This window comes from Novosphingobium malaysiense (assembly GCF_000802225.1).
Taxonomy (GTDB): Bacteria; Pseudomonadota; Alphaproteobacteria; order Sphingomonadales; family Sphingomonadaceae; genus Novosphingobium; species Novosphingobium malaysiense.
Genome location: NZ_JTDI01000002.1, coordinates 363,697 through 419,764 on the forward strand (window position 1 = coordinate 363,697; position 56,068 = coordinate 419,764).

The following is a 56,068-nucleotide window of genomic DNA, read 5'->3' on the forward strand; positions in this document are numbered from 1 at the left end:
AAAAATGATGCGAATCGGCAGATGGGCGGCGGCACTGGTGCTGGTCACAAGCGCTTGTCAGGGCGGCGGCGATGCGTCCGATCCGAGAGCCGGCGCCGAACAGGCCACTACGATGCCCGAGGCCGCCATCACCTTGCCCGAGGCAACCGGGACGGACGCCGCCGCATTGCCGAGCGAGTCGGTCTCCGGGGCCGCGTTGCCATCCGGTCGCTCGGTCGAGGTTTCGAACGACTTGTATGAATTCACTTTCAGTTATCCCGATGCGGCAGGTGCCATTCCGCAACTCAAGGACCTGCTCGACTCGCGTCTGTACGCGGCGCGCGACCAACTCGCATCTTCCGCGCGCGACGAGCGCAAGGCGGCGCGGCAGGAAGGGTTTCCCTACAACCCGCACAGTTACGTCGCGAAATGGGCCGAGGTCACCAATCTGCCCAATTGGCTTTCGCTCTCGGCCGAGATCTACACCTATACCGGCGGCGCGCACGGGATGAGCGCGTTCGACTCGCTGTTATGGGATCGCCGGGCGGAAACCGCCCGCAAACCGCGGGACCTGTTCGCCAGCACCGATGCCCTGCGCCAGGCGATCCGCGAGCCGTTCTGCGATGCCCTCGACAAGGAGCGCGAAAAGCGGCGCGGCGAGCCAGTGATGCGCGGCAGCGGGCAGACCTTTACCGAGTGCATCGATCCGATCGCACAGACCCTGATCCTGGGATCGTCCAACGGCGAGACGTTCGACCGTCTCGGCATCCTCGTCGGGCCCTACGAGGCTGGTCCCTATGCCGAAGGCACCTACGACATCACGCTGCCGGTGACGGGGAAGGTGATGGCCGTGCTCAAGCCGCAATACCGCACCGGCTTTTCCGTGGGTCAATGATCTCGCAATTCACTTGCAGCATCGCTATATCGCCGGGATGAGCGAATACCAGATTATCGAACCCGGCGACGAAACCGTCCTGCGCGACGGCACGATCAAGCTGCATGGCCCCGAAGCCTTCGAAGGCATGCGCAAGGCGGGACGGCTGGCCGCGGAGATCCTCGACGAGGTCGTGCCGATGGTGCAACCGGGCGTCACCACCGGCGAGATCGACGACAAGGTGCGCGAACTGACGCTCGATGCCGGCGCGGTGCCCGCAACGCTGGGCTATCGCGGCTATGCGCATTCGTGCTGCATCTCGATCAACCACGTCGTGTGCCATGGCATCCCTTCGGACAAGACGCTGAAGGAAGGGGACATCCTCAATATCGACGTGACCCCGCTGCTCGAAGGCTGGCATGGTGATTCCAGCCGTATGTATTTCGCCGGCGAACCTTCGCTGAAGGCGCGCCGCCTCGTCGACGTTACTTACGAATGCCTGATGATCGGCATCGAGCAGGCCAAGCCCGGCAACCGCGTGGGCGACATCGGCGCGGCCATCCAGCGCTATGCCGAATCGAACCGCTTCGGCGTGGTGCGCGAATTCTGCGGCCATGGCCTCGGCCGCCTGTTCCACGATGCACCCGAAGTGGTCCACGCCGGCCGCCCGGGAACCGGTCCACTGCTCAAGCCGGGCATGTTCTTCACCATCGAGCCGATGATCAACCTCGGCAAGCCGGCAGTGAAGCTGCTCAACGACGGCTGGACGGCGGTAACGCGCGACAAGTCGCTGTCCGCGCAGTTCGAGCACTCCATCGGCATTACCGAGGACGGCTGCGAGATCTTCACGCTCAGCCCCAAGGGCCTGCACAAGCCGCCTTACGCCTGAGCGCCTGCTTCCCAAGACAAACCCGATATCGCCTCTGCGCTTGCGCCGGGGGGTGACCTCGTGGGCCAGCCATGACAGCTTGCTTCCCGGACAACAAAGGGAAGGGAGAGCGATGGTTGCGGATACAGTGGCAGACCTGTCCGGCGGCATCCCGGTAGACCGCGAATACGTGCTCGATGCGCGGCCCGAAGACGGCGTGCGCGATGCCGTGAACGTCTGGATCGAGGAAGAGAACGGCCTGTTCGCCATGCGCGTGGGCGTCGAAGCCGTGGCCGAGCAGTGGGACCGGCACGAGATGTGGCTCGACATCGCCTTTGCCGACGGGCGTCTCTACTCGCGCCGAGGCGATGGCGAAACGCAGAGTGCCATCGGTCCGGGCGGCAAGCCGACCATCCGCGCCACCGGCCCGATGCGCTTCGAATGCGTGGAGCCGTTCCAGCGCTGGACCGTGCGGTTCGAAGGTCCGGTTGCCGAAACCAGCGCGCAGGAAATCCTCGAGGACCCCGACTTCGAAGAGAAGAAGTGGGTCGACGTGGCCTTCGACATCGACATGCAGATGGCCGCCGTACCCTGGCAGCCCGGCACGATGACGCCGGAAGCGGCGGAAGCGATGGGCGGCAAGCAGGGCGACTTCATGAGCCCGCGCTACGAACAGCTGTTCCATTGCACCGGCAAGCTGACCGTCGACGGCAAGACGCACGCGTTCAAGGCCAACGGTCTGCGCATTCGTCGCACCGGCTTTCGGGCATTCGCGGGTTTTACCGGTCACTGCTGGATGTCGGCGATCTTCCCCGACGGGCGCGGCTTCGGGGTCAACGCCTATCCGCCGCGCGACGATGGCGAACCGACCTACGAGGAAGCCTGGGTGATCGACAGCGACGGCCGCCGCGTCGGCGCGCGGCCGGTCGAACTGCCGTGGCTGCGCACGCTGGTCACCGGCGGTGAGGCGGTGCCTCTGGTGCTCGAAACGCTCGATGGCAAACGCATCGCAATCGACGGCGTGACCTTCACCAACACCCGCTCGCGCGGCGGTCACGTGCTACCTCCGGATTGGCCCAAGGACTGGCCGATCGTGCAGCAAAGCCATGCGTTCTACACGTGGGATGGCGTGCGCACGACAGGCATGATCGAACGGTCGAGCAAGCCGAGCGTGATGGATTTGTAGGATCGGGACGTCACGCCAATGACACGTCGTCATCCCAGCGCAGGCTGGGATCGGTTTCGATGTTGCGCTTGGCTGCCAGCGATCCCAGCCTGCGCTGGGATGACGGGAGAGGTAGGGCGGCTTGGCCTCTTACCCGCACTGCCCCCGGTGCAGCAGCTTGTGATCGGCCAGCACCAGCGCCATCATCGCTTCGACCACCGGCACGCCGCGGATGCCGACGCAGGGGTCGTGGCGGCCCTTGGTGAACAGCTCGGTGGCCTGGCCTTCGCGCGTCACCGTCGGTTGCGGGGTCAGGATCGAGCTGGTCGGCTTGAAGGCCACGCGGCAGGTGACCGGCTGTCCGGTCGAGATGCCGCCGGCAATGCCGCCAGCATGGTTGGCCGTGAATTCCGGCGCGCCGTCCGGCCCGGTTTCCTTTGCCGGCCGCATCGGGTCGGCATTGGTCTCGCCGGTCAGGCGTGCGGCGGCGAAGCCGTCGCCGATCTCCACGCCCTTTACCGCATTGATACCCATCATCGCGGCGGCCAGGTCGGCATCGAGCTTGCCGTATAGCGGGGCGCCCCAGCCGGCGGGCACGCCGCTGGCGGAGCATTCCACCACCGCACCGACCGAGGAGCCGGCCTTGCGCGCATCGTCGATGATCTTCTCCCAACGGGCGACGGCGGCCACATCCGGACAGAAGAACGGATTGTTGGCGATTTCCGCTTCATCGAAGTTGCCGGGATCGATCATGTCGCCGCCGATTTCGGAAACGTAGGCGCAGATCTTCACTTCGGGGATCACGAGCCGGGCCACAGCGCCCGCCGCCACGCGGCTCGCCGTTTCGCGCGCGGACGAACGCCCGCCGCCGCGATAGTCGCGAAAACCGTACTTCGCGTCGTAGGCATAGTCGGCATGGCCGGGGCGATAGGCGCGCGCGACGTCGGAATAGTCCTTGGAGCGCTGGTCGACATTCTCGATCATCAGGCTGATCGGGGTGCCGGTGGTCTTGCCGTCGAATACGCCGGAAAGGATACGGACCTGGTCCGGCTCCTGCCGCTGGGTCGTGAACTTGGACTGACCGGGACGGCGAGCATCGAGAAAGGGCTGAATAGCGCTTTCGTCGATGGCGAGGCCGGGCGGGCACCCGTCCACCACGGCACCGATTGCCGGGCCGTGGCTTTCGCCCCAGGTGGTGAAACGGAAAAGGCGGCCGAAGCTGTTGACGCTCATGGACCGCGCTTTGTCGCGCGACGCGCCGTTTGTCCAGCGTCGTGCGGGCAATGCGGTACAATGAGCGCGCTCGAAGGTTCCGTTCCGCAACTAAAGCGATGCCTGTCGTGGCTGCGCTTGCCGAATTGAATGCCACGCGGCAAGACGCGGCGATGTACCTGACCGTCTTTCGAAACCGCAAACGTGCAGACCTCGATGGAGCCGCCTACGAGGCGGATGCCGTGCGCATGGCCGATCTTGCTCGCAAACAGCCGGGCTTCCTGTCGTTCAAGACCTTCGTCGCGGAGGATGGCGAGACGGTCAGCATTTCGGAATGGGATACGGAAGCAAGCGCCCATGAATGGGCCCGCAATTTTGCACATGTGACAGTTCAAAAGCGTGGTAAGAACGAATATTACGAGAGTTATACCGTCTATTCGTGCGATGAGCCCGATGTTCGGCGATTTTCGAGGGGGCATGAGTGACAATCGCATTCTACGGAATTCCCAACTGCGACACCGTGAAGAAAGCGAGAAAATGGCTTGAGGGGCAGGGCATCGATTACACCTTCCACGACTACAAGAAGGAAGGTGCGGACCCGGCCAAGCTGCAGAGCTGGATCGCGCAGGCGGGGTGGGAAAAGGTTCTCAACCGGGCCGGGACCACGTTTCGCAAGCTTCCCGACGAGGAGAAGTCCGATCTCGACGGCGACAAGGCCGTGCGGATCATGCAGGCCAATCCCAGCACCATAAAGCGTCCGGTTGTCGAATATGACGGTGGGTTGCTGGTAGGCTTCAAGCAGGCCGAGTGGGAGGCCGTTCTGTCATGACACCGGAAACCCTGGCGGCGGTCGAATGGGCCGCGGCAGCATTCGGCGTGGTCAATATCGCGCTGCTGATCTGGCGCACCGTGTGGAACTATCCGTTCGGGATGATCATGGTCGCGCTCTACATCTTCGTGTTCTGGGAAAAGCGTCTTTACGCCGAAGCCGGGCTGCAGGTGTTCTTCTTCCTGGCGCAGGGATGGGGCTGGTGGCTTTGGCTCAAGGTCGGTGGTGACGATAGCCGGGTGCCGGTGCGCTGGCTCGACAACATGAGCCGGGCCGTATGGACGCTGGCCACGCTGGCGGTGAGTCTGAACCTGGGCTGGGTCATGCACCGCTTCACCGACGCGGCCATGCCCTTTGCCGATTCGGCGATTGCCGGGGCCAGTGTATCGGCCCAGATCCTGCTCGCCTTTCGTCGAATCGAGAACTGGATCCTGTGGATCCTCATCGATATCGCCGCGATCATGCTTTACATCAATCGCGGCCTCCACCCGACGGCGGGCCTCTACGGCGGCATGCTGGTCATGTCGCTGCTCGGTCTCAAGGAATGGATGCAGGCCGCCAAGGATCAGCCGAAAGGTATGCTCCAGGCGGCATGAAGACCGTTTGCCTGCATGGCGCCGAAAGTACCGGCAAGACTGTGCTCGCCGGCAGGCTGGGATATCCCTGGGTCCCCGAATACGGCCGTGCCTATTGCGAGGAACACGGCACCGATCTCGCCATGGCCGACCTGCTGGCCATCGCCGATGGCCAGGCGGAGGCCAACCGCAAGGCCTGCGCCCTCGCGCCGCCAATCCTGTTGCTCGATACCGATCAACTGATGACGGCAGCATGGGCCCAGATGCTGTTCTCCGACGTGCCGGAAATCCTCATGGCCTATCCCAAGGCAGACCTCTATCTGCTGTTCGCGCCGGACGTACCATGGCACGATGACGGCACCCGCTTCTTCGGCGACGAGAAAGGGCGCGACCGTTTCGCCCGGATCGCGGAAGACATGCTGGTGCGGGCCGGCGTGCCTTTCGTGCACATCGCGGGAAGCTGGGATCAGCGCGAAGCCCGCGCCAGGCAGGCTATCGCGGACCTGCTGGCGTGACGATAATCCGCTTGGGGGCGTCGGTCACCCGCGATCCTTCATCCACTCCCCCATCGGCGCCACTGGCAGACCGACATCGACTAGACCCAGCACGCCGGCGCGCGCGGCCTTGATCTGCGGCACGGCGGAGACGGCGGGCAGGGCGGTCATGATGTCCCAGTCGTGGTTCTTCCAGTGCTCGGCCGGGATCAGGCGCATGCGTATGTCCATGCTCGGCTCGCCCTGAACGACAAGGTGGTACTGATCGTCGTCGATTTCCCAGCCTTCGGCCAGCTTCTTGGTGAGGTACCAGACGACGGTGATGTTCACCGCGGTCCTGCCGTTCACCTTGCCGTTCCAGCCGCCGCGTAGCGCCGCGTTCGTACCCTTTTCCATGCAGAACCAGCCGAGATCGACCTTCTCCGCAGCGGTGGCGTATTCGCAGAAAAACTCGATGTCGTCGAAGGTGAGGCCAAGCGCGTCGCCGATACGCTCGACGGCGTCCTTGAACAGGATCAGCCAGGCCTGCGCGCGGCCCATGAGTTCGTCGGTCGCGCCGCCCGGCTCGCCCATGCCGAGAAAGCCCCAGGTCTCGACCGATTCGTAGACCGAGCAATCGGCCGATTCGGTAATCGACACGCTTTCCACATCGCGGCAGATCGCCGTCATGCTGGCGATCACCGAGTTGATCCAGCCGGGATTGATGCCGGTAATGTAGAGCGAGGAATTGCCCTTGACGCAGGCCGCTTCCAGCCGGTCCTTCACCTCGCCGCGAATGCCGCCGACATTGAGGAAGAGGTTGGTGGAAACCAGATCGAGCCCGCTTTCAAGCAGCTTGATCGCCTGGTCGAGATCGGCTTCGAACGGGGTGTAGAGCACGGTATCGGCGCCCAGCGCGATCAGTTCGTCGATGTCGTTGGTGGCCGTGATGCCGGTGGCGGGCCGTCCGCAAAGCTCGCCGGAATCGACGCCCTTCTTGGCATCGGACCACGCATAGCAACCAACCAGTTCCAGCCGCGGATCGTCGAGAATGGCGCGCAACGAATGCTTGCCGACCTTGCCGGTGGTCCACTGGATCACGCGCAGCTTTTCCATATTGCTCTCCCGATGGGCCGGCTGTTGCAGCGCCGACTTGCTCAATCGGCGCGAGTTCACCGTGCCCGCCGTCGATGCGCAAGTTCCACGATGGGGACATTGCGCGCGGTCAGCCGCCTTCCACCGAGCGTCCGAATACCGCTGCCGCCAGACCCAGCAGGGCCAGCGCCGCAAATCCGGCGAGCCGCAGCGTATTTTGCCCGCTCCCGTCGTGCGTGTGCCGCGCCCGCAGGAAAGCGAGGCCGGATTGCAGCGCGTAGTAGAGGGCGAAAGCACGGCTGGCGTAGGAAACGATCTGGAACACGCTCGACGACCATGTGAGCCCCAGCCCGATCACGGCAAGACCCACATAGGCGCCCTTGGGGCTCACACGGCCCTCGGTCAGTTCCTCGACAAGCCCGCCCGATCCGCCGGTGTCGGCCACCGCAGCGCTGAACTGCGCCGCGAGGGCCGCCAGGATCAGCAGCGGGCCGAGGACAGCGGAGATCTTCGCCATCATGTCGATGATCGCGGTTTCCTTGAGCGTGAAGGAGCCGGACTCGAAACTGATCGCCAGCAGCCCGGCATAGACGAGGTAGATCGCCGTCGAGATCCACTGCGCCATCTTCATCGAGTGCTGCCGGTCCGCCGCGGAATATTCGCGGCGCAGATAGCGCGAGGTCTCGAAGCCCTGCACGGTGATGATGAAGCCGAACATCAGCTGCAATGCAGGCAGACCGCCGATGACTGCCGAACTGTAATGCAGCGTGCCATCGCTGTATTCCTGCACGCCGTAAACGCACAGCGCGGCGAGCAGGGCGGTGATCGTGGCGAGTTGGAGAGAGACGCTGATCTGCTCCACGCGTTCGAGCAGCGAAAATCCGCGGGTAAGGCCGGCTGCCAGAATGATGCCGTAGATGACCGTGGTGATGATCCGGCTGAGGCTGTCCGATGGGTGCGGGAATATCCGTGCGAAGAACGAGCCGAACAGGTTGAGGTAGTAGGTGACCGAGATCACGTAGGCGAAGGCGAGCGCCCAGCTCGATATGCGTTCGACCCGCCTGAGCGCGGCCGTGTCGTCGGGTGCGCCTTCGCCGGCCTTGGTGCCGTCATCGTCGCCGATGCGGGCGATGTTGTAGCGTATGGCCCAGCCGAAGGCGTAGCCGACCGCGCAGAGCACCACCATGGCCACGATTCCGTAGCTGCCGAAGCGGTCGGTCAGGATCGGGCCCAGGATCAGGAAGCCGCTGCCGATGATCGAGGCGAGCGGCGTGATCGTCGCATGCCACAAGCGGGCGCGGCGCAGGCGTGGCCAGACCAGCAATCCCACCATGCCAAGGCCGGCCACGGCAATGGCCATCGTCATGGGATCGGTCGGCATGAGACGGCTCAGGCGGCGGTGGCGGTCACGATGTAGTTCAGCGAAGTGTCGCCGGAGAGATGCAGGCCGTTCACCGGCGACCAGCCGATGCCCTTCACGTCCCCGAGTATGAGCCCGGCGTCTTCGGCAAGCGCGCGCAGTTCCTCTGGCGTGACGAACTGCTTCCAGTCGTGCGTGCCGCGCGGCACTTGGCCGAGCCGCTCGGCGGCTTCCACCAGCAGCATCCGCGATTGCGGTGTGCGGTTGGGGCAGGAAAGCACCATCAGGCCGCCGGGCGCCAATGCATCGGCGAGGCTGGCGAGGAACGCGGCCTTATCGGTCACGTGCTCGATGACTTCCAGCGAACAGACCAGATCGAACCCGGAAAGCCCCAGTGCGGCGAGTTCGCCCTGCCGGTAGTCGATGGCGAGCCCCATGGCGTCGGCATGGTTACGTGCGGCAGCAACGTTCTCGGACGCGGCATCGACGCCGGTCACGTCCGCGCCGAGGCGGGCGAGTGGCTCGCACAGCAGGCCCGCGCCGCAGCCCGCGTCGAGCGCACGCTTGCCCGAGAGCGGTCGAATATTGCGCGAATCTTTGCCGAAATGCGAATCGATGGCGTTCCGAATGAAGGCCAGACGCACCGGATTGAGCTTGTGCAGCATCGCGGAGGATCCCTTCGGGTCCCACCAGTCCGCTGCGAGAGCGCCGAAATGCGCGGCTTCCCGGGGATCGATCGTCGCAGTCGCCCTGCCAGTTGCATTGTCCATGAACCCCCCCTAACAGCGCGCCGGACTCTTATCCACACGCGCGATGTCGGCGCATGACAGACGACAGGGGAGCAACGGCACCTTGGCACGTATCGTGATGAAATTCGGCGGCACTTCGATGGCCGGAACCGAGCGCATCCGGCGCGTGGCGGGGATCGTCAAACGCCAGCAGGAAGCCGGGCACGAAGTCGCCGTCGTTGTTTCTGCCATGGCCGGCGAGACCGACCGACTGGTGAACTTCTGCCGGGAAGCCAATGCGCTCTATGATCCGGCCGAATACGACGTCGTCGTCGCCTCGGGCGAGCAGGTGACGTCGGGGCTGCTCGCGCTCACGTTGCAGGCGATGGGCTGCAAGGCGCGCTCCTGGCTCGGCTGGCAGCTTCCAGTCAAGACCGACGACGCCCATGCCAAGGCACGCATCGAGGACATCGATTCCGATGGGCTTCTGGCCTCGATGGGCGCGGGGGAAATCGCGGTTATCCCGGGCTTCCAGGGCCTTTCGCCGCACGGCCGCGTAACGACGCTTGGCCGCGGTGGTTCCGATACCTCGGCGGTGGCCGTGGCCGCTGCCGTGAAGGCCGACCGCTGCGACATCTACACCGACGTCGATGGCGTCTACACCACCGACCCGCGCATCGTCGCCAAGGCGCGCAAGCTGCCGCTCGTCACGTATGAGGAAATGCTGGAACTGGCCTCGGTCGGTTCCAAGGTGCTGCAGACCCGCTCGGTCTCGCTCGCCATGAAGGAAGGCGTGCGCGTGCAGGTGCTGTCCTCGTTCATCGACGAGAGCGCGCCGCCGGCGGACGACCTGCCCGGGACGATGATCGTCAGCGACGAGGAATTGGAAGGAAGCGACATGGAACGCCAGCTGATCACCGGTATCGCCGCCGACAAGAACGAGGCGAAGGTTACCCTTACCCGCGTGCCCGACCGTCCGGGCGCGGTGGCCTCGATCTTCGCGCCGCTGGCCGAAGCGAACATCAACGTCGACATGATCATCCAGAACGTCGCCAAGGACAAGGGCGAGACCGACGTTACCTTCACGGTCCCGCAGGCCGACCTCGCCCGTGCGCTGGCGATGCTGGAAGAGCGCAAGGAAGCGATCGGCTTCTTCCGCCTGATCAGCGACGATCACGTCACCAAGATCAGCGTCGTCGGCGTCGGCATGCGCAGCCATGCAGGCGTTGCCAGCACCATGTTCAAGACGCTGGCCGACCGCGGCATCAATATCCAGGCGATCTCCACCAGCGAGATCAAGGTCTCGGTGCTGATCAATGCCGACGAAACCGAACTGGCCGTGCGCGTGCTGCACACCGCCTACGGTCTCGACGCCGCCGCGTAATTTTCGAGGAGCCTTCCCGGTCGGGAGGGTTTCCTGTCAGGCCGCGCGGTAGAACTCGGCGTCGGCGCAGACGCGGTTATGGCCCTTTTCCTTGGCCATGTAGAGCATCTGGTCGGCTGCATTGAGATTGTTGCTGAGCGTCTCGTCCGGCTGGACCACGGCCACACCGATCGAGGCGGTGATGTGCAGCTTGTTCTGGTCGTGCAGGATCACGGCCTGTTCGAGCGCCTTGCACAAGTCCTCGCTGACGGCCACGGCTTCGTCGTTCGACATCTCGCTGAGCAGGACGACGAATTCTTCGCCGCTGAAGTGGGCCGAGAGACAGTTGCGCCGGGCCAGGACATTGTGAATGACCTTGGCCACGGTCTGGATCACCTGATCGCCCACGTCATGGCCGTAGGTGTCGGTGACCTTCTTGAAATCGTCGATGTCGAGGATGGCGATCGAGGCGGCGCCGCCTTTCTTGCGGACACGGGCGAGGCGGCTCTCCGCCTGCTCGAAAAAGGCGCGGCGGTTGTACATGCCGCTGACGAAGTCGCGTTCTGCCAGGAATTGGAGGCGCCGCATCTGGTTCAGCGTCTCGATGTTGCTGGCGATACGGCACTTCACTTCTTCGGCGATGTAGGGGCGGTACACGAAGTCCGACGCCCCGGCCTTGAGCAGCGCGGCCGACAGGTAGGGGTCCGAACTTGCCGAAACGCCGATGATGCGCATCCGTTCGGGCGGATAGGCGGTGCGGATGCGGCGGGTGAGCTCCTGTCCGTCCATGTCGGGCATGTGGAAGTCGGTGATGACGAGCTGGATGTCGTCGTTCTGTTCGAGCACGGCCAGTGCTTCGGACCCGCAGGCCGCGTGATGGATGCGGTAGTTCTGCAGGCTGAGGATCTCGGCCAGGGTCAGGCGCGCGCTTTCGCTGTCGTCGACGATCAGGATCGAGGCGACGGCGGCATTGGTGACGCGCTGGATGGTCCGGGCGATGTGATCGACCGTGTCGGGCGCATCCTTGATGAAATAGTCGACGATGTGCGGCGCGCTGGCCCGTTCACGCACCTTGCGGTTGAGCGTGGCGGTGAACAGGATGGTGGGAACGCCTTCTTCCTCGAGCAGGTCGATGATTTCCCCGTCCGGCGCATCGGGCAGGTTCATGCCGGTCACCGCCAGGCTGGGCGTATGGTCCATCAAGGCCTGCGAGGCTTCCGCATAAGTCTTGTACCACTCCACCTCGCCGGTGGTTTCGGCCTCGATGCGCGACTTGAGCATCAGGGCCATGGCCGCGGAATCCTCCACGAGCATGATCGAGCAGGTCGGCTGCTCGGCGGTATCGATGGATTTGGCCTGGCTGATCGTGCGGAAGCGGGTCACCGGTGCTCCTTCAGGTTGCGAGGGCTGCCGGATGGCATCGCCGTTGCGTTCCTGTCGCACTTACCGGTTAGCTTCTGGTGAAGACCGGCCTGAGGGGCTTCCGTTTGTGTTCATGCGTGGGACGTTTACCCGCGATCTCAGCATCATGCTTGCTGCATTGCGGCATTTTTCTGCAATTGCTGGAACACGCTCAGGCGGTCGGACACCTGCCAGTGCCCGGTCAGACGATCGCTTTCATCAAACGAATAGACGCTCGCGCCGGACATCGTGATCGGGCGGTCGCTGGCCTCGAAACCGGCAATCGGCAGGCGGTGCGTCGCCGCCCAGGTCCAGGCGATGATCACCGAGGTATCGTCCTCGCTGATGTGGACGATGGTGAAGCGCTGGTCGGGGAAGGGCGCGCGGGAGGTTTCCAGGCGCTCGACGAAACCGGCCTGATCGAGGGTCTTTCCCTGCCAGGGATCGCCTGGATCGTGACGGATCGTATAGGTCTCGGCGAGGTATTCCGGCACGGCGGTGCTTTCGCCGCGGTTCCAGACGCGTTCGATGAATTGGCCGAGCAGGCGCTGGCGAGGGGTCATGGCTCGTCTCCTTCGGGGGGCTGCAGAAGTGTCTTGGCGTATTGCTGCACGTCGACCGGCCAGCCGGCGATGGTACTGGCGAAGCCGTCGGGATCGTCGGCGAAGAGGCGCCGCGTGGCCTCTTCGAAATGCGGGAAATCTCCGGCGATGGCAGACAGGAAACGATAGGTGCGTTCCTGTGCCGCGCGGCGGGCACTGCGTCCGCCATCGGCCTTGCGCGCATCGTCGACGAGCCGGCGTAGGGCGCGCGATGCGCCACCCGGCTGCCTGTTCAGCCATTCCCAGTGTCGCGGCAGAAGCGTTACCTCGCGCGGCACGACGCCGAGCTTGGGGCGGCCACGCTTGCGCGGGGGAGGAGCGGGCGCGGTCGCTTCAGGTTCGCCGCGCCAGTCCAGATCGACGATCTTCCCGGTCGCATCCTCGAACACCAACAGGCCGTCCTCGCGTCCGCGCAGGGCGGCCACGAGTTCGCTGCGCGTGCCCTGCGCAATGCGCGTGTTGTCGTGAAAGGCGGTGCAATGGCCGGTCATGAATCCTGTCCTGCAATTAATTTCATCCGGGTAAATTGATTTTCGGTGCGAGTCAATTTATCCGGGTAAAAATAACGACAAGGATTCGAGCAATGACAGACAAGCAGAAACGCAAGGCCGCGCTGGCCGATTACCGTGAACGCAAGGTGGAGCAGGGCATCTTCGCCCTGCGCTGCCGGACGGATGACGGCGTGTGGGTGGGCCGCGCGCAGGACCTTTCGAAGGTCAGCAACCGCCTGTTCTTCACCCTACGGCAGGACGCGCATCCGCACCCGCGCCTGCAGGCGGCGTGGAATACCCACGGAGCCGGCAGCATCACCTTCGAGGTGCTCGAAGTGCTCGATCCGGAAGAGCTGGGGCTGGGTCTGGAGCGCGAAATGAAGGGCCGCCACGCCGACTGGGTGGAGCGGCTGGGCGCTATCCGGATCTAGTCACCCGGGAAACGGGCCCTGCTCTCGCTCTTCCCGAGCCGGTCGAAGGACGCTGGCACGGCGCTGCGATCGGCCCCCTTCGACAGGCTCAGGGTGAGCGGCTCCTGACCGAGATTTTCGGCCTGTATCTAGATGGAGCGGGCCAGTTCGTCGCGGAACTTGGGGTGGGCCAGCGCGATCATCGCATCGGCCCGCTCGCGCAGCGACTTGCCGCGCAGGTTGGCAGCGCCGTGTTCGGTGACGATCCAGTGCACGTCGTTGCGCGGCGTCGTTACCGGCCCTTCCAGCTTGGGCACGATGCGGCTCACCGCACCGTCCTTGGCCGTCGAACGACAGGCGATGATGGAAATGCCGTCCTTCGAGGCATTGGCGCCGCGCACGAAGTCGAGCTGCCCCCCCGATCCGGAGTACTGGTGGCCCATCATGTGTTCGGAATTGCAGGCGCCCGACAGGTCGACCTGAAGGGTCGCATTGACCGAGACGACGTTGTCGTTCTTGGCGATGTGGCGCGGATCGTTCACGACGTCGACAGGCAGCGAATAGACCGCCTGGTTGTCGTCCAGCCACTGGTAGAACAGCTCGTCCCCCATGGCGAACGTGAAGACGCTGCGGCCCGGGAAGGTCGCCTTGCGGCGGTTGTTGACCGCGCCACACTGGATCAGACTGGCGAAGGCGGGCGTGAGCAGTTCGGTATGGATGCCGAGATCCTTGCGCCCGGTGAGGCGCTTGCACACTTCGGCAGGCAGGTTGCCGATGCCCATCTGCAAACAGGCCCCGTCCTCGATCATGCCGGCAACGATGTCGGCAATCAGCTCGTCTTCCGCTGCCGGCGGGTGTTCGCCCACTTCGAGCAAGGGGGTGCGGTTCTCGACAATGCCGTCCACTTCGGAGACGTGCAGCGGCGACTCGCCGAACACGCGCGGCATAAGCGGATTGACCTCGACGATCAGCCGCTTGGCGGCCCGCGCCGCGACCGAGGTATAGTCGTTTGCCGTGCCGAAGGTGAAATAGCCGTGCTTGCCCATCGGCGAGACCATCGTCACGCAGGTATCCAGCGCAACCTCTTCACGCAGCAGTTGCGGCGATGCGCTGAAGGCCGTGGGGACGAAGTCGATCAGGTCCTCGCAAACCGAAGGGTCCGCCTTGATCAGCGAACGCTCCACGCTGCTCAGGAACATGCAGTGTGGCCGTACCCGTCCGATGTTCTCCCGCTTCAACACGGTTTTCGCAGCGTGGGCCATCGAGTGGAAATACCATAGCCGCATACCCGTGAGGCTTCCGGTCTCGATCCGGTTGGCCAGCGCGGCGAGCAGGGCCGGGGGCTCCGCCACGGCCATGCCCATGGCCACGTGGCTGTCGGAAGGAACAAGTTGTGCCGCCGCTTCGGCGGACATCAGCTTTGCTGCGTAGAGCTCTTGCACGTCCATTGCCGCCGATGGTCGCACTGCAATGTTGCATTATCAAGAGAGCAGCGGCGGCCAAGAGCCTAAAAAGCAGGCCCCGCTTCCGCGTCGGAGGCGGAAGCGGGGCAGGATGTCCTGGCCGATGCGAGGGAAAGCCATCGGCAGGGTTCAAACGTGTCAGGCGATGTCGAAGCGGTCCGCGTTCATCACCTTGGTCCAGGCCGCCACGAAGTCGGCGACGAACTTTTCGCCTGCGTCTGCCGTGGCATAGGTTTCGGACAGCGCCCGCAACTGCGAGTTCGAGCCGAAGACAAGGTCGGTGCGCGTTGCCGTCCACTTTTCCTCATCGGTCTTGCGACAGGTGCCGACGAAGACCTCGTCTCCGCGGTCCTCGACTTCCTTCCACGCCGTGCCCATGTCGAGCAGGTTGACGAAGAAGTCGTTGGTGAGCTGGCCGGGACGTTCGGTGAGCACGCCTTCCTTGCGGTCGCCGTGGTTGGCACCTAGTACCCGCAGGCCGCCGACCAGGACGGTCATTTCCGGTGCCGAGAGGCCGAGCAACTGCGCGCGGTCGATCAGCAGCTCTTCCGTCGGCACGCTGAAGCGCACCTGGAGGTAGTTGCGGAAACCATCGGCCCTGGGCTCGAGCGGTTCGAAGCTCTCGGCATCGGTCAACTCGTCGGTGGTATCTACACGGCCCGGGGTGAAGGGCACGGTGATGGCCTGCCCGGCATCCTTGACCGCCTTTTCGATGCCGACGGTACCGCCCAGCACGATCAGATCGGCGATGCTGACTTTTTTGCCGCCACCGGCCGAAGCGTCGAAGTCGGCCTTGATGCCTTCATAGACCTCCAGCACCTTCGCCAGCTTGTCGGGCTCGTTGACGTCCCAGTCCTTCTGCGGAGCAAGGCGGATGCGCGCGCCATTGGCGCCGCCGCGCTTGTCCGAGCCGCGGAAGGTCGAGGCGGAAGCCCATGCGGTCTTCACCATCTGCGACACGGTGAGCCCGGAGTCGAGGATCTTGCCCTTGAGCGTCGCGACATCGCCATCGTCGATCGGCGCATAGTCGGCTTCGGGGATCGGATCCTGCCAGATCAGGTCCTCGTCCGGCACGTCCGGGCCGAGATACCGCGCCTTGGGGCCCATGTCGCGGTGGGTCAGCTTGAACCACGCGCGGGCGAAGGCATCGGCGAACTGGTCAGGGTTCTTGTAGAAGCGCTCCGAGATCTCGCGGTACTTCGGATCGACCTTCATCGCCATGTCGGCGGTGGTCATCATCGTCGGCACCTTGCGGTCCGCGCTGTGCGCGCCGGGCGCCATGTCCTCGGGCTTCTGGTCGACCGGCTGCCATTGCTGGGCGCCTGCCGGGCTCTTCACCAGCTCGTATTCGTACTCCAGCAGCATGCGGAAGTAGTTCATCGACCACTGGATCGGCGTCGGCGTCCAGGAGCCTTCAAGGCCGCTGGTGATGGTGTCGTCGCCCATGCCGCTGGCATGGCCGCTCTGCCAGCCGAGGCCCTGCATCGCGATGTCCGCGCCTTCGGGTTCCGCGCCGATCTTCGCGGCATCGCCTGCACCGTGGCACTTGCCGAAGGTGTGGCCGCCGGCAGTGAGCGCGACGGTTTCCTCGTCGTTCATGGCCATGCGGGCAAAGGTCTCGCGGATGTCACGAGCGGAAAGCATCGGGTCGGGGTTGCCGTCGGGGCCTTCCGGATTGACGTAGATGAGGCCCATCTGAATTGCAGCGAGCGGGTTCTCCAGCGCGCGACCGGCTTCATCGTCGATGCGCGTTTCCGCACCGTCGCCGACCCATTGTTCCTCGGTGCCCCAGTAGACGTCCTTTTCCGGCTCGAAGATGTCCTCGCGGCCGCCACCGAAGCCGAAGATCGGGCCGCCCATCGATTCGATGGCCACGTTGCCGGCCAGGATCATCAGGTCGGCCCAGCTCAGCTTGCGGCCGTACTTCTGCTTGATCGGCCAGAGCAGGCGGCGTGCCTTGTCGAGATTGGCATTGTCCGGCCAGCTGTTGAGCGGAGCGAAGCGCTGGTTGCCCGAACTGCCTCCGCCGCGTCCGTCGGCGGTGCGATAGGTGCCGGCGCTGTGCCAGGCCATGCGGATGAAGAAGGGACCGTAGTGACCGTAGTCCGCCGGCCACCAGGGCTGGCTGTCGGTCATCAGCGCATGCAGGTCCTTCTTGACCGCGTCGAGATCGAGCGACTGGAATTCTTTCGCGTAGTCGAAGTCGTCGCCCATCGGGTCGCCGTTGAGGCCATGCTGGTGCAGAATGTCGATGGAAAGCTGGTTGGGCCACCAATCGCGGTTGGTGCGGCCCAGCAGCGAGCGACGCGACCCGGCCTGTTTCATCGGGCATCCGAGGGGGTCGCCGGTTGTCTTGGCATCCATGATTGTTCTCCTCTCACGCTGTACTTCGGGTGGGGCGTTCAGAGACCTTACGCTTGCCGACTAATTGACGAAAACTGCGATAGCTTGTCAGTGATAACGGAAATTCCGATTAGTCGTTCCGGCGGCTTCAGGAGTTTCGTGCGCCCGCGCTTGGTGCTCTTTGCGGCCAATCGGGCGCGGCTCCGCGTCGCCCGAAGCCCATCGAGCGGCACGAGTTCGGCTTGTGCGGAAAGAGGAAATCCGACCCGGCGGCCGACTGCGTCCACGTACTGCCATCGCCGTCGCCAACCGCAGGCGTTACAAGCAAATGCAGACAGGAAGGCGCGCGGCTCGATCCTTCAAGGATGCTTGCCGCCTCGCGCGAATAGTTGAATATCCGGAGAGACTGAAAGGAGGACCGGCAGTGGCCTCCTTACTGCATGCGAAATCCGCGCAAGGTGGTCTGGATTGAACGCAGCTGGCGGGCGGCCTGTTCGGTATCCCCGGCATGCAGTTGCGAAAGTGCGGACTTGGCGGTGCTGGCAAGGACATCGCGCAGCGGAGCCGGGACATCGTCACCCAACCTTGAGGTCTCGGCGATCAGCAGGGACGCCTTGTCGAAGGCTGCGGCCTTGTTCGGCGCGCCGTCGTCAAGCCGCGCGGCAAGGATGCCGGCGTTTACCTCGATATTGAGCAGGGTCTTGCGGGTTTGCGGTGAAAAGCCGGCAGCGCTGACGTTGTCCAGCGTCTTCGTTTCCGCCGGAATGGCGGCGGCCCCGGCATTCGGAATCGAATACCGGCTCACGGCGAGCCCGCCGATCGTCGCGAGAACGATAGCGACACCGGACACCAACAGCAGGTTGGAAGGCTGGCGCAAGCGCCCCGGGAGCCTGGAGAACATTTCGGCGATTACCCTCATTGTTTTTCGCACACGCGCATCTGCTTGCTCTGCGCTTTAATCGCACGTGAAAATCCTGCAAGCATCCGCCATTCCCGCTTTCCTTTGCTCGCCGCTTGTCTGGCACGGCCTGCCGTCCTATGGCGCAGCCTTTCGTCCATTCGGCTATGGGAGCATCGATGGCCGCCTATCCCAAGACCTCGGCGCTGATGGCCCGGGGATGCGAGTTTCTCGGCAGCGAATACGCGATCCTTTGCGGCGCGATGTCCTGGGTGTCGGAACGCAACCTGGTCTCGGCCATCAGCAATGCCGGAGGCTTCGGCGTGATTGCCTGCGGAGCGATGACACCCGAACTGCTCGACGCCGAAATCGCCGGTACGAAGTCGCTCACCGACAAGCCCTTTGGCGTGAACCTGATCACCATGCACCCGCAGCTTTTCGATTTGATCGACGTCTGCGCCCGGCACGGCGTGGGTCATGTCGTGCTGGCCGGCGGCATTCCGCCCAAGGGAAGTGTCGAAGCGATCAAGACCCACGGTGCCAGGGTCATCTGCTTCGCCCCGACACTCGCGCTGGGCAAGAAGCTGCTTCGCTCCGGCGCGGATGCCCTGGTGATCGAGGGGATGGAAGCGGGCGGCCACATCGGTCCGGTTTCGACGTCCGTGCTTGCGCAGGAAATTTTGCCTAGCCTGGCGGCCGACAATCTGGTTTTCGTGGCCGGCGGGATCGGCCGCGGCGAGCTGATCGCCGGTTACCTCGAGATGGGTGCGGCGGGCGTGCAGCTCGGGACGCGATTTGCCTGCGCGACCGAGTCCATCGCCCATCCCGACTTCAAGAAGATGTTCTTCCGCGCCTCGGCGCGCGAGGCCATCACGTCCGTGCAGGTCGATCCGCGTCTGCCGGTCATTCCCGTGCGCGCTCTCAAGAACAAGGGCACCGAAGTGTTTACGGCCAAGCAGATCGAAGTCGCACGCAAGCTGGATGCGGGCGAAGTCGACATGGCCGAGGCGCAGCTGCAGATCGAACACTTCTGGGCCGGCGCCCTGCGCCGCGCCGTGATTGACGGCGACGTGGAGAACGGTTCGGTCATGGCCGGCCAGTCCGTGGGCATGGTTTCCAGGGAAGAGCCCGTCTCCGAGATCATGGAATCGCTGATGGCCGAAAGCGAGGCGGCCCTCACCAACCGCGGCGGCGCCTGAGGGGAGAGGCAATGTCGGAACCGCTGATCCTCGCCCTGTCCTGCGCCGACCGCCCCGGCATCGTCGCGCGCGTTACCGGTTACCTCGCCCAGATGGGCGGCAACATCATCGAGGCGCAGCAATTCAACGACCTTGCCGAGGACAAGTTCTTCATGCGGGTCGCGTTCGATCCGGGCTCGACGGACCGCGAGGAAATCCGAGAAGGCTTCGGCCCCATCGCGCACGAGTGCGGCATGGCCTGGTCGATGCTGCGCAGGGACCGGCCGCGCCGCGTCCTGCTCATGGTCAGCAAGTTCGATCATTGCCTGGCGGATCTGCTCTACCGTCAGCGTATCGGCGAAGTCGCCATGGATGTCGTGGGTATTGTCAGCAATCACCCGCGCGAGGCCATCGGCACGCCGATGATCGGCGATACACCGTTCTATCACCTGCCGGTCACGAAGGAGACCAAGGCGGACCAGGAAGCCCAAGTGCGCAAGCTGGTGGAGGACACGCGCGCCGAGCTGGTGGTGCTGGCCCGCTACATGCAGATCCTGTCGGACGAGATGGCCGCCTTCCTGTCAGGCCGGTGCATCAACATCCACCACTCCTTTCTGCCCGGCTTCAAGGGCGCCAAGCCCTATCACCAGGCCCACGCTCGCGGCGTGAAGATGATCGGTGCGACAGCCCATTACGTGACAGCCGATCTCGACGAGGGGCCAATCATCCATCAGGACGTCGAGCCGGTCACCCATGCCGACACGCCCGAGGATATGGTGCGCAAGGGGCGCGATATCGAGCGCCGGGTTCTGGCCGAGGCAGTGCGGCTGCATCTGGAGGACCGCGTCCTCATCAACGGCAGCCGCACGGTGGTGTTCAAGAGCTGAGGATCGCGGCCGAATAGTTGCGCGCGGCCGGGCAATGGGCGAAACTGGACTGCAGAACCAGGGAGAATGGCATGCACGTCAGCGGAATAGACCATATCAACGTCCTGACCGACAATCTCGACAGGACCGCCCAGTTCTACGAGCGTCTCATGGGCCTTACCCGGACCGAGAACCCGGCCATCACCACGGGCTTCAAGGGCGCCTGGATGCGTGATTCCCACGGCAACGCCATTGTCCATCTTGTCTGGAAGGACCCGCAGATGGACCGCTATGAGGGCTACGATCCAGGCGAATCCACCAATGCCGTTCACCATGTTGCATTCCGATGTACCGGTTTCGACGAAACCGTGGCCAGGCTCGAAGACATGGGTGTGGAGTATCGAGTCAACGACCTGCAGCACATGGGCCTGCGCCAGATTTTCGTGGCGGATCCGAATGCCGTGAATCTCGAACTCAACTTTTCCGAGGTTTGACCGTTTCTAAGGGTATTTCGGAAGTTCGCCTGAGCAGGGCAGGACGGCCGCAGCCGGTGATTTTATGCGAAGTAAATTTGCAACGAATTTTATCTGTGCACTATCCGCTGTTCGTATTAAGTGGGTTCGCAAACGATTGAAGTATACGAATTAGCCAATTTTCGGGGGCGATTAGTTGGTTTTCAAGAACTTGTTTTCCGGCGCCAAGTCGGAGCAGACGGATCAAGATGGCAAGGGCAGTTCCCGTGGCGTGAGTGCCCGCGACCTTGCGCGACGGCAACTGATCGACGACATCAGCGATTTCCTGCTTGGAAACGATCTGGAAATTTCCGAGCCGAACCTGTCGGCGGCTTTCGGCATTTGCTCCGGCGACGACGTCGTGCTTGCAAGAAGCGTCACCGAACGGCGCTCGTCGGGTCTGCCCATCACACAGGCTTGGCTTGATGAACAATGCCGCCACGGCGAAGACGCCGTCAGTCGTATCGCCGACAAGCTCGAACGATCGCTCGAGAGCTTCGCCACCACCAGCCGCAACGCGCGCGACACGGCGGCACAATACAACAGCGAGATGCAGGTCCACGTCGACAAGGTGAGCGAGGCGGAGGAATTCGAGGAGATCCGCAACCTGGCCGAACTGGCCCGGGCGATGCTGGATCGAACCAAGCACCTCGAACACGAAATGCACCGCAGCGAACGGGAAGCTGCCAAACTGCGCAGCAACCTGGCCAAGGCGCGGCGCGATGCCGATCACGACCACCTGACGGGCCTGCCCAACCGCCGTGCCTTCGAAGGGCTGATCGAGCAGCATTATCGCCAGGCGCAGCAGAAACTCGAGGCTCTCAGCGTCGCCTTCTGTGACATCGACAATTTCAAGAATATCAACGATACCCACGGCCACGATACCGGCGACCGCGTGATCCAGGCGATCGCGTCTTCGCTCGCCCAGATCAGCGACGACAACTGCCATGTCGCCCGCCACGGCGGCGAGGAATTCGTCATGCTGTTTCGCGGGACCGGCAAGGACGAGGCGAAGCAGCGTCTCGATGCCGTGCGCGAAGCCTTCGCCGGCCGCAACTTCATCAACCGCCGTACCGACGAGCCGATCGGGCAGATCACTTTTTCGGGCGGCGTTGCCGATGTTTTTGCTTATGCCTCTACCGGCGAAGCGCTCAAGGCCGCGGACATCGCGCTCTATGCTGCGAAGGAACAGGGGCGTAACCGGATCGTGGCGGCTTAGCTTTCTATCATCAGCGTCCCCAGCAGGCCCCCGTCGACGGCGAGGCTCTGCGCAGTGACGTGACTGGCATTGCCGGAGAGAAGGAAGGCAGCCACGTTGGCGGCTTCTTCGGGCGTGCCGATCCGTTTCTGCGGTACTCGATGGGCCATCTGCGCCTTGAAGCTGTCAGGTACGGCGGCGAGGATCGGCGTGTCGATAAAACCGGGGTTGATGACGTTGCAGCGTATGCCGTGCGGTGCCGCTTCCATGGCGACGGCCCGCGCAATGCCCAGCGCGGCGTGCTTGCTTGCCAGATAACCGATGTTGCCGACCATTCCCGTTTCTGCGGCAAGGCTGCCGGTGATGACGATCGCGCCCTTGCCGCGCTCGATCATTGCCGGGAGGACGTGGCGCAGGGTCCAGAACAGCGAAACCACGTTGACCCGCATCACTGCCTCGAAGGCGTCGTCCGTGTAATCCGGCGTCGGGGCGAACATGCCTTCGATGCCGGCGTTGAGAAACAGGCCGTCGATGGGCCCCGAACGGCGGATGGCCTCGTCCATGGCTGCCGTGATCTGGGCCTGATCGCCGACATCGGCAGCGATCCACTCGGCGGTCGGGCCGATTTCCCCGGCCTCGCGCTCTAGGACTTCCGCGCGTCGGGCGATCATCGTTACCGTGCCGCCGAGCGCCGCGATCCTTTGCGCGGCGGCAAGGCCGATCCCGCTGGAGGCTCCCGTGATGACAACGTGTTCGCCGGTGAAATCCATGTCTGTCCTCTGCCGTTCAGGCCGCTGGCCGGTTTCGTGAAAGGAACGTGCAACTCCCCCCTCGCCAGCGAGTTTTCTCCACGCTAGCCTGGCGCGAGCCAAGGGCAAGACCGGAGGTCCCCGCATGTGTGACGAATTTACCGCTCAGGCCGAGGACGCGCACCTTGCGCGCCGCCACATGAATCGCCGCGAATTTGCCGCGCTGAGTGCCGCCGGCATGGCGCTGGTGGGGTGCAGCGGCGGCGTGAAGGCCGATGGCGGCAGCGATGTGAGCGAAAAGATGGTTTCGATCACCACGGCAGATGGCGTGTGCGATGCCTTCTTCGTCCATCCTGCCAAGGGAACGCATCCCGGTATCGTGATGTGGCCGGACATCGCGGGACTGCGCGATGTCTTCAAGGTCATGGCGCGCAGCCTCGCGGCGGAAGGATATGCCGTGCTGGCCGTGAACCAGTACTACCGTTCAAGCCCTGCGCCGGTCATGGACAGCTTTTCGGAATACCGCACGCCCGAAGGGCAGGAGAAGATCAAGCCGATGCGGGAGCAACTCGATCCCGAAGCGATCACCCGCGATTCGAAGGCCTTCGTCGCCTTTCTCGACCAGCAGGAGGAAGTCGACAAGCAGCAGGGGATCGGCAGCAACGGCTATTGTATGGGCGGCCCATTCACCGTCCGGGCCGCCGCTGCCGTTCCGTCGCGAGTCAAGGCCGCCGCCTCGCTGCACGGCGCGGGACTCGTCACCGATGCGCCCGACAGTCCCCATCGCATCCTCGACCAGACGCAGGCCAGCTTTCTCTTCGCGATTGCCCGCAACGACGACGAACGCCAGCCGGAGCAGAAAGCCGAACTGCGCAAGGCCGCCCAGGCCGCCGGGCGGCCAGCCGAGGTCGAGGTGTTCGCGGCCGACCATGGATGGTGCGTTCCCGATTCCCCGGCCTACGATCCCAATGCCGCCGACAAGGCGTGGCAGGAAATGCTCGCGCTCTTTTCCGGGCTCTAGCAAACCGCTGGCCTTGCTTTGGCCGATGCCGCCGGCAGCTCCGGATGTCCGGTCAGGCGCCGATGGCCAATGACCAGACCACCACGCTCCCGATCCAGCCGAGATTGAATAGGGCGACGGCGGCTATGACTTTTCCGCGCGATGCGCGCGGTGCGCTGGGAGACGCGACGAGGTCGGCATTGCCGCGAAAGACGGCGGTGAGTGCAGTCAAATGCAGCAGAAGCCAGATGCCGGCCGCCATCGTAGTGATAATCAGCAGGGCCAGCAGGGATGCGGCGAGGGTAACGTCCATGGGAAGGTCTCCTTCCATCGTTGTCTACCTCTCTCCAACGGAACACGCGTCGGGGCGGTTCCTCGGCAATCTCTCCACGAGGGGAGAGGCCAACGCCGTGCAATCGGGCTGGAAATGCATGGGCCGAAAAGCCATATCGCTTCGCAAGGAGAAGCCTACGATGACCGACAAGCTCAACCTCACCGACACCGAGTGGCGCGAAAAGCTCAGTCCGGAGCAGTACCACGTCCTGCGCGAAGGCGGGACCGAGCGGGCCTTCACCGGCAAGTATGAAAAGAACAAGGCCGAGGGCATGTATTATTGCGCCGGTTGCGGCGCGCCGCTTTTCTCGTCCGACACAAAGTACAATTCGGGATCGGGCTGGCCGAGCTACACGGCTCCGGTGGACGATGGCGCGGTCGATGAGCATCGTGACATGTCGCACGGCATGATCCGTACCGAAGTGACCTGCGCCAAGTGCGAAGGTCATCTCGGTCATGTGTTCCCCGATGGCCCCGGGCCGACGGGCCTGCGTTATTGCATCAACAGCGCCTCTCTCGATTTCAAACCCGAGCAAGAATAGGCTCGCCCTTGGCCGGCATCGTTAAGCGCGCGTTACAAATCGCCATGCAAGATATAGGAAGCATCCGGACCAGTCCGTCCGCAAGAGGGGTTTGCACCTAACACATGGCCAAGAATACCGGCCCGCGCCGCAAGTCGAGCGGTCCTTCCCGACGTCCCGCGAAAAAGCCGCTCTGGCGTCGGGCGCTGCGTGCCTCGGTGATCTGGGGCTTTGCGCTGGCGCTGCTGGGGGCGATCTTCCTGGGTACGGCGATCTTTTTCACCGAACGCGAACTGCCCGATTACAGTGCGCTTAAGAGTAGCCAGAACGGGCAGATGATCGTCGTGCGCGCGCGCGACGGATCGGAACTGGTCTCGCTCGGGCCGAGCTACGGCAGGTGGCTGTCGTACGACCAGATCCCGGACATCATGAAGGAAGCCATGGTCTCGGTGGAGGACCGGCGTTTCCGCGATCACTTCGGCATCGATCCGATCGGTCTGCTGCGCGCGGTGAAGGTGCGGTGGGACAAGGGCAGCTTCCGCCAGGGCGCCTCGACGATCACCCAGCAGCTTGCCCGCAATATTTTCCTGAACAATTCGAAGACCTTCGGCCGCAAGGCCCGCGAAGCCGTTCTTGCGCTGGCGCTGGAGCGCAAGTTCTCCAAGGACCAGATTCTCGAACTCTATCTCAACAAGGTCTATTTCGGCGGCGGCGCGTACGGAATCGATGCCGCCAGCCGCAAGTTCTTCGGCCATCCGGCCACCGAGCTGTCGACGGCCGAGGCGGCGATCATCGCCGGTCTGGTGAAAGCGCCGTCGAACTATTCGCCCACTGCCGACGTCCAGGCTTCGATCGATCGCGGACAGGTGGTGCTCGGGCTGATGGCGAAGAATGGCGTCATCTCCCCGTCGGAGGCGCAGGACATCGATCTTTCCGACGTCAAGATCGCCAAGGAAAAGGGTCAGAACTCGGTCCGGTACTTCACCGACTGGGCCTTGCCGCAGCTCGACATGCTGCTGCCGGAAACCAATGAGCCGATCGAAGTGTGGACCACGCTCGATCCGGCCATGCAGAAGGCAGCGACCAAGGCCATCGACAGCAACGTGCCGAAGGGCGCGCAAGGTGCGCTTGTCAGCCTGGACCGCGACGGTGCCGTTCTGGCGATGGTGGGCGGTACCGACTATGTCACCTCCAACTACAACCGGGCCACCAACGCCTTGCGTCAGCCCGGTTCCGCCTGGAAGCTGTTCGTCTACATGGCGGCGCTCGAGGCGGGCTATACGCCAAGCGACCGCGTCGTGGACGAACCGGTCACCATCGATGGCTGGAGCCCGCAGAACTCGGGACGCAACTATGCGGGCGAGATCGACGTGCGCACGGCGTTTGCCTATTCCAAGAACACCGTGGCGGCACAGCTCGGCAACGAAGTCGGCTTCGGAACGGTGGCCAGCATGGCCCGCCGCTTCGGCATCACCTCGCCGATCAACACCCGGCCCGCGATGGTTCTGGGCACCTCGGAAGTGCGGGTGATAGACATGACCCGCGCCTTTGCAGAAGTCTCTTCGGGCGGCACGTCGGTAGAGCCTTACGGTATCACCAAGGTGACCACGAGCGACGGCGAGTTGCTCTACCAGCACAAGTCGGTGCAAGGGCAGGTACTGGTGCCGCACTACGTGGCGGCCGGCATCACCGACTTGCTGCAGACGGCAGTCGCTACTGGTACCGGCCGCGCGGCGCAGATCGGTCGTCCGGTTGCGGGCAAGACCGGTACGACCAGTTCCAACAAGGACGGGTGGTTCCTGGGCTTCTCGAGCGGTGTGACCACGGGCGTCTGGATGGGCCGCGACGACGCCAAGCCGGTGTCGGGTCTCTTCGGGGGCCATGCGCCGGCGCGTGCCTTCGCCGACTACATGAAGGTCGCTGTCGCCAAGCGGCCGGTCGAACAGTTCGATACCAAGCTGCAGTTGCCAGAATGGCAGCTCGAACCCGATGACGAGTATCTCCAGGGCAATCCGGACGACTATTACTACATCGACGAGAACGGGAACCTTGTGCAGCCGGGCAGCGGCGTGCGTTCTGATGACCAACCGCGTTACGAGGATGGAAGCTTTGGTCCCGGGCCGGGTCCGGGCACGCCTCAAGTGCCGGACTACGGGCCGCAACCGGCGCCGCCTGCTGCGAGCGACGATTTCCTCGACCGCGCCACCGGGCAAGACGGGCCCGATCAGGATCCCGGCCTGCGCCAGGGGCGTGGGCTCGGATCGCCGCAGTCGATCCTGCCTTCGCCACGTCCGACGGCGACGCGCACTCCTTCCGGAAACTTCTGAGACCGGTCCTAAGGCCGGCCCTGGGACCGGCCATGTATGCGATTGCGGCCTGACATGAAAAGAGCCCGCCGGGTGTGCCGGCGGGCTCTTATTTTTGTCCCGAAGGGCCAGCGTGCGATCAGCGAATGCGGACCGGCACGAAAATCGGCGACTGCCCACGAGGCTGAACGCGCAGCAGGACTGCCGAGCGGTTGTCCGCCTTGGCTGCCTTGATCGCCGCTTCGAGGTCGGCCTGCGAGCTCACGTCCCTGCCGTTTGCCGACAGGATGATGAAGCCGCGCGCAAAGCCCTTCTGACCGGCATCGGAGCTGGGGTCGACGGCAACCACGACGACGCCCTTGGTGCTGTCCGAAGCGCCGAGCTGGCGGGCAATTTGCGGGGTCAGCGGGGTCACCGAAAGGCCGATGGCTTTCTCGATATACCCCTGTTCCTGCTGGGCCGGCGGGTTGTTGAAGGGGTTGTCGTCCTGTCCGCCGTCGGGCGCGAACGACTGGGCGAGTTCATCCTCGCTCGGCCGCTTGTCGACGGTGGCTGTCAACGTCATCCTGCGACCGTTGCGGATCAGTTCGATCGGCACGCGGCTGCCCGGCTCGGTGTTTGCGACGAGATAGGACAGCGTCTGGTCCTTGGTGACTTCCTTGCCGCCGACCTTGGTGATGACGTCGCCCGCCTTGATCCCTGCCTTCGCGGCAGCGCCATCGGGCTCGACGGCCTGGATGAATTCACCCTTGTTGTGCTCGAGACCCAGCGAATCGGCGAGATCGTCATTGAGCGGCTGGATGCGGACACCGAGATACCCGCGTTCGATCGCCTCGCCCTTGATCAGCTTCTGCACGATCGGGGCAGCGGTCTCTGCCGGAATGGCAAAGCCGATGCCGACACTGCCGCCGGTGGGCGAGAAGATCGCGTTGTTGATACCGATGACCTGCCCGTTCATGTCGAACATCGGTCCGCCCGAGTTGCCACGGTTGATGGCGGCATCAGTCTGCAGGTAGCGGTCGTAGGCGCCGCCGGCACCCGTGTTGCGGTAGACCGCCGAGATGATGCCCGAGGTCACTGTACCGCCGAGCCCGAACGGGTTGCCGATGGCAATGATCCAGTCGCCCACGCGGGCATCGCGCGAATCCCCGAATTTCACGAAAGGCAGCGTTTTTCCGGTGCTGATCTTGAGCACCGCAAGGTCTGAAGCGGCGTCCTTGCCGACCAGCTTGGCCGGATACTCGTCGCCGTTGGCCATGGTGATCGTGATCGATTCGACCTCACCCTTGCCGTCGGCCGTGATGACGTGATTGTTGGTCACGACGTAACCGTCAGCCGAGATGATGAAGCCCGATCCCAGCGACTGCGCTTCGCGCGTCTGCGGGCCTGCGCCGTTCGGATTTCCGAACAGTCCTTCGAAGGGCGTGCCGGCGAAGGGGTTGTTGCTCTGCACCTTGATACGCTGGCGGGTGGAGATGTTCACCACCGCAGGCGCCAACTGTTCCGTCAGGTCGGCGAAGCTGGCCGGAGCCCCGGATCGGGGGACCACCTTCGATATCTGGCTCGCCTCGTTCTGGGCTACCTGGGCACCGGCTGGATAACCGGTCGCGAGTGAAAGGGTCGCGCCCCCGAGAAGGAGCGCCGTCGTCAATCCATAAGCATATCGCACGGGCTTCACGTCCTTTGATTCCTCCATTGTGGCGGCGTCAATGCGCCATCCATCCGACCCCGGCCCGATTGACGCCCTAACGGCTTAACCGGGATTGAATAGGACCGGCATTTTGGCCTTTTTTCGGCCCTTCTGGCCCAATTACGGCTCCTTGAAGTGCTTCAGGTAGGCATTGTCGGGCGAAAGCAGAAGGGTCTTGCCCGCACCGTCCTTCGCGAAGGAAACCCGATAGCTCTGCATGGCGCGGTAGAAATCGTAGAATTGGGGGTCCTTGCCGAACGCTTCCGCATATATCTTCGCGGCCTGGGCTTCGGCGTCGGCACGGATGATCTGCGCATCGCGCTGGCCGCGCGCGCTGATCGTCTTGGCTTCTTCCTCACGGCTGGCGCGCATGCGGGTGAAAGCGCTTTCGAGGGCCCCTTCGGGCAGGTCCGCCCGCTTGATCCGCACGTCGACCACCTGCGCGCCGTATTCACGCGCCTCGCGGTCGAGCAGATCGCGGATATTGGCCATCGCCTTGCCGCGGTCCGCCGTGAGCAGCGACGAGAAAGTGCGCTTGCCCAGTTCCTGGCGAACCACCGAGGACAGGATCGGTTCGAGCTGCTGCGTCACGCGCGCCGTGGTGCCGGCAGCCTGGACCATCCTGATCGGATCGATGATGCGGTAACGGGCATAGGCATCGACATTCAGCCGCTGCTGATCGGTCGAAAGAACCTGCTGTGATTGCATGTCGACCGAGAGCAGGCGCTTGTCGATGCGCTCGACGCGCTCGTAGCCGGGGATGCGCCAGTGCACACCGGCACCGGTCTCACCGTATGGCGCGTTCGGCACGAACGGATTGTAGACGCGGACCGGCTTACCGCCGCGGATGACGACGGCCTGTTCGTCTTCCGGCACGATGATGAGGCTTAGCAGGATCCCCGCGATGATGACCGCGGCGGCTATCCACGCGGACTTGTACTGGTGCCACACGTCTCCCATCACTGACCTCCCTTGGCCGTGACGGTCGTCGAGCCGTCAGACATGTCGTTGTTCGCGTGCCGGCGGATTTCCGAGAGCGGCAGATAGGGCGTCACGTTGTCCCCTTCCGCCACCACCGTGTTCGTGTCGCGCACGACACCTTCCATTGTCTCGTAGTACATGCGTCGTTTCGTCACTTCCGGGGCGAGCCGGTATTCCTCGTAGACCTTGTTGAACGCGGAGGCGTTGCCCTGCGCTTCGGCCAGCTTCTGTTGGGCCCATGCGCGTGCCTCGGAACGGTCGCGCTCGGCTTCCTGCTGCGCGACGGTGACCTGCTCGAAGGCTGCCTTGGTCTTCGCCGGCGGGTCCGCCTTCTTGATTTCCACGCCCTGCACGGCGACGCCCGACTTGTAGTAGTCGAGGATGCGCTGCATGCGCTCGCGAACGTCCTGTTCCACTTGCGCGCGGCCGGCGCCCGAAATCGCATCGTTGAGCGAGATCTGCGCGATCGAGGCGCGCATCGCCGCCTCTGCCACTTCGCGCACCGTCTCGTCGGGATCGGCGAGGCGGAACTTGAAGTTCTTCAGGTTCTTGATGTTCCAGCGCACCAGATAACTGAGGTCGACGAGGTTCTTGTCGCTCGTCAGCATCAGCTTCTCGTTGTCGTTGTCTGGAATCATGTCGACCCGAAACGAGCGCACGTCCTCCACGTCGACGTGCTCGACCGGCCAGGGGAGGGTGAAGCTGATACCCGAATCGATCGAGCGCGAGTACTGGCCGAAGCGGGTGACGATGGCCTGTTCCTTGGGACCGATCGTGTGGAACATCGAAAGCCCCAGCAGAACGGCAACGGCCAGACCCATGCCCAGCGGCAACCACGACTTTCCGTCGGGCCGACGCGGGAGGTTGGGAAACCCTCCCCCCGGACCGCGCGGACCGCCGCCTCCGGACCGGCGCTGTTCGCGACCACGGAAGATGTCCTCGATACTGGCGGAACGGCGCGGCGGGGTCTCGCCGCTCGGAAGCCACGGATTGCGCGGCCCCTTGCTGTCGGAGGGACCGTCGCCGGGGTGGTCTCCGGATTCGCCGGACGTGTCGTCGTCCCCGTTATCGCCGGAGTCCCCGTTGCCTTTCCCACCGCCCCAGGGGCTGTTGCGACCGGCCATGGCCAGTCCCGCGCGTGCTATTGCGTCACCGAAAGCTTTCATGCCGCTATCTATAGGAACCTGCGCCGCAAAATACAGGGCCTCTCTTGCCCTTTTTCCGCGAGTACGCCACCTGAGCGGCCATGTGGCGCGCATTGAAGAATCTGTGGCGAAAGCAGCGCGAACCAGGAGAAGGCATGACGAGTGACGCTGGCGACCGATTGAAAACCCTGCTTCCGGAGAGCGCCGCTGCCCGTTTGCAGTCGCTGCGGCTGTCGGAAGGGCGGGCGACGCTGGTGCTCGATGCCACAGGCCTTGCCGCCGGAGACCGTGAAGCGATGGAGGCTTCGGTCAGGCAGGCGCTGGCAGGCGATGAAGCCGTGGCCGAAGTGCGCGTGGCGATGATGGCTGACAAGTCTGCCGCAGCCGCGCCGGAAAAGCCGGCGGTGGTCCAGAAGATCATCGCGGTCGGATCGGGCAAGGGCGGTGTGGGCAAGTCCACCGTCGCCACCAATCTGGCGGTTGCCCTGGCGCGCAGCGGGCGCAAGGTGGGCCTCGTCGATGCCGATATCTACGGCCCCTCGCAGGCGCGGCTGCTCGGTACGGAGGGGCAGAAGCCGGTGGCCCATGACAATCGTCTGGTCCCGGTCGCGAGCCAATGGGGCGTGCCGGTGCTCTCAATGGCGCACTTGTCCGATCCCGGGCAGGCCATCGCCTGGCGTGGCCCCATGGCCTCCGGCGCGGTCACGCAGTTGCTGGAAGGGCACTGGGACGATGCCGAGATACTCGTGGTCGACCTGCCCCCCGGCACCGGGGACATTCAGTTGACCATGCTGCAGAAGTTCAAGCCGGCCGGCGCCGTCATCGTCTCCACGCCTCAGGATCTCGCGCTCATGGACGCGACCCGCGCGGCGGAACTGTTCGCCAAGGGCGGCGTGCCGGTGATCGGCGTGGTCGAGAACATGGCCGGCTACATCTGCCCGCACTGCGGCGAGGTGAGCGATCCCTTCGGAGCCGGCGGCGCGGAAGCGGCTGCCCGCACCATGGATACGGCCTTTCTGGGACGCATCCCGCTCGATATCGCGATCCGTCGCGAGGGCGATGCCGGAACGCCTACCGCCGCGGGCGAGGGACCTCAGGCGGAAGCTTTTGCAGCGCTGGCTCGCAGCATCGCGGATTGGCTGGACAGCCGCTGATGGGGATATCGCGCCGCGGCATTCTGATCGGGGCGCTGGCCGGTGGCGGCCTGGCAATCGGCTATTATCTCCGCCCGCGCCACTATTCGCTGCCACTGGCGCCGGGCAAGGACGAATACGCCTTCGATGCCTGGATCAAGATCGGCAAGGACGGCGTCGTCTCGGTGGCCGTGCCGCAAGTGGAGATGGGGCAGGGGGTAACGACCCTGATCCCGCAGGTGGTCGCCCACGAACTCGGCGCCGACTGGCGGCAGGTGGCGGTGCAGCCGGCGCCGGTCAGTGCGCTTTACGCCAACCTTCCCCTTGCTGCGCGGTGGGCACCGCTGTGGTTTCCACTGGCGCCATCGCTGGGCGACGATCCCGATGGCCTGATCACGCGCCGCTGGGCCGAGGGCAATCGGTTCAATGCAACGGCTGACGGCATGTCGCTGGCCGCCTACGAAGCGCCGTCGCGGGCGGCCGCCGCCTCGGCGCGCGCGATGCTGATGCAGGCTGCCGCTGCCCGTTGGGATGTCGCGTGGGAGGAATGCGATGCGCAGGGCGGTTTCGTGGTCCATGACGGCAAGCGCCTGTCCTTCGGCATTCTGGCTGAGCAGGCCGCAGCCTATCAGCCCCCGTCCACGCCGCCGCTTCGACCCGAGCCGATGGCCGAGGCGCCGAACGGTTTTCCGGGCGCGGCCGCGCTTCGCTATCCTCGGCTCGACCTGCCATCCAAGGTCGACGGTTCGTGGACCTTCGCGGGCGACGTGCGTCTGCCCGGCATGCTTCATGCCGCGATCCGCCACGCGCCGCTGGGCGCCAGCGCCTCTCTGGATACGGTCGACGAAGACGCCGTCAAGCGGCTGAAAGGCTTCGTTCGCACAGTGAAAGGCGAGGACTGGGTCGCGGCCATAGCGCGCGACTGGTGGACCGCCGAGACCGCGCTCACGCGGATGAAACCGAAGTTCAGGGTTGCTGCCGGGCTGGAAACCTCGGAGGTCGACAACGTCATGGACGAGGCCATGCGCGCAGGCGAAGCGCATCGTCTTCATGCCTTGGGCGACATGGACATCGTCAAGGGCGGGCTGCCCTTGCAATTGCGCTACGAGGTGGCTCCCGCGATCCATGCGACGATAGAGACCGCCAGCGTCACGGCGCGGTTCGACGAGGGGCGGCTGGAGCTTTGGGTGGGAACCCAGGCTCCGGAATCGACGCGCATGGCCGCGGCGCGTGCGGTCGGCCTCGATCCGTCGAATGTCGTTCTCTATCCGATGGGCCTGGGTGGCAGTTTCGATCGGCGGCTGGAATTCGGCCATGCCGTGGAAGCCGCGATCATGGCCAGGGAGGCCGGTCATCCCGTGCAGTTGACGTGGTCGCGCCGGGAGGAAATGCGCGCGGGCTTGCCGCGGACACCCGTCGTTGCCGTCATGGCGGCAAGGCCGGACACCGAAGGCGGCATTGCCGGATGGCGCGCGCGCGTTGCGCTGCCGGCCACCGCGCGCGAGTTCGGCCGGCGGCTGTTTTCCGACGCCACGGCGCAGGACGCGATCGAAGCGGTGGCAGGCGATGAAGATGCGCTGGCGCTGGAAGGGGCCGTTCCGCCCTACGACATTCCCAATGTCGCGATCGATCATGTCCCGGCGACGATCCCGCTTCCCACTGCCCGGCTGCGCGGCAATGCTCACGGATACACCGCCTTCTTCAACGAGAGCTTCGTCGACGAGATGGCGCATCGGGCCGGGCGCGAGCCGCTATCGTATCGCATGGCCATGCTGGGCAAGGATCCGCGTCTCGCCGAGTGCCTGCAGCGAGCCGCCGCGCTGGCACAGTGGGGCGGGGGCGGCGACAACAGCGGGCAGGGCATCGCCTGTCATGTCATCCGCGGTGGCCGCATCGCCTGTGTCGCCAGCGCCCGGCGCGACGAGAATGGCGTGCGGGTGGACAGGTTGAGCGCGGTCGTCGACATCGGTCGCATGGTCAATCTCGACATCGCCCGCCAGCAGATCGAGGGCGGTCTTGTCTTCGGTCTCGGTCATGTACTGGGTTGCTCGATGCGTTACGGCAATGGCAGGCCCGAGGCAGATCGCCTGAAGGACATGAACCTGCCGGTACTGGCCGATTGCCCCGCCATCGAAGTGGAATTCATCGAAAGTACCGAAGAGCCCGCCGATCCGGGCGAACTGGGCGTTGCCGTGGTCGCACCTGCCGTAGCCAATGCGCTCTATTCGGCGACCGGACTGCGATTTCGCCGCCTCCCGCTTTTCGACGAGGAATTGTGATGCTTCCCTCTGACCACCCTTCCATCGCTTCGGGCGGCATTGGCGTGCTGCTGGTCAACCTGGGTACGCCCGATGCACCCACGCCTGCTGCCGTGCGGCGCTATCTTGCGGAATTCCTGTCCGATCCGCGCGTGGTGGAAATTCCCGCGATTGCCTGGAAGCCGATCCTGCACGGGATCATCCTGCGCACGCGGCCCGCCAAGTCCGCCCACGCCTATGCGCAAGTCTGGACTGACAAGGGCTCGCCGCTGGCCGCGATCACGGCGGGTCAGGCGCACAAGCTGCAGGAGCGGCTGGGCGAGGGCGTGACGGTCGACTGGGCGATGCGCTACGGCAATCCCTCTATCCCCTCCAAGCTGCAGGCGATGAAGGACGGCGGGTGCGAGCGCATCCTGGTGGCGCCGCTCTATCCGCAATTCTCGGCGGCAACGACGTCGTCGGTGATGGACAAGCTGGCCGATGCACTGCGCGCGATGCGCTGGCAGCCCGCCGTCCGCATTCTGCCGGCCTACTACGACGATCCCGCCTATATCGCCGCTCTCGAGGAGGACATCGTGGCGCAGGTCGCGGCGCTCGATTTCGTGCCGGAGGTGCTGCTGCTGTCCTATCACGGCATGCCCGAACGGACGCTGCATCTGGGCGATCCCTATCATTGCCATTGTCGCAAGACATCGCGTTTGCTGCTGGAGCGGTTGGAGGCGCGTTTGCCCGGTGTACGCGTGGAGACCAGCTTCCAGTCCCGCTTTGGCCGGGCGAAATGGCTCGAACCCGCAACGGAAGCGGTGCTTGCTGCCGAGGCTGCTTCGGGAACGCGGCGTCTTGTCGTGGCCGCACCGGGCTTTTCCGCCGACTGCGTCGAAACCCTCGAGGAACTGGCGATCCGCGGACGCGAAGTCTTCTCCGAAGCCGGCGGGGAGCGTTATGCCACGCTGGCCTGTCTCAACGATCGCGGGCCCGGCATGGCGATGCTGGAAGCGTTGGTCCGGCGGGAGCTCGGCGGTTGGTGGTCGTGAGGCTTGCAGGGATTTAACCCGCGATCGGCGCAGGAATTCTTGACCTGATCCTATTTTGTTCTACTCCTGTTCACGTGAAGAAGCACGGAGTCGGAACACATGCACGACACGGATTTCCACCAGCCCGATTTTGCATACGCCTCTGCGACCTGCGGCAAACCATCTGAAAATGGTCCGCCGATCGCGCTCTCGATTTTCGCCGATCGCGCACACCTTCGAGAGACCTTGCGGGATGATGCCCAGGCAGCGGGGCTTGTCGTTTCCGCGGCCGGCGCGCTTTGCGACTTGCTTGAAGGAAATGCACGGCCGCTGGGCGATGTCGTGCTGATCGATTGCCCCCTGGTCGACGCCGAGGCTCTGGCCGCGCTCGCCCGGCTCGACATGCGCGCCGCACGATGCGGCGCGCGGTTGATCGTGTCCACCACCGTCGATGCGCTCGACGCGGTCTTTTCCTGCATGGACCAGTCCGCGCCGGTGCTGCTGGTCGATCCCTCCCGTGCCGAGCGGGTGATAGCGCTGGGGCAGGTTCTGGCCGGGCACCCCCTGGGGCGGCTGCGCGAATTGTCGGACGAAGATCGGCTGATGCTGCTGCGTCTGTCCGAACAGGTCGGGAAGATCGCCGGTCATATCGAGCGGTTCGCGCCCGGCGGCCCGGATAGCAATGCTTCTGCAGCAAGTGCCTTTCGCTTTGCCGACGGTCGATGCGGGCAGGTTGCTGGCCGGCATCCGGAGGCAACCCGGTCTTCGGCGCGCGCCCAGCTTCCCGATGCCCGGCTGGTTCGCAAGATCATCCGCCAGCGCCAGCAGCGGGCGCGGTTCCTGGACGGCGATCTCTTTGCCGATCCGGCATGGGACATGCTGCTGGATCTCGTCGCGGCGCGGGTCGAACACAAGCGTGTGTCGGTGACGTCGCTGTGCATCGCCTCGGGCGTGCCACCCACCACGGCACTGCGCTGGATCGGCCAGATGGTCGAAGCCGGGCTGTTCGTGCGGGTCTGCGACGATACCGACCGGCGCCGCGCCTTCATCGAACTAACGGAAACGGCGGTGGATGCGATGGCCCGGTACTTCGAAGACCTTGTGCTGGCCGAGCCGCTGCCCGTCTGACGTCAGGACGTCGCGGAACGCGATTTCAGCATTGTATTGGCGCGGCTCATCGCGCGCCATGCAAGCGCCTTGCCCATATTCCGCGAGGGGAATGGGCGCGGGCTGGAGGGCCGGAGGCCGAGCTTGCGCAAGGCCCGGTTGAAGGCGCGGGCGTCGGCCTCGGCATAGCTCCATTCGGAACGCCAGGTGATCGACAGCGAAATGGACGGTTCCGGACCGACCTGGACCCAGTGCGGCGCCTTGACCGGAACGTGGATGGCTTCACCCGGCCCGATGGTCAGAGCGGTGCCGTGTTCGGCGAAGTCCTCGCGGTAGGTCAGGTTGCGGTGGTGTTCGCCCAAGTGGAAGGCTTCATGTACGCTCGGCGGGCTGATCGCTTCGTCTTCGACCGAAAAGAGCGTCATCGTCTTCGAGCCGGTGAGTTGCAGCAGGATGTTGTGTTCGGGGTCGAAATGGAAAGGCGTGACGGCGCCCGGCGAGGAGACGAAGATGAAGCCTTCGTGCTGCATCATCTCGCCGGTGCGCGGCGCGACCACGTCGGTCAGTTCGCCGAGAATGTGTTCCAGCAGCGCGGCATAGGCCCCGACCTGTTCGATGCGCTTGAGCACCACCCACGAACCGGTCTCGCCGATGTTGCGGATCGTCTCGACAACGCCGAGATCGCTCGTCGGCACGTCTTCCGGGGCGATGCCGATGGGCAGGGTGCCGGGATTGTATTCGATACTGTTTGCAGGGAGTATGCCGGCGAGATCCGCCAGCGCGTCGAGCGTCAGCAGCGGCTCGTCGGCAAGGTGGTGGGTGAGCTTGCAGGTGTTCCCCGGATAGGCCTCGGCGAATGCTGTCTTGGCCGCACTATCGAACACAGGGCCGTCCATGGCGAAATCCTTTCTCATCGCCATGGTGTCTAACGGGCATCGGTTAAATTCCGGTTGGTCGCTCCTAAAACGAAAACGGCCCGGATGCCGTGGGACATCCGGGCCGCTTCATGACATCGCTCGAAGGGTCAGGCCGGGTTCCAGCCGATGATCGCCTTGGTTTCGAGATATTCCTCGAAGCCGTAATCGCCCCATTCGCGCCCGTTGCCCGAGCGCTTGTAGCCGCCGAAGGGGGCGGTGAAATCGAAGCCGCCGTTGATCCAGATAGCGCCGGTGCGCATCTTGCGCGACAACTCGCGGCACGCCTCCAGATCCTGGCCCGACACGTAGCCGCCCAGACCGAACATGGAATCGTTGGCGATCTCGATGGCGTGGTCCAGATCGTCGTAGCCGATGATCACGAGGACCGGACCGAAGATCTCCTCGCGCGCAATGACCATGTCGTTGGTGCCGACGAAGACGGTCGGCTTCACGTACCAGCCCTTGTCCAGACCTTCGGGGCGGCCCGCGCCGCCCGCGATCAGCTCGGCGCCTTCTTCAAGCCCCTTCTCGATGTACTGCTGGATGATGTTGTACTGGCTCTTCGAGACGACCGGGCCCATTGCGAAGTTGCCGTTCGGATCGCCCACGGTGACGCCGTTGGCGGCTTCCGCGGCGACCTTCTTCACTTCCTCCATGCGCGAACTGGGCACCAGCAGGCGCGAACCGGCCGAGCAGGTCTGGCCGGAATTGCCCATCATCCCGGCCGTTGCGGCTGCCACGTGATCGGCCATCGCGCCATCGTCGAGGACGATCCACGGGCTCTTGCCGCCCAGTTCCAGGCCGACGCGCTTCACGGTGTCGGCCGCGTCCTTCTGGATCTGCACGCCCACCGGTTCCGAGCCGGTGAAGGAGATCATGTCGATGTCCTCGTGCTTGGACATGGCGGTGCCGATCTCGCTGCCCTTGCCCTGCACCATGTTGAATACGCCCGCCGGTACGCCCGAATCGTGAAGGATTTCAGCCAGGATCTGGGCTGAGAACGGAGCGAGTTGCGGCGGCTTGAGGATCATCGTGCACCCAGTGGCGAGCGCCGGGAAGATCTTCACGCAGGTCTGGTTCATCGGCCAGTTCCACGGCGTGATCAGGCCGCAAACGCCGATCGGTTCCTTGCGGATCAGCGTGACGCCGCGCTCTTCCTCGAACTTGAAGGTTTTGAGCACTTCGATCGCGGTGTTGAGGTGCCCGCTGCCGAGCATGGTGTGGAAACCGCAGGCGAGCGGACGCGGCGCGCCCATCTCTTCCATGATCGCCTCGCCCAGCTCCTGTTCGCGCTTGCTGTATTCGGCCTGGATATTCTGGAGAAGCTCCAGCCGTTCCTTGATCGAAGCCTGCGAGTAGCTGGCAAATGCCTTGCGAGCTGCAGCAACGGCCTTGTCGACGTCCGCCGGGGAGCCGAGCGAAATATGGCCCGAAACTTCCTCTGTTGCCGAGTTGATGACTTCCGCCGTCCGCGGAGCGGAAGGTTCGACCCACCGGCCGTCGATATAGAACTGGGTGTAGTTGCGCATGTCCTGCTCCCAATATTTCTGCAGGGGTTTCAAAACCAATGCCCGCACTGCGTTCCGGGCAGTACGGGCATCGTCATCCTATCGGGGTAGAGCCCGGCTGTGTACCGGGTTTCCGCTGTACCGGAACCTGTGGCTTCCGGACTCGGCCATTACTGCGTGCCTTCGGCGTACCAGGTACGGAACTCGCTGTACTGGGGCTTGTCCTCGGCATTGGCGACCGGGTCGATCTTCACGTGGATCACGGTCGGACCGCCGCGTTCGTAGGCCTTCCTGATGGCCGGGCCGATGTCGGCAGCGTCGGTGATGTAATCACCGTGCGCACCGAAGCCTTCCGCGATCTTGTCGAAGCGCACCTTGTCGGACCAGTGGACGCCGGCCTCGTTGGTGCCGGTGCCGAAGGTCGAGCGGTAGATGCCGACCTCGAGACCCCACTGGAAGTCGACGCCGACGACGCAGACCAGCGGCAGGTTCTTGCGGACCGCAACTTCCAGCTCGCCGATGTGGAACAGGAACGAGGAGTCGGAGGTCACCAGCATACCTGGGCGCACCTTGCCGGTTGCGGCCTGGTCGGCGAGCATGGCGCCGGTCGCATAGGGCAGGCCGGTGCCGATGTGGCCGTAGTTCTGGTTCCAGATCACGTCGTGCGGCTTGGCCTGGTTGTAGGTCCAGGTGTAGATCACCGTGGCGCCGCCGTCGCGGATCATGATGCCGTCCTTCGGGAAGGCCTTGGTCGCTTCGACCACGAAACGGGCGGTGTTCATCGCCACGTTGCCGGTGCCGTCGTCGCGGGTCTGCGATTCCTCGTCGAGATCCTTTATCTGCTGGGCATCGCCCTTGATGAATTCCTCGAGGCGCGGGTGGCCCGGCAGGGTCTTGCCTTCCAGCGCGCGCACGAGCTGCGGCACGACGGCGCGCAGGTCGCCGACCAGCGGGCAGTCGATCTCGCGGTTGACGCCGATCGCGGTCGGATCCTGCTGGACGTAGATCCACTTGCGGTTGGCTTCGTTGTCCACCCAGTGGCGCCAGCGGCCGTAGTGGCTCGGCTCGCCCAGCTCGGTGCCGAGCGCGATGCACAGGTCGCTTTCGACCACGGCATCGATGGACACTTCGGAGAAACCGTAAGGGAAGGTGCGGTCCTCGATACCCTCGATGAACGCGGTGCCGCCCGAGGTCTGGATGACCGGAGCGCCGATCTTGAGTGCGAGCTCCTTGACGGCCGCGCCCGACTTGCTGGTGTAGACGGCGTGACCGGCAAGGATGATCGGGTTCTTTGCCTTGGCGATCATCTCGGCGGCCTCGGCCACCCGATCACCGTCCGCACCCTGCATGGTCAGGCGATAGCGGTGCGGCGGCAGGGCCTCGGGAACGTCCAGCTCTTCCAGCACGGTGTGGTGCGGATATTCGATGTAGGACGGGCCGGGCGTGCCCGACATGGAAACGCGGATCGCCTCGCGGATGATCTCGTCGGTCTGGTCGGCATATTCGATCGAAGCCGAATACTTGACCGAATCCTCGATCATCGGTTCCTGGCGCACGAACTGGATGCGACCACGGCGCACGCGGCGCTCGGTGATGCGGGCGCGCTGGCCGCCCATGAAAATCACCGGCGAGTTCTCGACCTTGCAGCACTGGATCGCGGGCATCATGTTCGCCATGCCCGGCCCAAGCGTACCGATGGCGAGCGCGGGCTTGCCGGTGATGCGCGTGGCGGCTTCGGCCATGAAGCCTGCGGCCGCTTCGTGGTGCGGCGACACGACGGTCCAGCCGCGGCGCTCGGCCTCGAGGAAGAGGTGCACGAAGTTGGGATCGGGGATGCCGAAAAGCGTCTTGATGCCTTCAGCCTCGAACAGGTCGAGGATGCGCTTGTAGACGGGCACGCCCTTGGGCTTGGCGGTCGGGTCTGCCGGGGTATCGTCTGCGTACATAGGGTTGCCTTTCTTCGATCTCGATCCGGTTCAAATCGCGTAAGTTTCATTGACGGCTCCGGACAGCGGACGTGCTGTTGCCGAAGCGGACCGTGCGGGTGGATTTCAGTCACTCTCCCAAGGCGTGATCGCGATACGCGCTTTGCAGGAATGACTAAGCTCTCTTTTGCTCAAATCAACACTGCTGTTCATTTGGAGGCATGTGCGTCCTCAGCAATCGCCTCGGCGTTCTCCTCCAGTTCGGCCAGCACTTCCGCATTGTCCTCGCCCAGCATCGGGGCGGGGCCGTGGACCTTGCCTGGCGTGGCCGAGAACCAGGTCGGCACGCCCGGGAATCGCACGGGCCCTTGCGCGGTCTCCACATCCTCGAAGAAGCCGATGGCGTTGAGCTGATCGTTGTCGAACAGGTCGTCGGTCGAGCGCAGCGGCGCGCAGGGAATGTGCAGAGCCTGCAGCGTGTCGAGCCATTCCTGCGTCGTCCGGGTGAGAAAGGTTTCGCCCAGCAGCCCGTAGACGCGGCCGATCTGCTTCGCGCGTTTCTCCAGCGTGGAGAACTCGTCGCTCGCCCACTCGGGCTGGATCGCTTCCATGAAGGCGTTCCAGTGCTTGTCGTTGTAGACGAGCGCGGCGACGTAGCCGTCCCTGGTCTTGTAGGGGCGGCGGTTCTTCTCGACGGCGCGGTGATAGTGCGCGGGCGTTGTCGGAGGCGAGAACATCGCGCCATTGGCGTGCTCGACCAGCATGAACGAGGACATCGCTTCGAACATGGTGACTTCCACTTCCTGGCCTTCGCCGGTCCGCTCGCGGTGAAAGAGCGCCATCATTGTGGCGTAGAGCGCGTGGAGGCCGGCGACCTTGTCGGCCATGATCGTGGCGACGTAGCCGGGTTCGCCGTTCATCAGGCCCTGCACATAGGGAATGCCGCATTCGGCCTGAATGGTGTCGTCGTAGGCGGGCTTGTCGCCCTCGGGCCCGCGACGCGAATAGCCGTAGCAGTTGGTATAGACGATGTCGGGGCGCAGCGCGCGCACCGACTCGTAGTCGAAGCCCAGCTTCCTTATCGCGCTGCCGCGCATCGAATGGATGAAGACGTCGGCGGTGGCGATCAGCTTTTGCAGCGTCTGCTTGTCCTGCTCCTGTCGCAGGTCCAGCATGACGCCGCGCTTGCCGCGGTTCACGTTGACGTAGATGCCGCCCATGCCTGGAACCGGGCCTTCGGTGATCCAGCGGGTGTTGTCGCCTGCGGGCGGCTCGACCTTGATGACCTCGGCGCCCATGTCGGCCATGATCTGCGTGGCATAGGGACCGAACACGACGCTGGTGAGGTCGATCACGCGAATCCCGGCCAGCGGGCCGCTGCGCGCCGACGCGCCTGCCGGTGATGGGGATCGTGCCTCTTCAGCCATGTCGCTCTCCGTTAACTTGCGAGTCTGATAGCGCAGCCTTGCAGGCAGGTCTATGCGTATTTTCGTTCAGTGAACCGATATCAGCACAAAATCGGTTGTGCAGTGCGCCTTGCGCTGCTAATTCCCGTCCACGCTCAAACCGAAGCGAAACCGGGAAGGTCCGCGCCCGCCGCGCGGCGCCTGTGCAGAGGAAAGGCCGAGTTCCGTGGATTTCTCACTCAACGAAGACCAGCAGAATATTCGCGAAGCTGTCCTGAAGCACTGCTCGCAGTTCTCCGACGAGTACTGGCTGGAAAAGGATCGCAGCGGCGAATTCCCGTTCGAATTCCACATGGCGATGGCGGAGGCCGGCTGGCTCGGCGTGGCCATGCCCGAATCGGTCGGCGGTGCCGGGCTCGGCATTACCGAAGCGGCGGTCATGATGCAGGCGGTGGCCGAGAGTGGCGGCGGCATGACTGCGGCCTCGGCGATCCACGGACCGGTCTTCGGGCTTGAGCCGGTGATCCTGTTCGGCACCGAGCAGCAGCAGCAGCGCATGATCCCGCCGATCCTGTCGGGCGAGGAGAAGATGTGCTTTGCCGTGACCGAGCCCAACACCGGTCTCGACACCACCAGCCTCAAGACCCGCGCCGACAAGGTCGAGGGTGGCTATAAGGTCAACGGCGAGAAGATCTGGATCACCAATGCGCACGTGGCGGACAAGATGCTGCTCATCGCGCGCACCACGCCGCTCGATCAGGTGAAGCGCAAGACCGAGGGCCTGACACTGTTCTATACCAAGCTCGACCGCGAGCACATCGAGCACCAGTTGATCCCGAAGATGGGCCGCCACGCGGTGGGCTCGAACATGCTGTTTATCACCGACCTGTTCATTCCCGAGGAAGACCGCATCGGCGAGGAGGGGCAGGGCTTCAAGATCCTGCTGCAAGGCCTCAATCCCGAACGCGTGCTGCTCGGCGCCGAGGCGACCGGTCTGGGGCGCGTCGCGATCCAGAAGGCCGCGCGCTATGCCCGCGAACGCGTCGTGTTCGGCCGCCCGATCGGCCAGAACCAGGGCATCCAGCACCCGCTGGCCAAGGCATGGATGCAGGTCGAGGCCGCGAGCCTCATGGTCCTCAAGGCCGCCACGCTTTTCGACAAGGGCGAGGATTGCGGCGCCGAGGCCAACTCCGCCAAGTTCCTTGCGGCAGAGGCCGGATACGAAGCCTGCCAGACGGCGGTCATGTCGATGGGCGGCATGGGCTATGCCCAGGAGTACCACGTCGAGCGCTATCTGCGCGAAGTGATGATCCCGCGCATCGCCCCGGTCAGCCCGCACCAGATCATGAACTACATCGCCGAGCGCGTGCTGGAACTGCCGAAAAGCTATTGAACAAGGCCGTCATCCCGGCGAAGGCCGGGATCGCTCTCGGCAACGCGCGGCCTGGCTGCCCGCGATCCCGGCCTTCGCTGGGATGACGTGAAAGGAAGAGGATGCCCATCCAGCACGAACCCATCTCCGCCCGCTCCTGGCTCTTCGCGCCGGGCGACAGCGAAAAGAAGATGACCAAGGCGATGGAGGGCGAGGCCGACATCGTCCTTATCGACCTCGAAGACGCGGTCGCCATCGACAACAAGGCCAATGCCCGGCCAATGGTGCACGATTTCATCAAGGCCAACCCTCAGCAGCGCCACCGCCTGTGGGTGCGCGTGAACCCGCTCGACGGGCCTTACACGCTGCTCGATCTGGCGGCCGTGATGCCTGCGCATCCGGGCGGGATCATGCTGCCCAAGGTCTACGGCCGGCAGGACGTGGAGACGCTCGACAAGTATCTGGAGGCGTTCGAGGTCGCCAACGGCATCGAGCAGGGCTCCACCCCGCTGATCGTGCTGATGACCGAAACCGCCGAGGCCATGTTCCACTGGGGCGACTACAAGGGCTGCCCGCGCGTGGTTGCACTGACCTGGGGCGCGGAGGATCTGGCGGATTCGATCGGCGCCTCGTCCAACCGCAATCCGGACGGGTCCTATTCCTTCACCTATGAAATGGCGCGCAGCTTCTGCGTGATGGGCGCGGCGACGGCGGGCGTGACCGCGATCGAGACGATCAGCGCCGACTTCCGCGATCTCGATGCGCTCAAGGCCCGCGCCGAGAAGGTCCGTCGCGACGGTTATGGCGGCATGCTGGCGATCCACCCGGCGCAGATCCCCGTGATCAACGCCGCCTTCACGCCCACCGACGAGGAAATCGCCGAAGCGCAGGAAATCGTCGACGTCTTCGCCGCGAACCCCGGCGTGGGCGCGATTGGCTGGAAGGGCGGCATGCTCGATCGCCCCTACCTCGCGCGTGCCGAGCGACTGCTGAAGCAGGCAGGCAAGCTGTGACCGACGTCGTCACCCCTGAGGCGCTGGACCTTTCCAAGTACCTCAAGCCTGGGGACCGCGTGGTCTTCGGTCAGGCCTGCGGCGAGCCAACCACGCTGGTGGAAGCGTTGATCGCGCAAGGGCCGGCCATCGGCGACCTCGGCGCATTCATCGCCACCAGCTTTTCGGGCCTGTTTACGCCGGAAACCGCGAGTGCATTCCGCCTGTCCAGCATGGGCGCGATCGGCGCGCTGCGTTCAATGACCAAGGCCAACCTGCTCGACGTGATCCCCGTTCACGTCAGCCAGGTCGCGCCACTGATCGAATGGGGCGTGATGCCCTGCGACGTGGCGATGATCCAGGTCAGCCCGGCGGATGCCGAGGGCAATCACTCCTGCGGCCTCATCTCCGACTATGTGCGCGCGGCGGTGGACAAGGCGCGCGTGGTGATCGCCGAAGTCAACGAACAGGTCCCTTATGTGCCGGGCGAACTGATCCCCGGCAGCGCTATCGACGTGGCGGTGACAGTCAGCCGTACCCCGGTCGAAGTCGCGCCCGCCAAGATCGGCCCCACCGACGAGGCCATCGCGAAGTTCTGCGCCGAATACATCGGCGACGGCTCGGTGATCCAGACCGGCGTCGGCGCGGTGCCCGATGCGATCCTGCGCCTGCTGCACGACCGCAAGGATCTGGGCGTGCACTCGGGGATGCTGGGCGACGGTCTCGTCGAACTGGCCGAGGCGGGCGTGATGACCAATGCCCGCAAGGAGATCGACACCGGCGTTTCGATCAATGGCGCGCTGATCGGCACCAAGCGGCTCTACGACTGGGCGCACAACAATCCGTCGATCCGCATGACGCCCACCAGCTACACCCACGATGCCGGCGTGCTGGGCAAGCTCTCGCGCCTCGTCACGATCAACTCGGCGGTCGAGGTCGATCTCACCGGGCAGGTCAATGCCGAGCAGGTGGGCAATGCCTATGTCGGCGGGACCGGCGGCCAGGTGGACTTCGTGCGCGCCGGCGCGCGTTCGCCGGGCGGCGCTTCGCTGATGGTGCTGGGCGCGACGGCGAAGGGCGGCACGCTGAGCAAGATCGTGCCGAAGCTGGGCGGTCCCGTTACCTCTGCGCGCACCGAAGTCGACGTCGTCGTTACCGAATTTGGTGCGGCAGAGCTCAAGGGCCAGTCGCTGGCCGAGCGCGCGCGGCGTCTCGTCGCCATTGCGCACCCGGACTTCCGCGAGGAACTGGACCGCACGGCCCACGAAGTCGCCAAGCGCGGGTTCTAGTATGATGGAACCGAAGTTCATCTCCCTTTCCCTCGTCATCCCCGCGCAGGCGGGGATCCCGCTTATTGTGGCGTGACGTAAGAAAAAGGGAGCGGGGCCCCCGCCTTCGCGGGGGCGACGAATATTGGGTGAGCTTTAGTTGCGGGTGGATAGATATCCCTCCCCCATTGAGGGGGAGGCAGGGAGGAATGAATGACCGATGCCGTCCTTTACGATGCCCGCGAAGACGGCATCGCGATTCTGACCATCAACCGCCCGGAGCAGCGCAACTGCCTTAGTCGCGACGTGCGCGAGGGGCTGCGCGAGGCCTGGGCGCGGTTCGAGGCGGACGATGCCATGCGCATCGCCATCCTCACCGGCAGCGGCGATAAAGCCTTCTGCGCGGGCGGTGATCTCAAGGAAATGGTCGAGACGGGCATGAAAGTCCCGCCGCGCGACATGTTTCCGCTGCCCTACGACAGCATCGAACTGAGCAAGCCGACCATCGCCGCGGTCAATGGCCATGCCATGGCGGGCGGCTGGATGATCGCGCAGGCCTGCGACCTGTGCGTCGCCAGCACCAATGCCAAGTTCGCGATCACCGAGGTCAAGGTTGGGCGCGGTAGCCCATGGGCGGCACCGCTGATCCACATGATCCCGCAGCGCATCTTCATGGAGATCGTGCTGACCGGAAAGCCGATCACGGCCGAACGCGCTTACGAGATCGGTCTGGTCAATCGCCTGACCGAACCCGGTGGTGCACTCGATGCTGCCATTGAACTGGCCAGGGAAGTGCTTGAGGGCGCACCGCTTTCCGTGAAGGCCGCCCGTGAAACGGTAATGCTCTCCACCGAGATGGGCCGCGGCGCGGCCCTGCAGGCTGCCCGCGCCGCGCACGAGTTGGCCTACAATTCCGACGATGCGCAGGAAGGCCCGCGCGCCTTTGCCGAGAAGCGCAAGCCGGCATGGAAGGGGTACTGAGTCCTATCGGCGGCGCGATGCTGCCTTTTTGACGCTTGTCCGGCGTGCTCGCGCATGCAAGCTATACTAAGCACGCTTAGGAATATTTCCGGGGCCCATGGACAGCGCGAGTTATCCCGATCCTTCGCGCCGGCTGTTGATCACGGGCGCGACGATCCTGGCGGTGCTGATGGTGACGCTCGACGGCACCATCGCGGTGATCGCCCTGCCGCATATACAGAGCGCGTTGGGCGCATCGCAGGACCAGATCGCGTGGGTGTTGACCTCCTACCTGCTGGCCGGCGCCATCGCCACGCCGCTGGCAGGCTGGTTGGCGGACCATTTCGGGCGTGTGCGGGTCATGGCGCTGTCCGTGGTGGGCTTCACGCTCAGTTCGGTCGCTTGCGGCCTCGCGCCCACACTGGAGTTCCTGGTCTTCGCGCGCGTCGTGCAGGGCTTTTCGGGTGCCAGCCTGGTGCCGCTCAGCCAGGTCCTGCTGCTCGACATCAATCCGCCGGAAAAGCAGGGTCCCGCAATTGCCGCCTTCGGCATGGGCACGCTGCTTGGGCCGATGATGGGGCCGATCCTGGGCGGCTGGCTGACCGAATACGTATCGTGGCGATCGATCTTTCTGGTCAATGCGCCGGTCGGCGTGATCGCGTTCCTGGGGCTGATGATCTTCGCGAGAGAAGTGCATCTGAGCCGGGCCAGTCCTTTCGACGCGCGCGGATTCGCATTCGTCTCGATTGCAATCGCGGCGTTCCAGCTCATGCTCGATCGCGGTCAGATGCTCGACTGGTTCGATTCCACAGAAATCTGCATCGAGGCAACCGTCGCCGGCCTGTTCGCCTATATCGCGGTGGTGCACATGCTGACGGCGCGCGATCCGTTCATCAAGCCGGTGATCTTCAAGGATCGCAACTTCCTGCTCGGCACGGTCCTCTCCGCTGTCACCGGCATATTCCTGACCGGCGTGATCCCGATCATGACCAGCATGATGCAGCAGTTGCTGGGCTACCCGGTGCTGCTGGCCGGTCTGATCTCCACCCCGCGGGCGATCGGCAATCTCCTGACGATCATGGTGGTGGGACGTCTCGTTTCGGTGATCGATGCGCGCTACCTCATCTTCGTGGGAATGGCCTTGCTGGTCGGCAGCCTGTCGCTGCTGTCATCGATGTCGCTCGAGGTCAGCCAGGCGCGAATGGGGTTCGTCACCTTTCTGCAGGGCTGCGGCTCGGGCCTTCTGTTCCTGCCGCTGACGATGATCGTCTTTTCGACGCTGCCGAGAGAACATCGCAACGAGGGTTCGACGATCTTCACACTGGTGCGCAACCTGTCGGGCGCGGCGGGCATCTCGCTGATCCAGGCCGCGACAATTCGCGATCAGGCGCAAGTGCAATCGCATCTCGTGGAGCGGGTACGGGCGGACAACCCGGTGATCGCATGGAGCATGCCGGACTTCGACGTGACGAATGTCCCCGGCGTGCAGACGATAATGGGAGAGATCGGCCGGCAGGCGGCCATGGTCGCCTACGTCAATTCCTACCGTGCGATCCTCATCCTGGCGGTGCTTGCCGCGCCATTGGCGTTGCTGATGCGCAAGGGATCGCGCGGGCCGGAACCAATCCCGGCGATGCATGGCGAGTAGGGACAAGCAGGGATCAGATCCCGAAGCGCAGCTTGATTGCGCGGTAGCGTTCCAGCAGCATGGCGGCGCGCTGCTCGGGCGTGACAGTTGCCGTGCCCGCGGGCAGGTGGTCCATCACCTCCGCACGTTTCACCAGCCGGGTGCGGAAGCTGGCCGGGTTCTGGCTCATCAGGTTGCGATAGGTGAGGTTGCCGTCGCTGAAGCCCTGCGTGTCGAGCCAGTTGTGCACGCCGGGATCGTCATGGGCCATGACGAAACGAACGACGTTGTCGGCGTCCACGCTGGTGCGCGCCGGCGTATAGCTCACCGGGCGGTGGAGGAAGTCCATCGATCCCATGAAGGCACCGCCCATGCCGAAGATCCAGAACCCGTCGTGCATGTCCATTTCGACAATCAGGGCTTCGTCGGGCTGGAGGCGCCAGATCATGTGCGCGGCCATGCGCCCGCGCTTGGCGTCGGAGGCATCGTTGGCGGACTTGTCGGCGGGAAAGGCGTTGAGCTGATCGGGATCGCAGACCCCGCGCGAGGTCATCCACGAGTGCTCGGGCCATTGTTCCATGAGATCGGAAACGAAGCGGCCGGCCCAGTCCATGGCTTCGGTCATCCGTCCGGGTGAGGGCATCGGGCGCGGCTGCGCCATGCCGACGCGTTCGATCGACAGCGTCGTCGGGGTCTCGCCCCAGGCATCGAAAGCCTCGCGGATGAACAGCTTGCGGGTTCCGGGCGTGGTGGGCAGCCAGTTGGCCGCGCGCTCCTCGCCGCCGATGAACAGCTCGAAGTTACCTTCGGCATCGGTCTCGATCTGCGAGCCGAGGATGTTGCATTCGGGAATGTCGCCGAAGGGCTCGTGCAGGCTGGGCCAGTCGGTCCCGGGGATCTTCTCCGGGCGCGGGCCCTGTACCGTGATGTTGAGCCAGCGGGCAGTGCCGCGCTTGCCGGTCAGGCGATAGGCGTGCTCGCCGGAGATCCAGGCCTGCCGGTAGGTGAAGTCGGCGACGTCCCCGCCCAGCTTCATCGTCGGCGTGGTGAAGTAGTGGATCTGCGGGAAGGCCGGGTCCTTGGTTTCCAGCGCGAGATCGAACGCCTGGCCGAGGTTCTGCGTCAGGAACCGGAAGGCATCGGCGCGTTGCAGCGGATTGGCCGGATTGGCATCCTTGAAGGCATAGGATCCGGCCCGCTTGAGATCGTCGCAGAAGCGGTCCCAAGCGGCCTTGAGGTCCTTGTCGGCAGGGGCGTCGCCATAGGCCATGGTCAGGCTCCCAGTTTCGTCAGCAGGTTGGATAGGTAATCGGCGGCGCGCTCGCTGGCTGCCCGCGCGCCTTCCTCTTCGATGCGCGGGCCGACGAGTTCGAGGTCGAACAGCCCCCCGTAGCCGAGCTCCAGAATGTCGCCGATGATGCGTTCCAACGGCACCGCGCCATCGCCCGGAACGGCGCGGTTGGGAGCCGTGCGATCGCCGAGCACGTAGTCACTGACCTGCACGAGCCCGGTCAGCGGCATGGCCGCGGCGATGTTCTCCCTCAGCCCGGCTTCCATCCAGCAGGGCTGGATATCGATGCAGACGCCGATCCCGGCCACGCGGGCGAGCCGGGTCGTATCGGGCAGGGTATGGGCGATATGGATGTCGACATTGAGCGCGGAGGCATTTTCGACCAGCAGCGCCACGCCCTTTTTCTGTGCAGCCTCGCGGCAGGGGGCGATCAGGTCGGCAAAACGCGCCGCCGCCGCTTCCCATGACAGGCCGCCGCGTCCGCCGGTCACCAGATAGATCGAGGGCGCGCCCAGATCGGCGGCCATGTCGATGGCCTGCAGCAGGCCTGCCGTGGCGTCTCCGCTGTCACGCTCGAGGTCGGGGCGCATGGCGAAGGGGTGGTTTATGCAACCCGCCTTCACTCCGGTTTCGGCAAGCGCGCTGCGCGCGGCTTCCAGTTCTCCCGGTTGCCCGAGCTTGGGCGTGACGAGCGTGCAATGCCCGACCTCGATGTCGCGGCAAAACGCGACGAACGCTGCCGTGGGCTCCGCCATGAAGGCGACCTGATGAAGGCAGACGCGGGGATGCATTCAGGTCACTTCCGCACCTCTATCGGCACGCCGAAGCGTTCGCGGAACGGCGCGAACTCCTTGTTGAGTTCGTCGATGTCGAATCCCGCATCGACGAGCACCTGGGTCGAGTAGTGGAACTTGCCGTGCCGGTCGCCCTTGTTGTTGGCGAGGTAATCACGCATCGCGGCTTCCTGCCGTTTGCCGAAGGGCCGTCCCGCGAATTCGTAGTAGCCGCGGAGCGTCGCGATCGGATCGGCCACGAAGTCGCGATAGAGCACGTGGTGGATGCGCGGATCGTCCACCAGGGGATTGCTCATGGTGTTGCCGATCGACCAGCGCACCCGTTCGAGATGCATCTTGGCTTCCTTCACGAGGTCGATCTTGCCGACGATGCCTTCCATGATGTCGGACATCATCATCGTCGAACTGGCCGCCACCATCACCGGGTCTCGGTGCAGCCATACCAGCGAGGCATCGGGATAGGCTTCGAAGAATTCCTTCAGGCGCGTGGTGTGGAAGCCCTTGAGCACCCAGTATTTCGGTTCGCGCCCATATTGCATGGCCTGCAACATGGCCTTGTGGATCCTGTACTGCGCCGTGGGGTCGGTGGGCAGGCCGAAAGACAGGTTCTGCATCGGCACGCGCCACCACGCCGTCGGTGTCATCACCCGAAAGTCGAAGGCCCAGGTGCGTTCGTCCTCGGGCAGGCCGTTGCCGAGCATGTCGTTGTAGGGATGGCAGTGCAGCCACTTGGCCATCTTGGTATTGATCTCGCGCCATTCGTCGTCGGCCAGTTCCGGCCGATGATCGATCACGCGAGGATAGGTGTCCTGCACCGCGCCCGGAGGCGGGGAGGGATGCATGACTTCCCAGAACCGCAATGCCCGGGCATCGGGATCGACCGACATCAGGGCATGCATCAGCGTAGTGCCCGAGCGCGGCTCGCCGGTGGCGAACAGCGGGCGGTCGATTACTTCGTCTGCGAGCGGATAGTCCTTGCGGTCCTGGAAGAACTTCAGCCGGTCGGTCAGCAGCCAGTGGATGTTCTCGGCCGCGGCCTTGCGTCCGGCCTCGTCCATCGGAATTTCGTTGATGTGCTTTACGGCAAGCGTGAAGCGCTCGGGAAAGCCATCGTCGGCCCAGTCGGACAGGCCGGTTTCGTTCATGGCGTGCTGCAGCAATTGCTGCGCGTCGAGCTCCGGCATGATCAGGCCTCCAACAGTTTTTGAATTTCGTCCTCGGTCTCGCGGACCTTGGCGGCGGATGTGGCGGAGAACTTCATGCCGCCCATGGCGCCGTATTCCATCAGCTTGTAGACGCGTGCGCCGGCATCGGTGAAACCCTTGATCTTGAGCGCGACTTCCTTGGGCGTGCCGACCGGCAGGATGTCGCGGATCGCCTGTGGGTTCATCTCGTCGCAGAACTTGAGCATGGCTTCGCGGCTGAGCTTGACCGGATCGAAATCCATGATGCCGCGCCAGTCCGGCCCCATCGGGTGTTCGTAGCCGAACTGGGCGAGGTCCTTGGCCGTGATCATCAGGATGATCGACTTGACCATTGGCGCCTGCAGCATTTCGTCGACTTCGTCGGGCTCGCCGATCAGGCAGATCTGGGTAAGCGCCGGCGTGAAGTGGCTCATGTCGCGCCCCGCGGCGTCGCCGGAATCGAGGATCACCTTGAGCTTGGCGGCGTAGTCCTCGGGCGTCCAGGCACCGGCCGGCCACCAGCCGTCCGCCTCGCGCCCGGTGATGCCCAGCATCCGCGGGCCGGCCGCCCCGGTCCAGATCGGCGGCGCCTTGCCGTCGTAGAACTCGGTATCCATGCGCGCGTGTTCGAGCTTGTAGAACTGGCCTTCGAAATCGACCGGGCCGTCCGAATGCCACAGCAGCTTGATGACCTTGATCGCTTCCTCGAAGCGGCTGACCGGCTTCTTGAAATCGAAGCCGTAGGGCACCGTGTTCTCAAGTTCGCCGGACCCCAGACCCAGGATGAAACGGCCCTTGGACAGGTGGCTGATGGTCAGCGCGCTCTGCGCCAGTAGCGAGGGGTGGCGGCGCACGGTGTCGATTACCGTGGTGGCAAGCGGCGTATTCTTGGTCAGAACGGCTGCCGCTGCGCTCACCGCCATGCCGTCCAAATGGCGGTGTGGGCTGGGCGATGCCTTGGCAAGATCGGTGAACTCGGGCGTCCAGATCGAATCGGGCCAGAAGCTGACCATGTGATCGGGAAGCCAGATCGAATGGTAGCGGCCCGAATCGTATTCACCGACCATGTCGATGCCGAGCGGCAGGGTCGTGCGAAGGAACGCGGCTGGCTGGACTTTCATTGCAATTCTTCCTCTCCCGGTCGCAGCATGGAACGCTGTGGTGATGCTTCCTGTGCGCCTCGTTGTCCGTGCCCGATTAGTGGGCTAGGGGCCGGGAGAAGAAAATTCCCATTTGGGGATGCATGATGTTGTCGAGCGAGGATGCCGCGGTGCTGCTGGCGCCGCTGATCGAAGGTCTGGTCGAAGACCCGCCCTGGCGTGGGTTCCTCGACGTATTGCGTGAGCGCGTCGCGGGCGACTATGCCAGCCTCGTGTTCCGTCCCCTGCCGCTCGGCACGCCCGAGGCGCGGGTGATCCACCTCTATTCCGGCCAGCCTTCTCCGGCGCCGGTATCGCGGCACTACCGCGAAAATCTCTATCTTCTCGATCCCATGCCCTATCACGAGATGGAGGAGGGCAAGACCTATCGGCTCGACGATCTGCTGCAGTTCGGCGATCCGCGCCACGATGCCTATCTGTCGGAACTGCTGGTCCCGTCGGGCATGAACCACATGCGCATGATCCGCTTCGTGGAACCTGGAGGCGTCAGCGGCTGGATCACGATCACCCGGTGCGACGGAGAATTCGCGCCCGAAGTCGACGGTCTGCTCGAAGACCTTACGCGACACATGCGCGCCGCCCTTGCCAGCTTCGTCGCTCTCGAACGCGAGCGGATGACCGCCTCGGTTGCCAAGGAAGCGGTTCGACGAATGAATTTCGGCTGGGTGACGCTCGACAGTGAAGGGCGGGTGCTCGACGCCGATGTTCACGGCACGCAGATGCTCGAAGGGACGGGAAGGCTCTCGCGCGGCAAGGATGGCCGGCTGACGGCCCGCGATCCCGAACTGCGCCGGCAACTGCTCGCGGCCATCCGCGACATGGAAGGCGATCCGCAGGCGCGCCCGCGTGCCCTGGTGCTAAGCCGGGAGCCCTGGCTGGACCTGCTGCTGGTCCCTTCCGGCCAACGCATGGGCACGACCCAGGCCGCGCCGGCCATCATCTGTTATCTCCATGCGGACAACTGGTCGTCCGCCGACCGGTGCGAGCAGCTCGCCCAGCTTTTCGACCTCGCGCCCAGCGAAGCGCGGCTGGCGCTGGCGCTCAGCCGCGGCATGTCCATCAGTGAGGCAGCGCCCGATCTCGGGCTGACAGTCGAATCGGCCAGAACCTATTCCAAGCGTATCTACGCCAAGACCGGCGCGCGCGGGCAGGCCGACCTGGTGCGCTTCATTCACCGTTCGGTGCTGGTGATTGCCTGAGGGGTCCCGATCGGGTCTTTCCATCTTTCCGTTCGTGTCGAGCGAAGTCGAGACACTCAGGCGCCGCGTTAAGGCGTCTCGACTTCGCTCGACACAAGCGGTTCTGGATCGGATACAAAACGGCATCGATTTCCAGAAATTTGAACGTATGTTCAGCAAAAATTCTTGACACTCAGGGTGGCTCGCGTCAGCCAATGGATACGATCCGGGACCGGATCCCATTCAAGAACTGCCGGGAGAATGTCTGAAATGTCCAAGCCGCTCGAAGGGAAAGTCGCGCTGGTGACGGGGGCCTCCTCGGGCATCGGTGAAGGGGCTGCGCTGTGTCTTGCCGAAGCCGGAGCGACCGTGGCGATGACGGCGCGCCGTGCCGATCGCCTTGCGGGGCTGGTCGAGAAGATTGAGGCGATGGGCGGCAAAGCGCTGGCCATTCCCGGCGACATGACCGTGGAAGATCAGGCGCGCGCAGCGGTCGAGGAGACCGTGAGCAAGCTCGGCAGCATCGACATTCTCATCAACTCGGCCGGCATCATGGAAGCCGGCGGGATCGAGAATTGCGATACCGAAATCTACCGCAAGGTGATCGACATCAACCTGATGGGCACCGTCTACACCTGCGCTGCCGCCGTGCCGCACATGCTGGAGCAGGGCGGGGGCGACATCATCACCATCTCCTCGCTCGCGGGGCGCAAGGGTGGGCCGATGACCAGCGCCTATTCGGCCAGCAAGCACGCGGTCAATTTCATGACCGATGGCATGCGGCAGGAACTGGGCGACCGGAACATCCGCGTCACTACGCTGATGCCCGGTGCGACCGAAACCGAAGTGGGCGACAACATCACCGATCCCAACTGGCGCAAGGCGATCCAGGCGCACGTCGCCAAGGAAGGCGCCGTGAAGCCGCGCGACATCGGCGAGGCCATCGTCTTCATTCTCGCCATGCCGCGCCGGACCAACATCTCGGAAATCTCGATCCGGCCGACCATCGATACCTCGGCGTAAGGCCGGTTTCGGCAAACATGATCTGAACAAGGGAGAGCGAACAATGGCCGGAAGGCTTCAGGACAAGGTCTGCGTGATCACCGGTGCCGGGTCCGGCATGGGCAAGGCAATGGCCGAACTGTTCCATGCGCAAGGGGCGAAGCTGCTGCTCGCCGACATCTCGGGCAAGCAGGATGAAGTGGCGGCGGCGCTCGGCGGCGACGCCATTGGCGTCCACTGCGACGTTTCGAACGAGGCGGATGTGCAGGCGATGATCGCTAAGGCCGAGGACAGGTTCGGCCGGCTCGACGTGCTGTGCAACAATGCGGGGTTCGGCGGCCCCATGGCACCGCTGCACACCCAGACGACCGAAACGTGGGACAAGGTTCACGCCACCAACATCAGGGGTGCGTTCCTGGGCATGAAGTACGGCATTACCGCCATGCTCAAGACGGGGGGTGGCGCCATCGTCAACACCACCAGTGCCTCGGGCGTGGTCGGCTGGAAACACCACAGCGTCTACGGTGCGGCCAAGGCCGGTGTGAACCAGCTCACCAAGACCGCCGCGCTCGATTATTCCGACCAGAATATCCGCATCAACGCGATCGCCCCCGGCACGATGTGGACGGGTCTGGTCGAAGCCTCACAGACCCACGCCGAACCTCCGGCCGAATATCCGGTTCTGGCCGGTATCCCGATGGGCCGCTGGGGGCTGGCCAAGGACATCGCCAACGCCGCGCTCTACCTCGCCAGCGACGAGGCGGCTTACGTGACGGGTGTCATCCTGCCTGTCGATGGCGGCTATTGCATCGGCTTTTCCGGCATGGGCGCCGAGCGTCCCGGCATCGCCAGCGTCAACACCGACGGAACCTGAAGCTCTTGCGGGGCCAATCCTCGCCTCGCTCTGTCGGAACCCCATCCGTGCAAGGCGATGCTGCGGTTAGAGGTTGGCCCCCGAATTGCGGTGATAGCTCCGGGCCGCGTCGGCGTTCTGGATGTCATAGGTGAACCAAGCGTTCTCGCCATGATCGAAGATCTGGACGAGACCGTCGCGCACTTGTGCCGTGTAGAATGTCGACGTGCCGCGGTCGAAGCCTTGTATTTTGTCGCCATCGGTTTCGAACGACACGAAAGTCCGGTCGCCGGCATCGTAGAGTTCGGGGAGAGTACCGCCAAACTTGACGCCGCGGTCGCCGTCGAAGCCCTGCAGTCGATCGCCCCGGCACTCGGCGGCGATCCGCCGATCCCGTCCTGCCGAGTGATCGTAGATTCCGGCAACCTTCTTGCCCGTGGCGAAAGCGAAGGCAGCAGCGGCCACAAGTGCGCGAGTATGGGATAGCATGCGCCCACCTGGCACCGGGATGA

General features: G+C 64.4%; 52 protein-coding genes. 28 read left to right on the forward strand and 24 right to left on the reverse strand.

What is annotated here, in order from left to right; genetic code table 11:
- The first annotated feature begins 7 nt into the window (after positions 1-7).
- The 3 genes from LK12_RS06655 to LK12_RS06665 all read left to right on the forward strand — a co-directional run bounded on the left by LK12_RS06655 (position 8) and on the right by LK12_RS06665 (position 2,907).
- Positions 8-874, forward strand: coding sequence for a DUF4163 domain-containing protein (locus LK12_RS06655; protein ID WP_039281634.1), 867 nt, complete (start codon positions 8-10; stop codon positions 872-874).
- Positions 875-911: 37 nt separating this feature from the next.
- Entirely contained in the window at positions 912-1,742 is an 831-nt protein-coding gene (map, locus tag LK12_RS06660; RefSeq protein ID WP_039281637.1) for a type I methionyl aminopeptidase, read from the forward strand.
- Between the two features lie 112 nt (positions 1,743-1,854).
- Positions 1,855-2,907: a hypothetical protein gene (locus LK12_RS06665; protein WP_039280911.1), complete on the forward strand. Its 1,053-nt coding sequence runs from the start codon at positions 1,855-1,857 to the stop codon at positions 2,905-2,907.
- A 129-nt stretch (positions 2,908-3,036) separates the two neighbouring features.
- Here LK12_RS06665 and aroC read toward each other — a convergent pair whose 3' ends face one another.
- Positions 3,037-4,119, reverse strand: coding sequence for a chorismate synthase (gene aroC, locus LK12_RS06670; protein ID WP_039280913.1), 1,083 nt, complete (start codon positions 4,117-4,119; stop codon positions 3,037-3,039).
- Between the two features lie 29 nt (positions 4,120-4,148).
- Between aroC and LK12_RS06675 the strand changes: the two genes are divergently transcribed.
- From LK12_RS06675 to LK12_RS06690, 4 genes are read left to right on the forward strand one after another with little or no spacing between them, the layout of a single operon-like run.
- Positions 4,149-4,583, forward strand: coding sequence for an antibiotic biosynthesis monooxygenase family protein (locus LK12_RS06675; RefSeq protein ID WP_331454130.1), 435 nt, complete (start codon positions 4,149-4,151; stop codon positions 4,581-4,583).
- Positions 4,580-4,927: an ArsC family reductase gene (locus LK12_RS06680; protein WP_039280915.1), complete on the forward strand. Its 348-nt coding sequence runs from the start codon at positions 4,580-4,582 to the stop codon at positions 4,925-4,927. The genes LK12_RS06675 and LK12_RS06680 overlap by 4 nt, the downstream gene beginning before the upstream one ends.
- Entirely contained in the window at positions 4,924-5,523 is a 600-nt protein-coding gene (gene pnuC, locus LK12_RS06685) for a nicotinamide riboside transporter PnuC (protein WP_039280917.1), read from the forward strand. Before LK12_RS06680 ends, pnuC begins: the two co-directional genes overlap by 4 nt.
- On the forward strand, positions 5,520-6,017 hold the full coding sequence (locus LK12_RS06690) for an AAA family ATPase (protein WP_039280919.1): 498 nt from the start codon (positions 5,520-5,522) through the stop codon (positions 6,015-6,017). Before pnuC ends, LK12_RS06690 begins: the two co-directional genes overlap by 4 nt.
- Positions 6,018-6,041: 24 nt before the next feature.
- On the opposite strand, the gene LK12_RS06695 is transcribed toward LK12_RS06690, so the two are convergent.
- From LK12_RS06695 to ubiG, 3 genes are all read right to left on the reverse strand, one after another.
- Complete coding sequence (locus LK12_RS06695; RefSeq protein ID WP_039280922.1) at positions 6,042-7,091, reverse strand: NAD(P)H-dependent amine dehydrogenase family protein; 1,050 nt, start codon at positions 7,089-7,091, stop codon at positions 6,042-6,044.
- Between the two features lie 109 nt (positions 7,092-7,200).
- A complete protein-coding gene (locus LK12_RS06700) occupies positions 7,201-8,451 on the reverse strand; it encodes an APC family permease (RefSeq protein ID WP_082010393.1) in 1,251 nt (416 codons plus the stop codon).
- Positions 8,452-8,459: 8 nt separating this feature from the next.
- Positions 8,460-9,200, reverse strand: a complete 741-nt coding sequence (gene ubiG / locus LK12_RS06705) for a bifunctional 2-polyprenyl-6-hydroxyphenol methylase/3-demethylubiquinol 3-O-methyltransferase UbiG (RefSeq protein ID WP_039280924.1) — start codon at positions 9,198-9,200, stop codon at positions 8,460-8,462.
- An 82-nt stretch (positions 9,201-9,282) separates the two neighbouring features.
- Here ubiG and LK12_RS06710 point away from each other — a divergent pair, with 82 nt between their 5' ends.
- On the forward strand, positions 9,283-10,542 hold the full coding sequence (locus LK12_RS06710; RefSeq protein ID WP_039280927.1) for an aspartate kinase: 1,260 nt from the start codon (positions 9,283-9,285) through the stop codon (positions 10,540-10,542).
- A 36-nt stretch (positions 10,543-10,578) separates the two neighbouring features.
- Here LK12_RS06710 and LK12_RS06715 read toward each other — a convergent pair whose 3' ends face one another.
- From LK12_RS06715 to LK12_RS06725, 3 genes are all read right to left on the reverse strand, one after another.
- A complete protein-coding gene (locus LK12_RS06715) occupies positions 10,579-11,904 on the reverse strand; it encodes a GGDEF domain-containing response regulator (protein WP_039280929.1) in 1,326 nt (441 codons plus the stop codon).
- Positions 11,905-12,047: 143 nt separating this feature from the next.
- Positions 12,048-12,485 (reverse strand): ester cyclase, encoded by a 438-nt coding sequence (locus LK12_RS06720; protein WP_039280932.1) that lies wholly within the window; start codon positions 12,483-12,485, stop codon positions 12,048-12,050.
- Entirely contained in the window at positions 12,482-13,015 is a 534-nt protein-coding gene (locus LK12_RS06725; RefSeq protein WP_039280934.1) for a DUF2239 family protein, read from the reverse strand. The genes LK12_RS06720 and LK12_RS06725 overlap by 4 nt, the downstream gene beginning before the upstream one ends.
- Positions 13,016-13,107: 92 nt before the next feature.
- Between LK12_RS06725 and LK12_RS06730 the strand changes: the two genes are divergently transcribed.
- The gene (locus LK12_RS06730; protein ID WP_039280936.1) at positions 13,108-13,446 is read left to right on the forward strand and encodes a GIY-YIG nuclease family protein; all 339 of its coding nucleotides are present in this window, start codon (positions 13,108-13,110) and stop codon (positions 13,444-13,446) included.
- Between the two features lie 128 nt (positions 13,447-13,574).
- On the opposite strand, the gene LK12_RS06735 is transcribed toward LK12_RS06730, so the two are convergent.
- From LK12_RS06735 to LK12_RS06745, 3 genes are all read right to left on the reverse strand, one after another.
- Entirely contained in the window at positions 13,575-14,873 is a 1,299-nt protein-coding gene (locus LK12_RS06735) for an acetyl-CoA hydrolase/transferase family protein (protein WP_039280938.1), read from the reverse strand.
- A 153-nt stretch (positions 14,874-15,026) separates the two neighbouring features.
- Positions 15,027-17,252, reverse strand: coding sequence for a catalase/peroxidase HPI (katG, locus tag LK12_RS06740; RefSeq protein ID WP_039280940.1), 2,226 nt, complete (start codon positions 17,250-17,252; stop codon positions 15,027-15,029).
- Positions 17,253-17,664: 412 nt separating this feature from the next.
- Positions 17,665-18,132 (reverse strand): hypothetical protein, encoded by a 468-nt coding sequence (locus LK12_RS06745; protein WP_156135420.1) that lies wholly within the window; start codon positions 18,130-18,132, stop codon positions 17,665-17,667.
- 176 nt (positions 18,133-18,308) lie between these two features.
- Between LK12_RS06745 and LK12_RS06750 the strand changes: the two genes are divergently transcribed.
- The 4 genes from LK12_RS06750 to LK12_RS06765 all read left to right on the forward strand — a co-directional run bounded on the left by LK12_RS06750 (position 18,309) and on the right by LK12_RS06765 (position 21,904).
- Positions 18,309-19,328 (forward strand): NAD(P)H-dependent flavin oxidoreductase, encoded by a 1,020-nt coding sequence (locus LK12_RS06750; protein WP_039281648.1) that lies wholly within the window; start codon positions 18,309-18,311, stop codon positions 19,326-19,328.
- Between the two features lie 11 nt (positions 19,329-19,339).
- Positions 19,340-20,194 (forward strand): formyltetrahydrofolate deformylase, encoded by an 855-nt coding sequence (gene purU / locus LK12_RS06755; RefSeq protein ID WP_039280943.1) that lies wholly within the window; start codon positions 19,340-19,342, stop codon positions 20,192-20,194.
- Positions 20,195-20,265: 71 nt separating this feature from the next.
- A complete protein-coding gene (locus LK12_RS06760) occupies positions 20,266-20,667 on the forward strand; it encodes a VOC family protein (RefSeq protein ID WP_039280944.1) in 402 nt (133 codons plus the stop codon).
- 175 nt (positions 20,668-20,842) lie between these two features.
- The gene (locus tag LK12_RS06765) at positions 20,843-21,904 is read left to right on the forward strand and encodes a GGDEF domain-containing protein (RefSeq protein WP_197063483.1); all 1,062 of its coding nucleotides are present in this window, start codon (positions 20,843-20,845) and stop codon (positions 21,902-21,904) included.
- Here the strand turns inward: LK12_RS06765 and LK12_RS06770 are convergent.
- The gene (locus LK12_RS06770) at positions 21,901-22,653 is read right to left on the reverse strand and encodes an SDR family NAD(P)-dependent oxidoreductase (RefSeq protein ID WP_039280945.1); all 753 of its coding nucleotides are present in this window, start codon (positions 22,651-22,653) and stop codon (positions 21,901-21,903) included. The two genes, LK12_RS06765 and LK12_RS06770, sit on opposite strands and share 4 nt — an antisense overlap.
- A 124-nt stretch (positions 22,654-22,777) precedes the next feature.
- On the opposite strand from LK12_RS06770, the gene LK12_RS06775 reads away from it, so the two are divergent.
- Positions 22,778-23,653, forward strand: a complete 876-nt coding sequence (locus LK12_RS06775) for a dienelactone hydrolase family protein (protein ID WP_039280946.1) — start codon at positions 22,778-22,780, stop codon at positions 23,651-23,653.
- 52 nt (positions 23,654-23,705) lie between these two features.
- Here the strand turns inward: LK12_RS06775 and LK12_RS06780 are convergent, their stop codons facing one another.
- Positions 23,706-23,945 carry a hypothetical protein gene (locus LK12_RS06780; RefSeq protein WP_082010422.1) on the reverse strand — a complete coding sequence of 80 codons (240 nt, stop codon included), beginning with the start codon at positions 23,943-23,945 and terminating at the stop codon, positions 23,706-23,708.
- A 160-nt stretch (positions 23,946-24,105) separates the two neighbouring features.
- On the opposite strand from LK12_RS06780, the gene msrB reads away from it, so the two are divergent.
- Entirely contained in the window at positions 24,106-24,507 is a 402-nt protein-coding gene (msrB, locus tag LK12_RS06785; protein WP_039281657.1) for a peptide-methionine (R)-S-oxide reductase MsrB, read from the forward strand.
- A 104-nt stretch (positions 24,508-24,611) separates the two neighbouring features.
- Positions 24,612-26,813: a transglycosylase domain-containing protein gene (locus LK12_RS06790; RefSeq protein WP_039280947.1), complete on the forward strand. Its 2,202-nt coding sequence runs from the start codon at positions 24,612-24,614 to the stop codon at positions 26,811-26,813.
- Between the two features lie 118 nt (positions 26,814-26,931).
- Here LK12_RS06790 and LK12_RS06795 read toward each other — a convergent pair whose 3' ends face one another.
- From LK12_RS06795 to hflK, 3 genes are all read right to left on the reverse strand, one after another.
- Complete coding sequence (locus LK12_RS06795; protein WP_082010394.1) at positions 26,932-28,488, reverse strand: Do family serine endopeptidase; 1,557 nt, start codon at positions 28,486-28,488, stop codon at positions 26,932-26,934.
- A gap of 114 nt (positions 28,489-28,602) precedes the next feature.
- Positions 28,603-29,442, reverse strand: a complete 840-nt coding sequence (gene hflC, locus LK12_RS06800; RefSeq protein WP_039280949.1) for a protease modulator HflC — start codon at positions 29,440-29,442, stop codon at positions 28,603-28,605.
- Positions 29,442-30,587: a protease modulator HflK gene (gene hflK / locus LK12_RS06805; RefSeq protein WP_039280951.1), complete on the reverse strand. Its 1,146-nt coding sequence runs from the start codon at positions 30,585-30,587 to the stop codon at positions 29,442-29,444. Before hflK ends, hflC begins: the two co-directional genes overlap by 1 nt.
- Positions 30,588-30,763: 176 nt before the next feature.
- Between hflK and LK12_RS06810 the strand changes: the two genes are divergently transcribed.
- From LK12_RS06810 to LK12_RS06825, 4 genes are all read left to right on the forward strand, one after another.
- Positions 30,764-31,762 (forward strand): Mrp/NBP35 family ATP-binding protein, encoded by a 999-nt coding sequence (locus tag LK12_RS06810; RefSeq protein ID WP_039280952.1) that lies wholly within the window; start codon positions 30,764-30,766, stop codon positions 31,760-31,762.
- Entirely contained in the window at positions 31,762-34,020 is a 2,259-nt protein-coding gene (locus LK12_RS06815; RefSeq protein WP_039280954.1) for a molybdopterin cofactor-binding domain-containing protein, read from the forward strand. The genes LK12_RS06810 and LK12_RS06815 overlap by 1 nt, the downstream gene beginning before the upstream one ends.
- The gene (hemH, locus tag LK12_RS06820) at positions 34,020-35,033 is read left to right on the forward strand and encodes a ferrochelatase (protein ID WP_039280957.1); all 1,014 of its coding nucleotides are present in this window, start codon (positions 34,020-34,022) and stop codon (positions 35,031-35,033) included. The genes LK12_RS06815 and hemH overlap by 1 nt, the downstream gene beginning before the upstream one ends.
- A 99-nt stretch (positions 35,034-35,132) precedes the next feature.
- Complete coding sequence (locus LK12_RS06825; RefSeq protein WP_039280959.1) at positions 35,133-36,140, forward strand: helix-turn-helix domain-containing protein; 1,008 nt, start codon at positions 35,133-35,135, stop codon at positions 36,138-36,140.
- A gap of 2 nt (positions 36,141-36,142) precedes the next feature.
- Here the strand turns inward: LK12_RS06825 and LK12_RS06830 are convergent, their stop codons facing one another.
- The 4 genes from LK12_RS06830 to LK12_RS06845 all read right to left on the reverse strand — a co-directional run bounded on the left by LK12_RS06830 (position 36,143) and on the right by LK12_RS06845 (position 41,896).
- A complete protein-coding gene (locus tag LK12_RS06830) occupies positions 36,143-37,039 on the reverse strand; it encodes a cupin-like domain-containing protein (protein ID WP_231568263.1) in 897 nt (298 codons plus the stop codon).
- Between the two features lie 104 nt (positions 37,040-37,143).
- On the reverse strand, positions 37,144-38,565 hold the full coding sequence (locus tag LK12_RS06835; protein WP_039280961.1) for an aldehyde dehydrogenase family protein: 1,422 nt from the start codon (positions 38,563-38,565) through the stop codon (positions 37,144-37,146).
- Between the two features lie 149 nt (positions 38,566-38,714).
- A complete protein-coding gene (locus LK12_RS06840) occupies positions 38,715-40,490 on the reverse strand; it encodes a thiamine pyrophosphate-binding protein (protein WP_052223227.1) in 1,776 nt (591 codons plus the stop codon).
- Between the two features lie 188 nt (positions 40,491-40,678).
- Positions 40,679-41,896 carry a CaiB/BaiF CoA transferase family protein gene (locus LK12_RS06845; RefSeq protein ID WP_052223228.1) on the reverse strand — a complete coding sequence of 406 codons (1,218 nt, stop codon included), beginning with the start codon at positions 41,894-41,896 and terminating at the stop codon, positions 40,679-40,681.
- A 205-nt stretch (positions 41,897-42,101) separates the two neighbouring features.
- Between LK12_RS06845 and LK12_RS06850 the strand changes: the two genes are divergently transcribed.
- The 5 genes from LK12_RS06850 (at position 42,102) to LK12_RS06870 (ending at position 48,115) form a co-directional block, all read left to right on the forward strand.
- Positions 42,102-43,268: an acyl-CoA dehydrogenase family protein gene (locus LK12_RS06850; protein ID WP_039280963.1), complete on the forward strand. Its 1,167-nt coding sequence runs from the start codon at positions 42,102-42,104 to the stop codon at positions 43,266-43,268.
- A 101-nt stretch (positions 43,269-43,369) separates the two neighbouring features.
- Positions 43,370-44,260: an HpcH/HpaI aldolase/citrate lyase family protein gene (locus tag LK12_RS06855; protein WP_039280964.1), complete on the forward strand. Its 891-nt coding sequence runs from the start codon at positions 43,370-43,372 to the stop codon at positions 44,258-44,260.
- Positions 44,257-45,528 (forward strand): acetyl-CoA hydrolase/transferase family protein, encoded by a 1,272-nt coding sequence (locus LK12_RS06860; RefSeq protein WP_197063484.1) that lies wholly within the window; start codon positions 44,257-44,259, stop codon positions 45,526-45,528. Before LK12_RS06855 ends, LK12_RS06860 begins: the two co-directional genes overlap by 4 nt.
- A gap of 192 nt (positions 45,529-45,720) precedes the next feature.
- Positions 45,721-46,488 carry an enoyl-CoA hydratase/isomerase family protein gene (locus LK12_RS06865; protein ID WP_039280966.1) on the forward strand — a complete coding sequence of 256 codons (768 nt, stop codon included), beginning with the start codon at positions 45,721-45,723 and terminating at the stop codon, positions 46,486-46,488.
- Positions 46,489-46,585: 97 nt separating this feature from the next.
- Positions 46,586-48,115, forward strand: a complete 1,530-nt coding sequence (locus tag LK12_RS06870; RefSeq protein ID WP_039280969.1) for a DHA2 family efflux MFS transporter permease subunit — start codon at positions 46,586-46,588, stop codon at positions 48,113-48,115.
- A 13-nt stretch (positions 48,116-48,128) separates the two neighbouring features.
- On the opposite strand, the gene LK12_RS06875 is transcribed toward LK12_RS06870, so the two are convergent.
- Genes LK12_RS06875 through LK12_RS06890 form a run of 4 tightly spaced genes read right to left on the reverse strand, consistent with a single transcriptional unit; the run spans position 48,129 to position 52,484 of the window.
- Complete coding sequence (locus LK12_RS06875; RefSeq protein ID WP_039280971.1) at positions 48,129-49,364, reverse strand: DUF1214 domain-containing protein; 1,236 nt, start codon at positions 49,362-49,364, stop codon at positions 48,129-48,131.
- A 2-nt stretch (positions 49,365-49,366) separates the two neighbouring features.
- Positions 49,367-50,140 carry a sugar phosphate isomerase/epimerase family protein gene (locus LK12_RS06880; RefSeq protein WP_231568264.1) on the reverse strand — a complete coding sequence of 258 codons (774 nt, stop codon included), beginning with the start codon at positions 50,138-50,140 and terminating at the stop codon, positions 49,367-49,369.
- 41 nt (positions 50,141-50,181) lie between these two features.
- Positions 50,182-51,363 (reverse strand): sulfotransferase family protein, encoded by a 1,182-nt coding sequence (locus LK12_RS06885; RefSeq protein ID WP_039280976.1) that lies wholly within the window; start codon positions 51,361-51,363, stop codon positions 50,182-50,184.
- Between the two features lie 2 nt (positions 51,364-51,365).
- Positions 51,366-52,484, reverse strand: coding sequence for an LLM class flavin-dependent oxidoreductase (locus LK12_RS06890; RefSeq protein WP_039280978.1), 1,119 nt, complete (start codon positions 52,482-52,484; stop codon positions 51,366-51,368).
- Positions 52,485-52,606: 122 nt separating this feature from the next.
- On the opposite strand from LK12_RS06890, the gene LK12_RS06895 reads away from it, so the two are divergent.
- From LK12_RS06895 to LK12_RS06905, 3 genes are all read left to right on the forward strand, one after another.
- Complete coding sequence (locus LK12_RS06895) at positions 52,607-53,722, forward strand: helix-turn-helix transcriptional regulator (RefSeq protein WP_052223229.1); 1,116 nt, start codon at positions 52,607-52,609, stop codon at positions 53,720-53,722.
- Between the two features lie 249 nt (positions 53,723-53,971).
- A complete protein-coding gene (locus LK12_RS06900) occupies positions 53,972-54,724 on the forward strand; it encodes an SDR family oxidoreductase (protein ID WP_331454131.1) in 753 nt (250 codons plus the stop codon).
- 43 nt (positions 54,725-54,767) lie between these two features.
- A complete protein-coding gene (locus tag LK12_RS06905; RefSeq protein WP_039280982.1) occupies positions 54,768-55,577 on the forward strand; it encodes an SDR family NAD(P)-dependent oxidoreductase in 810 nt (269 codons plus the stop codon).
- Positions 55,578-55,643: 66 nt separating this feature from the next.
- Here LK12_RS06905 and LK12_RS06910 read toward each other — a convergent pair whose 3' ends face one another.
- Complete coding sequence (locus LK12_RS06910; protein ID WP_039280984.1) at positions 55,644-56,045, reverse strand: hypothetical protein; 402 nt, start codon at positions 56,043-56,045, stop codon at positions 55,644-55,646.
- Positions 56,046-56,068: the final 23 nt, after the last annotated feature.

Excerpts from the sequence above, each read along its gene's own strand:
- LK12_RS06655 (WP_039281634.1), top strand. The coding sequence starts at position 8 with ATGCGAATCGGCAGATGGGCGGCGGCACTGGTGCTGGTCACAAGCGCT.
- map (WP_039281637.1), top strand. The coding sequence starts at position 912 with ATGAGCGAATACCAGATTATCGAACCCGGCGACGAAACCGTCCTGCGC.
- LK12_RS06665 (WP_039280911.1), top strand. The coding sequence starts at position 1,855 with ATGGTTGCGGATACAGTGGCAGACCTGTCCGGCGGCATCCCGGTAGAC.
- aroC (WP_039280913.1), bottom strand. The coding sequence starts at position 4,119 with ATGAGCGTCAACAGCTTCGGCCGCCTTTTCCGTTTCACCACCTGGGGC.
- pnuC (WP_039280917.1), top strand. The coding sequence starts at position 4,924 with ATGACACCGGAAACCCTGGCGGCGGTCGAATGGGCCGCGGCAGCATTC.
- LK12_RS06690 (WP_039280919.1), top strand. The coding sequence starts at position 5,520 with ATGAAGACCGTTTGCCTGCATGGCGCCGAAAGTACCGGCAAGACTGTG.
- LK12_RS06695 (WP_039280922.1), bottom strand. The coding sequence starts at position 7,091 with ATGGAAAAGCTGCGCGTGATCCAGTGGACCACCGGCAAGGTCGGCAAG.
- LK12_RS06700 (WP_082010393.1), bottom strand. The coding sequence starts at position 8,451 with ATGCCGACCGATCCCATGACGATGGCCATTGCCGTGGCCGGCCTTGGC.
- ubiG (WP_039280924.1), bottom strand. The coding sequence starts at position 9,200 with ATGGACAATGCAACTGGCAGGGCGACTGCGACGATCGATCCCCGGGAA.
- LK12_RS06720 (WP_039280932.1), bottom strand. The coding sequence starts at position 12,485 with ATGACCCCTCGCCAGCGCCTGCTCGGCCAATTCATCGAACGCGTCTGG.
- LK12_RS06725 (WP_039280934.1), bottom strand. The coding sequence starts at position 13,015 with ATGACCGGCCATTGCACCGCCTTTCACGACAACACGCGCATTGCGCAG.
- LK12_RS06730 (WP_039280936.1), top strand. The coding sequence starts at position 13,108 with ATGACAGACAAGCAGAAACGCAAGGCCGCGCTGGCCGATTACCGTGAA.
- LK12_RS06735 (WP_039280938.1), bottom strand. The coding sequence starts at position 14,873 with ATGGACGTGCAAGAGCTCTACGCAGCAAAGCTGATGTCCGCCGAAGCG.
- katG (WP_039280940.1), bottom strand. The coding sequence starts at position 17,252 with ATGGATGCCAAGACAACCGGCGACCCCCTCGGATGCCCGATGAAACAG.
- LK12_RS06745 (WP_156135420.1), bottom strand. The coding sequence starts at position 18,132 with ATGTTCTCCAGGCTCCCGGGGCGCTTGCGCCAGCCTTCCAACCTGCTG.
- LK12_RS06750 (WP_039281648.1), top strand. The coding sequence starts at position 18,309 with ATGGCCGCCTATCCCAAGACCTCGGCGCTGATGGCCCGGGGATGCGAG.
- purU (WP_039280943.1), top strand. The coding sequence starts at position 19,340 with ATGTCGGAACCGCTGATCCTCGCCCTGTCCTGCGCCGACCGCCCCGGC.
- LK12_RS06760 (WP_039280944.1), top strand. The coding sequence starts at position 20,266 with ATGCACGTCAGCGGAATAGACCATATCAACGTCCTGACCGACAATCTC.
- LK12_RS06770 (WP_039280945.1), bottom strand. The coding sequence starts at position 22,653 with ATGGATTTCACCGGCGAACACGTTGTCATCACGGGAGCCTCCAGCGGG.
- LK12_RS06775 (WP_039280946.1), top strand. The coding sequence starts at position 22,778 with ATGTGTGACGAATTTACCGCTCAGGCCGAGGACGCGCACCTTGCGCGC.
- LK12_RS06780 (WP_082010422.1), bottom strand. The coding sequence starts at position 23,945 with ATGGACGTTACCCTCGCCGCATCCCTGCTGGCCCTGCTGATTATCACT.
- msrB (WP_039281657.1), top strand. The coding sequence starts at position 24,106 with ATGACCGACAAGCTCAACCTCACCGACACCGAGTGGCGCGAAAAGCTC.
- LK12_RS06790 (WP_039280947.1), top strand. The coding sequence starts at position 24,612 with ATGGCCAAGAATACCGGCCCGCGCCGCAAGTCGAGCGGTCCTTCCCGA.
- LK12_RS06795 (WP_082010394.1), bottom strand. The coding sequence starts at position 28,488 with ATGGAGGAATCAAAGGACGTGAAGCCCGTGCGATATGCTTATGGATTG.
- hflC (WP_039280949.1), bottom strand. The coding sequence starts at position 29,442 with ATGGGAGACGTGTGGCACCAGTACAAGTCCGCGTGGATAGCCGCCGCG.
- hflK (WP_039280951.1), bottom strand. The coding sequence starts at position 30,587 with ATGGCCGGTCGCAACAGCCCCTGGGGCGGTGGGAAAGGCAACGGGGAC.
- LK12_RS06810 (WP_039280952.1), top strand. The coding sequence starts at position 30,764 with ATGACGAGTGACGCTGGCGACCGATTGAAAACCCTGCTTCCGGAGAGC.
- LK12_RS06815 (WP_039280954.1), top strand. The coding sequence starts at position 31,762 with ATGGGGATATCGCGCCGCGGCATTCTGATCGGGGCGCTGGCCGGTGGC.
- hemH (WP_039280957.1), top strand. The coding sequence starts at position 34,020 with ATGCTTCCCTCTGACCACCCTTCCATCGCTTCGGGCGGCATTGGCGTG.
- LK12_RS06825 (WP_039280959.1), top strand. The coding sequence starts at position 35,133 with ATGCACGACACGGATTTCCACCAGCCCGATTTTGCATACGCCTCTGCG.
- LK12_RS06830 (WP_231568263.1), bottom strand. The coding sequence starts at position 37,039 with ATGGCGATGAGAAAGGATTTCGCCATGGACGGCCCTGTGTTCGATAGT.
- LK12_RS06835 (WP_039280961.1), bottom strand. The coding sequence starts at position 38,565 with ATGCGCAACTACACCCAGTTCTATATCGACGGCCGGTGGGTCGAACCT.
- LK12_RS06840 (WP_052223227.1), bottom strand. The coding sequence starts at position 40,490 with ATGTACGCAGACGATACCCCGGCAGACCCGACCGCCAAGCCCAAGGGC.
- LK12_RS06845 (WP_052223228.1), bottom strand. The coding sequence starts at position 41,896 with ATGGCTGAAGAGGCACGATCCCCATCACCGGCAGGCGCGTCGGCGCGC.
- LK12_RS06855 (WP_039280964.1), top strand. The coding sequence starts at position 43,370 with ATGCCCATCCAGCACGAACCCATCTCCGCCCGCTCCTGGCTCTTCGCG.
- LK12_RS06865 (WP_039280966.1), top strand. The coding sequence starts at position 45,721 with ATGACCGATGCCGTCCTTTACGATGCCCGCGAAGACGGCATCGCGATT.
- LK12_RS06870 (WP_039280969.1), top strand. The coding sequence starts at position 46,586 with ATGGACAGCGCGAGTTATCCCGATCCTTCGCGCCGGCTGTTGATCACG.
- LK12_RS06875 (WP_039280971.1), bottom strand. The coding sequence starts at position 49,364 with ATGGCCTATGGCGACGCCCCTGCCGACAAGGACCTCAAGGCCGCTTGG.
- LK12_RS06880 (WP_231568264.1), bottom strand. The coding sequence starts at position 50,140 with ATGGCGGAGCCCACGGCAGCGTTCGTCGCGTTTTGCCGCGACATCGAG.
- LK12_RS06885 (WP_039280976.1), bottom strand. The coding sequence starts at position 51,363 with ATGCCGGAGCTCGACGCGCAGCAATTGCTGCAGCACGCCATGAACGAA.
- LK12_RS06890 (WP_039280978.1), bottom strand. The coding sequence starts at position 52,484 with ATGAAAGTCCAGCCAGCCGCGTTCCTTCGCACGACCCTGCCGCTCGGC.
- LK12_RS06895 (WP_052223229.1), top strand. The coding sequence starts at position 52,607 with ATGATGTTGTCGAGCGAGGATGCCGCGGTGCTGCTGGCGCCGCTGATC.
- LK12_RS06900 (WP_331454131.1), top strand. The coding sequence starts at position 53,972 with ATGTCCAAGCCGCTCGAAGGGAAAGTCGCGCTGGTGACGGGGGCCTCC.
- LK12_RS06905 (WP_039280982.1), top strand. The coding sequence starts at position 54,768 with ATGGCCGGAAGGCTTCAGGACAAGGTCTGCGTGATCACCGGTGCCGGG.
- LK12_RS06910 (WP_039280984.1), bottom strand. The coding sequence starts at position 56,045 with ATGCTATCCCATACTCGCGCACTTGTGGCCGCTGCTGCCTTCGCTTTC.